This window comes from Pedobacter nototheniae (assembly GCF_004335085.1).
Lineage (GTDB): Bacteria > Bacteroidota > Bacteroidia > Sphingobacteriales > Sphingobacteriaceae > Pedobacter > Pedobacter nototheniae.
The window spans coordinates 1-57,671 of record NZ_RQRS01000012.1 but is presented as its reverse complement, the minus strand read 5'-3'; the positions used below and the strand labels follow the sequence as shown (position 1 = coordinate 57,671).

The 57,671-nt window shown below is 34.6% G+C and carries 57 protein-coding genes (1 of these 57 running past the window's edge); 24 read left to right on the top strand and 33 right to left on the bottom strand.

Annotated elements, in window-relative coordinates; genetic code table 11:
• Both EHC72_RS12035 and blaB3PEDO read left to right on the top strand, forming a co-directional pair.
• Positions 1-534, top strand: the end of a protein-coding gene (locus EHC72_RS12035) for a peptidase MA family metallohydrolase (RefSeq protein ID WP_131537946.1). It extends 2,643 nt beyond the left edge of the window; the window shows 534 of its 3,177 coding nt (coding positions 2,644-3,177); the start codon falls outside the window, past its left edge; its stop codon occupies positions 532-534.
• Between the two features lie 62 nt (positions 535-596).
• Positions 597-1,454 (top strand): PEDO-2 family subclass B3 metallo-beta-lactamase, encoded by an 858-nt coding sequence (gene blaB3PEDO, locus EHC72_RS12030; protein WP_131537945.1) that lies wholly within the window; start codon positions 597-599, stop codon positions 1,452-1,454.
• A 27-nt stretch (positions 1,455-1,481) separates the two neighbouring features.
• On the opposite strand, the gene EHC72_RS12025 is transcribed toward blaB3PEDO, so the two are convergent.
• A complete protein-coding gene (locus EHC72_RS12025) occupies positions 1,482-1,829 on the bottom strand; it encodes a GIY-YIG nuclease family protein (RefSeq protein WP_131537944.1) in 348 nt (115 codons plus the stop codon).
• A gap of 190 nt (positions 1,830-2,019) precedes the next feature.
• Here EHC72_RS12025 and EHC72_RS12020 point away from each other — a divergent pair, with 190 nt between their 5' ends.
• Complete coding sequence (locus tag EHC72_RS12020) at positions 2,020-2,796, top strand: XRE family transcriptional regulator (RefSeq protein WP_131537943.1); 777 nt, start codon at positions 2,020-2,022, stop codon at positions 2,794-2,796.
• Between the two features lie 75 nt (positions 2,797-2,871).
• Positions 2,872-3,330, top strand: coding sequence for a hypothetical protein (locus tag EHC72_RS12015; RefSeq protein WP_131537942.1), 459 nt, complete (start codon positions 2,872-2,874; stop codon positions 3,328-3,330).
• A gap of 52 nt (positions 3,331-3,382) precedes the next feature.
• On the opposite strand, the gene EHC72_RS12010 is transcribed toward EHC72_RS12015, so the two are convergent.
• Entirely contained in the window at positions 3,383-4,117 is a 735-nt protein-coding gene (locus EHC72_RS12010; protein ID WP_131537941.1) for a class I SAM-dependent methyltransferase, read from the bottom strand.
• Between the two features lie 107 nt (positions 4,118-4,224).
• Here EHC72_RS12010 and EHC72_RS12005 point away from each other — a divergent pair, with 107 nt between their 5' ends.
• On the top strand, positions 4,225-5,352 hold the full coding sequence (locus EHC72_RS12005) for an aminotransferase class I/II-fold pyridoxal phosphate-dependent enzyme (RefSeq protein WP_246029422.1): 1,128 nt from the start codon (positions 4,225-4,227) through the stop codon (positions 5,350-5,352).
• Complete coding sequence (bioD, locus tag EHC72_RS12000; protein ID WP_131537940.1) at positions 5,345-5,953, top strand: dethiobiotin synthase; 609 nt, start codon at positions 5,345-5,347, stop codon at positions 5,951-5,953. Before EHC72_RS12005 ends, bioD begins: the two co-directional genes overlap by 8 nt.
• Before the next feature lies 1 nt (position 5,954).
• Here the strand turns inward: bioD and EHC72_RS11995 are convergent, their stop codons facing one another.
• From EHC72_RS11995 to EHC72_RS11960, 8 genes are all read right to left on the bottom strand, one after another.
• A complete protein-coding gene (locus EHC72_RS11995) occupies positions 5,955-6,854 on the bottom strand; it encodes a glycerophosphodiester phosphodiesterase family protein (protein WP_131537939.1) in 900 nt (299 codons plus the stop codon).
• Positions 6,855-6,971: 117 nt separating this feature from the next.
• Entirely contained in the window at positions 6,972-8,384 is a 1,413-nt protein-coding gene (locus tag EHC72_RS11990) for a calcineurin-like phosphoesterase C-terminal domain-containing protein (protein ID WP_131537938.1), read from the bottom strand.
• Positions 8,385-8,450: 66 nt separating this feature from the next.
• Positions 8,451-9,962 (bottom strand): DUF5689 domain-containing protein, encoded by a 1,512-nt coding sequence (locus tag EHC72_RS11985; protein WP_131537937.1) that lies wholly within the window; start codon positions 9,960-9,962, stop codon positions 8,451-8,453.
• Between the two features lie 11 nt (positions 9,963-9,973).
• On the bottom strand, positions 9,974-11,542 hold the full coding sequence (locus tag EHC72_RS11980) for a SusD/RagB family nutrient-binding outer membrane lipoprotein (RefSeq protein ID WP_131537936.1): 1,569 nt from the start codon (positions 11,540-11,542) through the stop codon (positions 9,974-9,976).
• A gap of 10 nt (positions 11,543-11,552) precedes the next feature.
• The gene (locus EHC72_RS11975; protein WP_131537935.1) at positions 11,553-15,047 is read right to left on the bottom strand and encodes a SusC/RagA family TonB-linked outer membrane protein; all 3,495 of its coding nucleotides are present in this window, start codon (positions 15,045-15,047) and stop codon (positions 11,553-11,555) included.
• A gap of 128 nt (positions 15,048-15,175) precedes the next feature.
• Positions 15,176-16,174: a FecR family protein gene (locus tag EHC72_RS11970; protein WP_131537934.1), complete on the bottom strand. Its 999-nt coding sequence runs from the start codon at positions 16,172-16,174 to the stop codon at positions 15,176-15,178.
• 107 nt (positions 16,175-16,281) lie between these two features.
• Positions 16,282-16,857, bottom strand: coding sequence for an RNA polymerase sigma factor (locus EHC72_RS11965; RefSeq protein ID WP_131537933.1), 576 nt, complete (start codon positions 16,855-16,857; stop codon positions 16,282-16,284).
• 63 nt (positions 16,858-16,920) lie between these two features.
• Positions 16,921-18,153 (bottom strand): sterol desaturase family protein, encoded by a 1,233-nt coding sequence (locus EHC72_RS11960; RefSeq protein ID WP_131537932.1) that lies wholly within the window; start codon positions 18,151-18,153, stop codon positions 16,921-16,923.
• A gap of 159 nt (positions 18,154-18,312) precedes the next feature.
• On the opposite strand from EHC72_RS11960, the gene EHC72_RS11955 reads away from it, so the two are divergent.
• From EHC72_RS11955 to EHC72_RS11930, 6 genes are all read left to right on the top strand, one after another.
• A complete protein-coding gene (locus tag EHC72_RS11955; protein WP_131537931.1) occupies positions 18,313-19,074 on the top strand; it encodes an ROK family protein in 762 nt (253 codons plus the stop codon).
• Positions 19,075-19,158: 84 nt separating this feature from the next.
• The gene (gndA, locus tag EHC72_RS11950; RefSeq protein ID WP_131537930.1) at positions 19,159-20,574 is read left to right on the top strand and encodes an NADP-dependent phosphogluconate dehydrogenase; all 1,416 of its coding nucleotides are present in this window, start codon (positions 19,159-19,161) and stop codon (positions 20,572-20,574) included.
• 27 nt (positions 20,575-20,601) lie between these two features.
• A complete protein-coding gene (gene zwf, locus EHC72_RS11945; protein WP_131537929.1) occupies positions 20,602-22,116 on the top strand; it encodes a glucose-6-phosphate dehydrogenase in 1,515 nt (504 codons plus the stop codon).
• A gap of 54 nt (positions 22,117-22,170) precedes the next feature.
• Positions 22,171-22,896, top strand: coding sequence for a 6-phosphogluconolactonase (gene pgl, locus EHC72_RS11940; protein ID WP_131537928.1), 726 nt, complete (start codon positions 22,171-22,173; stop codon positions 22,894-22,896).
• A gap of 11 nt (positions 22,897-22,907) precedes the next feature.
• Positions 22,908-23,261: a DUF5655 domain-containing protein gene (locus EHC72_RS11935; protein ID WP_131537927.1), complete on the top strand. Its 354-nt coding sequence runs from the start codon at positions 22,908-22,910 to the stop codon at positions 23,259-23,261.
• 39 nt (positions 23,262-23,300) lie between these two features.
• Positions 23,301-24,041: an ankyrin repeat domain-containing protein gene (locus EHC72_RS11930; RefSeq protein ID WP_131537926.1), complete on the top strand. Its 741-nt coding sequence runs from the start codon at positions 23,301-23,303 to the stop codon at positions 24,039-24,041.
• Positions 24,042-24,103: 62 nt separating this feature from the next.
• Here the strand turns inward: EHC72_RS11930 and EHC72_RS11925 are convergent, their stop codons facing one another.
• The 3 genes from EHC72_RS11925 to EHC72_RS11915 form a co-directional block, all read right to left on the bottom strand.
• Positions 24,104-24,994, bottom strand: coding sequence for a Ppx/GppA phosphatase family protein (locus EHC72_RS11925; RefSeq protein ID WP_131537925.1), 891 nt, complete (start codon positions 24,992-24,994; stop codon positions 24,104-24,106).
• Position 24,995: 1 nt separating this feature from the next.
• Positions 24,996-27,053 (bottom strand): polyphosphate kinase 1, encoded by a 2,058-nt coding sequence (gene ppk1, locus EHC72_RS11920; protein WP_131537924.1) that lies wholly within the window; start codon positions 27,051-27,053, stop codon positions 24,996-24,998.
• Positions 27,054-27,152: 99 nt separating this feature from the next.
• Positions 27,153-27,800, bottom strand: coding sequence for a histone (locus tag EHC72_RS11915; RefSeq protein WP_131537923.1), 648 nt, complete (start codon positions 27,798-27,800; stop codon positions 27,153-27,155).
• 76 nt (positions 27,801-27,876) lie between these two features.
• Here EHC72_RS11915 and EHC72_RS11910 point away from each other — a divergent pair, with 76 nt between their 5' ends.
• From EHC72_RS11910 to EHC72_RS11890, 5 genes are all read left to right on the top strand, one after another.
• Complete coding sequence (locus tag EHC72_RS11910; RefSeq protein WP_131537922.1) at positions 27,877-28,368, top strand: YajQ family cyclic di-GMP-binding protein; 492 nt, start codon at positions 27,877-27,879, stop codon at positions 28,366-28,368.
• 23 nt (positions 28,369-28,391) lie between these two features.
• Complete coding sequence (locus EHC72_RS11905; RefSeq protein ID WP_131537921.1) at positions 28,392-28,832, top strand: GNAT family N-acetyltransferase; 441 nt, start codon at positions 28,392-28,394, stop codon at positions 28,830-28,832.
• 54 nt (positions 28,833-28,886) lie between these two features.
• A complete protein-coding gene (locus EHC72_RS11900; protein ID WP_131537920.1) occupies positions 28,887-29,483 on the top strand; it encodes a DUF4142 domain-containing protein in 597 nt (198 codons plus the stop codon).
• Positions 29,484-29,645: 162 nt separating this feature from the next.
• Entirely contained in the window at positions 29,646-31,244 is a 1,599-nt protein-coding gene (locus EHC72_RS11895; protein ID WP_131537919.1) for a S8 family peptidase, read from the top strand.
• Between the two features lie 55 nt (positions 31,245-31,299).
• A complete protein-coding gene (locus EHC72_RS11890) occupies positions 31,300-31,995 on the top strand; it encodes a hypothetical protein (protein WP_131537918.1) in 696 nt (231 codons plus the stop codon).
• A 46-nt stretch (positions 31,996-32,041) separates the two neighbouring features.
• On the opposite strand, the gene EHC72_RS11885 is transcribed toward EHC72_RS11890, so the two are convergent.
• Positions 32,042-33,088, bottom strand: a complete 1,047-nt coding sequence (locus EHC72_RS11885; protein WP_131537917.1) for an NAD(P)-dependent alcohol dehydrogenase — start codon at positions 33,086-33,088, stop codon at positions 32,042-32,044.
• A gap of 197 nt (positions 33,089-33,285) precedes the next feature.
• Here EHC72_RS11885 and EHC72_RS11880 point away from each other — a divergent pair, with 197 nt between their 5' ends.
• Positions 33,286-33,939 carry a YceH family protein gene (locus EHC72_RS11880; protein ID WP_131537916.1) on the top strand — a complete coding sequence of 218 codons (654 nt, stop codon included), beginning with the start codon at positions 33,286-33,288 and terminating at the stop codon, positions 33,937-33,939.
• Between the two features lie 433 nt (positions 33,940-34,372).
• Here the strand turns inward: EHC72_RS11880 and EHC72_RS11875 are convergent, their stop codons facing one another.
• The 6 genes from EHC72_RS11875 to EHC72_RS11850 form a co-directional block, all read right to left on the bottom strand.
• Entirely contained in the window at positions 34,373-34,711 is a 339-nt protein-coding gene (locus EHC72_RS11875) for a hypothetical protein (protein WP_211660308.1), read from the bottom strand.
• Between the two features lie 89 nt (positions 34,712-34,800).
• Positions 34,801-36,051, bottom strand: a complete 1,251-nt coding sequence (gene fabF, locus EHC72_RS11870; protein WP_131537915.1) for a beta-ketoacyl-ACP synthase II — start codon at positions 36,049-36,051, stop codon at positions 34,801-34,803.
• Between the two features lies 1 nt (position 36,052).
• A complete protein-coding gene (locus EHC72_RS11865) occupies positions 36,053-36,283 on the bottom strand; it encodes a DUF2798 domain-containing protein (RefSeq protein ID WP_131537914.1) in 231 nt (76 codons plus the stop codon).
• Between the two features lie 23 nt (positions 36,284-36,306).
• Positions 36,307-37,074, bottom strand: coding sequence for an SDR family oxidoreductase (locus EHC72_RS11860; protein WP_131537913.1), 768 nt, complete (start codon positions 37,072-37,074; stop codon positions 36,307-36,309).
• A 13-nt stretch (positions 37,075-37,087) separates the two neighbouring features.
• On the bottom strand, positions 37,088-37,573 hold the full coding sequence (locus EHC72_RS11855) for a PaaI family thioesterase (protein ID WP_131537912.1): 486 nt from the start codon (positions 37,571-37,573) through the stop codon (positions 37,088-37,090).
• Between the two features lie 40 nt (positions 37,574-37,613).
• Positions 37,614-38,201, bottom strand: coding sequence for a TetR/AcrR family transcriptional regulator (locus EHC72_RS11850; RefSeq protein ID WP_131537911.1), 588 nt, complete (start codon positions 38,199-38,201; stop codon positions 37,614-37,616).
• Between the two features lie 110 nt (positions 38,202-38,311).
• Between EHC72_RS11850 and EHC72_RS11845 the strand changes: the two genes are divergently transcribed.
• The 3 genes from EHC72_RS11845 (at position 38,312) to EHC72_RS11835 (ending at position 41,032) form a co-directional block, all read left to right on the top strand.
• On the top strand, positions 38,312-39,223 hold the full coding sequence (locus EHC72_RS11845; RefSeq protein WP_131537910.1) for a helix-turn-helix domain-containing protein: 912 nt from the start codon (positions 38,312-38,314) through the stop codon (positions 39,221-39,223).
• Positions 39,224-39,305: 82 nt separating this feature from the next.
• Positions 39,306-40,148: an oxidoreductase gene (locus EHC72_RS11840; RefSeq protein WP_131537909.1), complete on the top strand. Its 843-nt coding sequence runs from the start codon at positions 39,306-39,308 to the stop codon at positions 40,146-40,148.
• A 41-nt stretch (positions 40,149-40,189) separates the two neighbouring features.
• Complete coding sequence (locus tag EHC72_RS11835) at positions 40,190-41,032, top strand: SDR family oxidoreductase (RefSeq protein ID WP_131537908.1); 843 nt, start codon at positions 40,190-40,192, stop codon at positions 41,030-41,032.
• A 44-nt stretch (positions 41,033-41,076) separates the two neighbouring features.
• Here the strand turns inward: EHC72_RS11835 and EHC72_RS11830 are convergent, their stop codons facing one another.
• From EHC72_RS11830 to tssD, 9 genes are all read right to left on the bottom strand, one after another.
• Complete coding sequence (locus EHC72_RS11830) at positions 41,077-41,556, bottom strand: TlpA disulfide reductase family protein (RefSeq protein ID WP_131537907.1); 480 nt, start codon at positions 41,554-41,556, stop codon at positions 41,077-41,079.
• Positions 41,557-41,563: 7 nt separating this feature from the next.
• The gene (locus tag EHC72_RS11825; protein ID WP_131537906.1) at positions 41,564-42,085 is read right to left on the bottom strand and encodes a C40 family peptidase; all 522 of its coding nucleotides are present in this window, start codon (positions 42,083-42,085) and stop codon (positions 41,564-41,566) included.
• A 52-nt stretch (positions 42,086-42,137) separates the two neighbouring features.
• On the bottom strand, positions 42,138-44,750 hold the full coding sequence (gene mutS, locus EHC72_RS11820; RefSeq protein ID WP_131537905.1) for a DNA mismatch repair protein MutS: 2,613 nt from the start codon (positions 44,748-44,750) through the stop codon (positions 42,138-42,140).
• Positions 44,751-44,896: 146 nt separating this feature from the next.
• A complete protein-coding gene (locus tag EHC72_RS11815) occupies positions 44,897-45,235 on the bottom strand; it encodes a DUF4280 domain-containing protein (RefSeq protein ID WP_131537904.1) in 339 nt (112 codons plus the stop codon).
• Between the two features lie 65 nt (positions 45,236-45,300).
• Complete coding sequence (locus tag EHC72_RS11810) at positions 45,301-45,864, bottom strand: hypothetical protein (protein ID WP_131537903.1); 564 nt, start codon at positions 45,862-45,864, stop codon at positions 45,301-45,303.
• 156 nt (positions 45,865-46,020) lie between these two features.
• Complete coding sequence (locus EHC72_RS11805) at positions 46,021-46,584, bottom strand: hypothetical protein (protein WP_131537902.1); 564 nt, start codon at positions 46,582-46,584, stop codon at positions 46,021-46,023.
• Positions 46,585-46,739: 155 nt separating this feature from the next.
• Positions 46,740-47,411 (bottom strand): hypothetical protein, encoded by a 672-nt coding sequence (locus tag EHC72_RS11800; RefSeq protein WP_211660307.1) that lies wholly within the window; start codon positions 47,409-47,411, stop codon positions 46,740-46,742.
• A gap of 11 nt (positions 47,412-47,422) precedes the next feature.
• The gene (locus EHC72_RS11795) at positions 47,423-50,752 is read right to left on the bottom strand and encodes a phage baseplate assembly protein V (RefSeq protein WP_131537901.1); all 3,330 of its coding nucleotides are present in this window, start codon (positions 50,750-50,752) and stop codon (positions 47,423-47,425) included.
• 225 nt (positions 50,753-50,977) lie between these two features.
• Positions 50,978-51,382 (bottom strand): type VI secretion system tube protein TssD, encoded by a 405-nt coding sequence (gene tssD, locus EHC72_RS11790; RefSeq protein ID WP_131537900.1) that lies wholly within the window; start codon positions 51,380-51,382, stop codon positions 50,978-50,980.
• A gap of 326 nt (positions 51,383-51,708) precedes the next feature.
• On the opposite strand from tssD, the gene EHC72_RS11785 reads away from it, so the two are divergent.
• Entirely contained in the window at positions 51,709-52,023 is a 315-nt protein-coding gene (locus EHC72_RS11785) for an HPF/RaiA family ribosome-associated protein (RefSeq protein WP_131537899.1), read from the top strand.
• An 85-nt stretch (positions 52,024-52,108) separates the two neighbouring features.
• Here EHC72_RS11785 and EHC72_RS11780 read toward each other — a convergent pair whose 3' ends face one another.
• The 4 genes from EHC72_RS11780 to EHC72_RS11765 form a co-directional block, all read right to left on the bottom strand.
• Complete coding sequence (locus EHC72_RS11780) at positions 52,109-52,837, bottom strand: menaquinone biosynthetic enzyme MqnA/MqnD family protein (RefSeq protein ID WP_131537898.1); 729 nt, start codon at positions 52,835-52,837, stop codon at positions 52,109-52,111.
• 88 nt (positions 52,838-52,925) lie between these two features.
• Positions 52,926-53,552: a histidine phosphatase family protein gene (locus EHC72_RS11775; RefSeq protein WP_131537897.1), complete on the bottom strand. Its 627-nt coding sequence runs from the start codon at positions 53,550-53,552 to the stop codon at positions 52,926-52,928.
• A 166-nt stretch (positions 53,553-53,718) separates the two neighbouring features.
• Positions 53,719-54,912 carry an aminofutalosine synthase MqnE gene (mqnE, locus tag EHC72_RS11770; protein ID WP_131537896.1) on the bottom strand — a complete coding sequence of 398 codons (1,194 nt, stop codon included), beginning with the start codon at positions 54,910-54,912 and terminating at the stop codon, positions 53,719-53,721.
• A 296-nt stretch (positions 54,913-55,208) separates the two neighbouring features.
• On the bottom strand, positions 55,209-55,703 hold the full coding sequence (locus tag EHC72_RS11765) for a hypothetical protein (protein WP_233167034.1): 495 nt from the start codon (positions 55,701-55,703) through the stop codon (positions 55,209-55,211).
• Positions 55,704-55,825: 122 nt separating this feature from the next.
• Between EHC72_RS11765 and EHC72_RS11760 the strand changes: the two genes are divergently transcribed.
• Together EHC72_RS11760 and EHC72_RS11755 are read left to right on the top strand one after the other, a co-directional pair.
• Positions 55,826-56,941 (top strand): trans-sulfuration enzyme family protein, encoded by a 1,116-nt coding sequence (locus EHC72_RS11760; RefSeq protein ID WP_131537895.1) that lies wholly within the window; start codon positions 55,826-55,828, stop codon positions 56,939-56,941.
• A gap of 249 nt (positions 56,942-57,190) precedes the next feature.
• Positions 57,191-57,559 (top strand): hypothetical protein, encoded by a 369-nt coding sequence (locus EHC72_RS11755; RefSeq protein ID WP_131537894.1) that lies wholly within the window; start codon positions 57,191-57,193, stop codon positions 57,557-57,559.
• Positions 57,560-57,671: the final 112 nt, after the last annotated feature.

Genomic DNA, 57,671 nt, shown 5'->3' with positions numbered 1-57,671 from the left:
CGAATTGGTAAGGATGCCGATCAACTGTATCCAATGTATGTAGGTTATCCATACTTAATTAGAGGCTATGAAGCTAATTCTATCTATAAAAATACAACCCAAAGTTCATCAAGCACTTTTGATATTAATCAATTAACAGGTAGCAAAATAGCGGTGTTTAATTTTGAAGTCAGATTACCATTTACAGGACCTAAAAAACTTGCGGCTATTCCTTCAAAATTATTATTTACGGATTTAAACTTTTTCTTTGATGCAGGTTTAGCGTGGACTAACGATACAAAGGTTGTATTTAAAAACTCGCCTACTTATATAGATCATATATCATTAGATGAAAAAGGCAATCCTGTTATAAAAGATGGAAAACCTGTAACTTATCAAACCACAACAGAACGTGTGCCTCAAATGAGCGTAGGCTTATCATTACGAGTTAATGTATTTGGTTACTTTGTTTTAGAACCTTATTATGCAATTCCTTTTCAACGTAAGGATGTTAAAGGTGGTATATTTGGCTTAACATTTGCGCCAGGTTGGTAAAAACTAATTATTTTAATAATCATTCCTTACTTGAAATAGATAAGGCTAGCATAAAATTACACATGAAAAAGATATTGTTACTTGTTTTATTTTCATTTAGGATATTAGGATTTGCTCAAACCGTAAAAGAGCCAGCCAATAGTCCAAAGGAATGGTCTCAAGCTACAGAACCTTTTAGAATTGCAGGAAATCTTTATTATGTAGGTACTTATGATTTAGCTTCTTATTTAATAGTAACAGAAAAAGGTAATATATTAATAAATACAGGCTTAGCTAATTCGCTTCCTATAATTAAAGCCAATATAAAAACTTTGGGTTTTGATTATAAATCAATCAAAATTTTGCTTTTAACACAGGCACATTTCGATCATATGGGTGCTATGGCGAAAATTAAAGAAGAAACAGGCGCCAAACTTTATGTAGATGCAGCGGATGCAGACGTTCTTAAAACGGGTGGAAAATCTGATTACGAAATGGGAAAATATGGCGTTACTTTCAAACCTTTAAACCCCGATTTTCTATTGAAAAATAATGATAAAGTTAAGTTAGGAACCACAACTTTAACCATGCTTCATCACCCTGGGCATACAAAAGGATCATGCAGTTTTATATTTGATACAAAAGATAAAAACTCATCCTATAAAGTTTTGATCGCTAATATGCCCTCTATAATTGTTGATAAAAGATTCTCTGAAATAACATCATATCCAAATATCCAACATGACTATGCGGAAACTTTTAAAGCAATGAAAAAACTCGATTTCGACATCTGGGTTACTTCTCATGCAAGTCAATTCGATCTCCATGAAAAGCGTAAATCAGGAGATGCTTATAACCCAAAGGTTTTTATGGATAAAAATAAGTACTTCAAAAATCTTCAAGATTTAGAAAATGTATTCTTAGAAAAAATAAAAAACTAATTAGCCTAAACTTCTTAAAAACTACTATTAAGATAAGCTGGTAAATGCAAGTTTAACCTGATTAACTGGTCTGTGTAAAAGGATATTTTCAAAATCCAATCCAATGGTTAAATCAATCCAATCTGGGTTACAAGATCTTACTAGGCGCTCTTTTTGCATGCGTGTAAAGCGACTAATTAACTTGAAACGTGATAAAGCTTGTGCCTCTGTTTTAAACTCTTCAAAATAAACTAATCGTGTTAATTGCTGTGCGTTATCAAAAAACAGATTGGGCATTTTCTTGTAAAAATCCAATGTTTTAATCAAATCAGAACTCATGCCTACGTGCATACTAGTGCGGTTTCTGTCGGTAACGATGTAAACAAACTTTTTCATAACCTTTATATGGTTTCTAATTGTTATTGAACTTTACACTAATAAATGTGTATCGGTGATAACGGTGTTAAAAATTTCAACTAAACTAATTAGTATATGCTCTTGCAATTCAAAATAATATTACTAACTTTATTGGCATAAAATTACTAACTATTTTAGTAATTCCAAATTTATTTTAAAATTTATTTTTATGTCGAATATTTCAAATAATTTAAAGTACCTCAGAAAGAAAAAGGGCCATACACAGCAGCAATTTGCTGATATTATGGAAATTAAAAGATCTTTAATCGGAGCGTATGAAGAAGATCGAGCGGAGCCAAAATATGATTTACTAAAAAAAATAGCAGAATATTTTGATCTTACAATCGATGAATTTATTAATGAAAAGATATCTGACGCATGGAAACCCAAGCCAAAAAGTTCGGGTTCTAACTTAAGAGTATTAAGTATTTCTGTAGATCAGAACGATAATGAAAATATAGAACTAGTTCCTGTTAAAGCCAGCGCTGGTTATTTAAATGGTTTTTCGGACCCTCAATACATTAGTGATTTACCGAAGTTTCAATTGCCTATACCCGCTTTACGTCAAGGCACTTTTCGTGCATTTGAAATTATGGGTGATAGTATGTTGCCTGTTCAACCGGGCAGTTTAATCATTGGTGAATATTTAGATAACTGGAACGAAGTTAAAACTGGCGAAACTTATATTGTTATTAGTAAAAACGAGGGTGTTGTATATAAAAGAGCCGGCAATCGTTTTAAAGAGAATAAAGATTTAAAGTTAATTTCTGACAATAAAGTTTACGATCCCTATACAATTGCTGCCGATGATATTTTGGAAATATGGAAAGCTAAGGCATATATTTCGACTTCTTTGCCTGAGCCTGCACCTGATCCTACGATGGAAACATTAACACAGATGATGTCGCAAATGCAAAAGTCAATTTCTCAACTTAACAGAAATTAACAAAATTTAACATTTGTAGATTAAACCGTTTTATTTTTTTTTGCTCTATCAGTTAAAACAAAAACACTAAGGAAAATGAAAAGAACGATTTTAACATTAGCAATTGCAGTGATGGGATTTACTGCTGCTTTTGCACAAGACACAACCAGAAGGCATCATATGCCAATGTCTAAAATATCTAAATTAACTGCTGAGCAACGTGCTGAAAAAGCTACTGCAGCAATGGATAAAAAGTTAAGTCTTACTGCTGATCAGAAAACCAAAGTTTATGCAGTAGAATTAGATAGAGCAAAGAAAATGGATGCTTGGCGCAGTGCGAATAAAGATGCGATGAAGGGAAAGATGAAAGATCGTAAGGCAGAAATGGATGCTTCAAAAGCACAATTAGATCAAATTTTAAATGCAGATCAAAAAACAAAATTGGATGCTTTTAGAGCAGAAGCTAAAGAGAAAATGAAAAACATGAAACCTAGAGATGGTAAAGGTAGAAAACCAAAACCACCAGTAGTTTCAGATCCGCCAGCACAAGGTTAATTAATTCATATATTTAAAAGCGATTCTTTTACGGAATCGCTTTTTTTTTGATCTATTTTTTTCTTGCTGATACGATTAGAAACATCGGACGGCGTAATTCATCTTTCATTGCCGGGATGGTTTCTAAACTTTCTTCATTTGGCTGTGGCTCTACTAAATCTATAATTTCGAACCCTGCTTTCAATAAACTAGCAATATAAGTGGTTAAAGTTCTGTGATATTTAATGACTTCTTCTCCTAAAAAAGATGTTTTACGAATACCTTCAGTAAAATATCTATCTACTGCCCAATGCAAAATATTTCCATTATCATCATAATACCAATCTTGTTTACCGCTTGCTGTAAATATAGGATGCTCCACAGAAAATATAAATGTTCCATTTGCAACAAGGCTTTTATAGATTTTTAAACTTATATCGTCAAAGGATTTCAAATAATGAAAAGCTAAAGAGCTAATCACCACATCAAAAGTCTCAGCTGGGAATGTATAATCCTCAATAGCAATACATTGGTAATTAATACTGGGGGCATTACTAACTTGCATTGCTTTTTTAAGCATATTTTCAGATAAATCTATTCCCAATATTTGCGATGCGCCATGATTCGCAGCATATTTACAGTGCCAGCCAAAGCCGCAACCTAAATCAAGCACTTTTTTATTCTTAAAATCAGGAAGCATTTTCTTTAACTCATGCCATTCTCCTGCTCCGCTCAGTCCTTTTACTGAACGCGACATTTGATTATATTGGTTAAAGAAAGCTTCATCATCGTATTTATTCTCTTTCATAATTTTGAATATTATGGCTTTTAAATACTTATAAAGGTATAATTATTAATTTATTGCATACACGCAAACAAATAACTGCTTTATTCTTCAGCTTTCGTTATTTTTGAATGATGAATAAAATTGAACAATTTCTAAGTGTGAAACTTCAGCAAAGAGTTGAAGATTATTCTATCAGGATTTTAAGAACATCATCTCCTCCATTTGATTTTTGTTCTAATGATTATATCGGTTTTGCTCAATCAACGGTTTTAAAAGAGGCTATAAATACTGAATTAAAAACCTTAACAGATTATAAAAATGGATCTGGTGGCTCTCGCCTTCTTAGTGGAAATACAGATTATATAGAAGAAACGGAACAGTATATTGCAAATTTTCATTGTGCAGAAAATGGCTTGATTTTTAATTCTGGATACGATGCCAATATCGGACTATTAGCAAGTGTACCGCAACGTGGCGATACAATTATTACAGATGAGCTTATTCATGCCAGTATTATTGATGGCTGCAGATTAACGCATGCCACACGTTATAAATTTGTTCATAATGATTTGAATGATCTTGAAGTCAAACTTAAATTGGCTAAAGGAAATATTTTTGTTGTAGTAGAAAGTGTTTATTCTATGGATGGGGATATTTCGCCTTTGGTGGAAATTGCCTCGCTTTGCAGAAAATATGAAGCAAATTTAATAGTTGATGAAGCACATGCAACGGGTGTTTTCGGGCTAAATGGCAGAGGTTTAGTAAATCAATTAAATCTCACTAATCAAGTTTTTGCCAGGATTATAACATTTGGTAAAGCTCTAGGCACGCATGGAGCAATAGTTTTAGGAAGCCAAAGTTTAAGAAATTATCTAATAAATTTTGCTAGATCCTTTATTTATACAACCGCTGCACCAATCCATTCTATTGTAGCTGTAAAATGTGCTTATAAATTATTACAGCAAAGCGATGATCGACTTATTCATCAAAAAATTAATTTATTTAGATCTCAAATAGTAAAAAAAGGCATAATTTCGATGGATAGCATTAGCCCAATCCAGGGAATTATATTCTCTTCAAATGAAAAAACAAAAGCAGCAGCTTTAAAATTACAACAAAATAATTTTGATGTACGTGCAATCTTAAGTCCTACCGTACCAAAAGGAAAGGAACGTTTGAGGATTTGTTTACATACTTTTAATAGCGACGAAGAAATTATTGATTTAACCAATCATTTAAAAAACATTAATGGCTAAATATTTTATTACCGGAATAGGAACTGGAATTGGCAAAACTTTAATAAGTGCCATTTTAACGGAGAAATTAAAAGCAGATTACTGGAAACCGATACAATCTGGAGATTTGGAAAATAGCGATAGTTTAACTGTAAAAAGTTTAATAAGCAATGCAAAGACCATTATTTATCCAGAAAGCTATCAGCTAACTCAACCATTATCGCCACATTTATCTGCCGCACTTGATGGTTTAGAAATTGATCTCGAAAATATTATTATACCACATACCGAAAACAGCTTAATTATTGAAGGTGCCGGTGGTTTAATGGTTCCACTTAATGAAAGTGAATTAATTATAGATTTAATTAAAAAGTTAAATGTGGAAGTAATTTTGGTCTCGCAAAATTATCTTGGAAGCATTAATCATACTTTATTATCTGTAAACCTGCTTAATCAGTATGGAATAAAAATTAAGGGAATTATTTTTAATGGGGATGAAAATCCAGAAAATCAAAGGTTTATTCTACAATATTCAAAGCTAAAAAGCCTCGGCTATGTGCCAAGGCTTAATGTTATTGATAAGCAAAATATTATATCTGCAGGAGAAAATATTCAGTTTTAAACTATTTAGATTGAACTAAAAGATCAGGATAATCAGAAATAATTCCATCTACATTTAGGCTTCTTAAGCGTTTCATATCTTCGATTGTATTGGCTGTCCATGGTAAAACTTTTACGCCATCAGCGTGTGCTTTCTCCACCAACTCTGCATTAACCATTCTCCACTCCGGACTTAAAATAAAGGGTTTATAACCTAAATCGGCTATATTTTCTTCGTAAGTTTTTTTGTTAGCAACTAAAAAAGATGTTCTCACATTTGGATATTTTTCGTGAATTAACTGGATAGTGCGTTTATCAAAAGATTGGATAATTACATAAGGCAAAATCTTCTTTTTTTCTAAAACTTCCATCAACAATTTAACAAAAACTGCTGGTTCCGGATTGGTGATACCGTCGCCTTGCGGTGCACATTTAGTTTCAATATTATAAAAGAATTGTTTCCTTTTATTTACTTTAATATCCTTTTGAACAGCATCAATTAAATCAGCTAACAACGGAATATAGCTTTTAATTTTTTGCTGATTTGGAAATCCTGCAAGTGGTTTAGTTCCTAAATCAAATTGTTTTAACGTTGAATAATCCATTTGAAAAACAGGATATTTTTTAGCGTCACCTGCCGGAATTTCTTTTCCTTCGGGCGTAAGCATAAATCCAGGACTTAAATAATCATCGTGTGTTACTACTACTTTGCCATCTTTTGTAATGTGTGTATCCATTTCTAAAGTGGTAATACCTTCAATTTTCATTGCGTTTTGCATAGCTTGAATGGTATTTTCGGGCATTAAACCTCTGCCTCCGCGATGTGCTTCGGCACTAAATGCCGGAAATGTTGCCTGACTAAATGTTTCCATAGAACATAAAGATGCAGAAATGAATAAAAAAACCGATACTCCTAATTTCATAATTATTTTTTTTAATTGTTTTTGCTTGATATTGTTGAAGTTATGTTTAATATCTTATCTTTTTGTTGTTATCCTGATTTCTGTTTGGCATAGTGTAAAAACTCATAAATATGAAAATCAGTTATTATTTATTTCTGCCTCAAATTTTTCTCCAAAACGGTCTGTAGCAACTACCTTAATTTTTTTAATTGAAGGCTCAAAATGCGCTATAAACAAATGATCTGTTGATCTTGGTTCAACAAATGCACGTGGTTGAGGGAGCTTATCTCCTTTGTAAAGCTTCACAGCCAAAGGATCAAAACCATCCTGTTGCAACATTGCTCCCATCGGTTTTCCATCTAAAAAATATTCTACCTTCCACTCTGGATCGTAATTCCAAACATTTGCAATTAAACGTTTTTGATTGGTTAATGTATCCACGTAAATATCTAGCTGTTCTTTTCTATCTCTACCAGTCGATTTATAATACCATTTTAATTTGGTTCCATCTACCTCATAAACACCATAACCCCTCGGCGTACCGTCCTCGCAAATCGGGCCAGTCCACCAGCCACCGCAAACAGTGCCATGATTATGCTCATAGATATGATCTCTTATCATGTTTTTGTTGTAATGTGTGTGCCCCGACATGATGTGAATATTTTTAAAATCTTTAAGTACGGCGTAAAAGTCCTCATTGTTTTTAACTTGGTTGTGCACCGGAATATGGAGACAAATAATTAATAGCGCATCTTTCGGAACCAGAGCTAAATCTTTAGCTAGCCAATTTAACTGAGTTTGGGTGATAAAGCCATCATAATCTCGCTCAGTACCTAAATAACGAACATCATCCAAAACAACATAATGTGCTTTACCCCTATTAAAAGAGTAATAAGTTGGACCATAATGTGCCTGAAAAGTTCTATCGGATGTTTCGTCTCCCCCTTGTCTGTAATCCTGATCGTGATTTCCTATAGCTTGAAAAAATGGGATTCCAATTTTAGATATGGCTTCATCATAAGCTGGAAAAAGTTCGAAGTTATCCCAAACTAAATCACCAACTCCAATTCCATGAACTGGTGTGTTTCCCATGTTTTGAACCACTTTTAGGGTATCAGGTACAGAAGTTTCCATCATTTGCTGTACATCTTTTTTGTTCTTTACCTGTGGATCTGCCCAAATGATGAAATTATGTTTATCATCTTTTTGCTTCAGTGGTTTAAGTTCGAAATTAAGTTTGCCAGCTGTATCAGGTTTAAAATAGTGACGGGCAATGCTACTTTCTGTTTTAAATTCATAGCCAGCAGGTGTGCTAATCCAAACGAAACGAGCTAAATCATCAAGTTCAATTTGGTAATTACCCTGTTTATCAGTTTGTACAACGCTATAACCATCAGAAATAACAACACCAGCAACAGCTTTTCCTTTGCTGGTTACTTTACCTGTTACTGTTCTATTATCAGCTAATAACGATGCTGGAAATGATTTTAAACTAATAAATAAGCTTGTAGTCAACAAGCTTGTTTTCTGAATAAACGATCTTCTGTTCATAAGGTTCTAATTGAAAACAAGCCGCTGATTATTGCTAATCTTTGGCTTGTTTTTTAATGATAAATATTAGTTTTTAATTGTTGTGAAACCTGTTGGTTCTTCAATAGTTGTTAAGGGTGATGTTGCCGTTAAAACGATACTTTTAGCCGTTCGTCCGGTGCTCCAAATGCCTGTAGCAGCGTCATAAACACCACCAAGCATGGTGAAATTTCCTGTAGCTGGAAAAGCGAACTTTATTGTATTTGTACCGCCACCATAAAATCCCTGTGTTTTTCTAGTCAAAGGATTTATAGTGTTATAATTGTCTGTATTGGTAATTCTATAACCTACTTCAGGCGGTCCGGAAGCATATATTACACCATTACCACCATACATAATTACATCCAGCGGAATTGAATTTTCATTAACAACTGTACCCGCGAATATGGCAATACCAGCTACGTTTCCACTATTGGCAAGTAAGTTGGATGTGGCTGTTCCAAAATCAACACTATTTGCATTGGAATATTGAGTGCTACTGATCCAAACTGCAGAGCTAATGTTAGTTGAGCCTGAACCCCAAATGTTTTTATTACCGCCCAGATAACAAAACTGGCCTTTTTTAACCGTACCAGAAGTTATATTAAATTTATAAGTTCTAATACCTCCAAGTGCCCAGCCAGTTGCTGGTGCAGTTAAAATGCCTGCATTATTACAAACAACGACTGAATAACTCGTTTCAGCAAAATCAATGTCTTTTGTTGCTTTAAATTGAATGTATTCATAATTGGCATCAGAACCACTAGGATCTGTTAAATAGCCCGTAATTACCAGTGCTGATGGCTTTATTAGTGGAAGTGGAAATACATCATCGAAAATTCTTGGCCAAAGTTGAACTCCGTCCTTTGTTCTGAAAATGATCCCTGTAAAGTTTGCGCTTGTTACTAATTCTTGGTTGGCAAAATCAGCTGTAGTTTCGGTATGAATTATTCCCTTTCCAAAACCATCATTAACTGTTTTATTGCCTGCAAAAGTTTCACCTTTTGCAGGTTCGGGTTCTAATACCGCCTTACTAATTGTTACAAGTGTGCTTTCATAAAAATCAGGTCTTGTTAAAACATTGGTCATATTTGCGGCTTGTACTTTTAAGGCACGGCCTGATGCCATTTTTTTTACATCATTACCAACAACACCAACAATCTGTAAAGTACCATCAACCCTCTTTAAAGTAGCACCATCAATTTTCACATGTACAGAGTCTCCTGGTACATATTTAGCGGCTTCTGCACCAATATTTATGGCAATCCCTCTTATAGAATCGATTCCGTTTCCAGTTATTCTACTATTTTGAATAATCAATAAACCGCTAGGAATATTCCCACTTGCCTGGTTAGAAATTACTAAACCCCTAATTGAATTAGCGCCTGCTAAATTTGTTGTATTAAGTGGTAAATCGGCGTTTTTAAACAATTTACGAAGGTCAAAATTAGAAATATAAGGACTAACTGTAATTCCAATATAATCTGTATCACGTTTGCAGCCCATCCAAATGCTGCACATGATGATTAATGTACTGATATAAAATATTATCTTTTTCATCCGATTTTTGATTAAGGTTTTTGCCACCAAACAAGTGTATTAATTCCATCTGTACCTTGTGATGCAACTGCATTTTTATAGCTTGTTGGATTTGTTGATTGGGTTACAATAGGATAATTTAATCTTGCTGGCATTTTGCCGCCGTTTGCAAGGCCAGTTCCCTTTGGTAAGAATGGATGTTTTGTTCTTCGGTACTCTATCCATTGCTGAAAATCGACAAGAAACATCGCGTAATACTTTTGCAGGTGTATCAATTGTAATTTACTAGCAGTACCTGGAGTTAGGTTATCCAACGGAAAATTATTATTCCAGGTAATATCTGCGGCATTAACATAACTTATAAGTGCAGGATCTGTGACACTCGTAAACCTATCTGGCAGCCAATAATTTACTGCATCGGCAATTCCTTTTAGATAATAAGTTTCGCCAGTACCATTTATCCAGCCTCGGGCTGCCGCTTCAGCTAAAATAAAATCTACTTCAGCACAATTCATAATAATGCCTGTATTTGCATCGGTTTGTAAGGTTACACCTGCATTTTGGGCATCAGAATAAAAATAAGATTGCTTAATTATAGAAGTTCCTGAATCATAACCGCTCGGTACACCAATTAATCCTGCCGGACCAGGTGCTATTCCAAATCTGCTAACATTGTTTTTGCCAAACGCTGGATTAACCCTTGGATCGGCCCAGATGGCTAAATTTCCAATAAAAAAATCTGTTATTGCAGGGGTTCTAAAATCTACAGCTCGTACATTAATCATAAATGGAGAAGAAAATGCTGCTGTACTGCTATTGGTTCCATTCCATAGTATTTTTGCAGTATGGCTATTGTTTTCCATTATAGGATAGTTAGCCGTATTGGTATCGGCTATTTCTTTTATTTTGGCAATAACCTGAGTACTTACTTCCGCCTTTGTAGCAACCCGAAGTAGCAACCTCAAATACAAAGAGTTACCTAACCTGCGCCATTTACTTATATCTCCCTGATAAACAGGATCACTGGTTGAAATAATGGTTTTTCCTTCTGCAAGTAATTTATTTGCCTCTTCCAATTTGGTAAACAGATCTAAATAAATATCCTTCTGCTTATCAAATGCTGGTTCATAAATTCCTTCTTTACCTTTATTTGCATCAAAATAAGGTACATCACCGTAAACATCTGTTAACAGCTGAAAAACCCATGCTTGAGTAATTAAAGAAATCCCTTTGTATGATGCGTTTAATGATTCGGGCTTATTTGCAATTGTATAAATATCACGTAAGTTGGTTAACTCCGGGTACCAGGTATTCCAGGTATAATCAGCCCATGTAGATCTAACATCGTACCTAAATACCTTGCCTTCTGCATCACTAATATCAACTGTAACCTGCATTAACTCATTGTTAAAGTTACGGTTACGTACCATATTAGCATTTAATATATTTACTAGTGCTGGTGCTAACAGTTGGTTTGCATTAACACTTGATTTACCTATCGGATCTGTATTTACTTCATTAAAGTTTTTCTTGCAAGAAAAAAACAATGTGCTAAGTGATCCTATTAATGTATAGCTGATTATTTTATTGATTGTCTTCATAAATTCTTTTTTATAACCCAACAACTAAACGAAAACCATAACTTCTGGTTGAAGGTAATTGACCAGTTTCAAAACCTTGAACGATGTCTGTTCCTGATAAAGTGCCAAATTCAGGATCAAAGGCTGGCCAAGGCGACCAGATAAATAAATTACGCCCATAAACGCCTACTGTAAGCTTGGTAAAACCAATCTTCTTTAAAAACACTTGTCCGAAGGCATAGGTTAAATTAGCTTCTCTAAATTTTAAATAATCTGTTTTAAAAATGCTTCCCTCCGCTTGATCAGAGCCATATAACGATGTATAAAAATTCTCCATATTAGTGGCTACTACATCATTTGGGCGATAAGTTCCGTCTGGATTTTGAACTACTCCATCGCCAATAATGCCATTATATCTTCCTGGCAATGTTATTTTAAGTTTACCTAAAGCGGCCATTCTGGAGAAAGTAAGTGAGTGTGCTACTGCACCTAATTGAGCATCAAATAAACCTGTTAAACTTAAACGACCGTACGTTAACGTAGAGCCAAAACTGAATCTGAATTTTGGCATGGTATTACCGAGATATATAAGATCGGTTGTACTGGTTTTGGCGTTACCTGTAGTGGCATCATAAACAATTTGTCCATCTGGCGAGCGCATAAAGCCCCTTCCAAACAAATCTCCCATACTACCGCCAACATTGGCAACAATTTGTCCACCACCTAAAGCACCAGTTCTAAGTACGACAGAACTATCTGCAAGTTCTTTAATTTTATTGCGGTTAGCACTGAATGTTCCGTTAAGCTGCCATTTAAATTTCTTAGTTTGAATTGGTGTTCCGTTTACCGAAAGCTCAATACCTTTGTTTTCTACCTTTCCAACATTAAAAACAGCTACATTATAACCTGTAGATCGATCTACTATGCGGCTAAGAATTTGATTTTTAGTGTTTCCTAAATAAGCTGCGAAATCAAAATTTAAACGGCTTTTAAACAACCTTAATTCTGTACCCAACTCAATCGTTGTAGTTTTTAGTGGCTTTAAATTTGGATTCGGCAATATTGTAGGATTAGACATTGCACTATCCGGATAGATTCCATTTGCAGCCAAGTTATAGTTGTATGCAGTACGATAAGGCGTAGTACCACCGCTACCAACTTGAGAAACAGAAGCTCTTAATTTAAAGAAACTAATGGCTTTGGGTAATTTCCAGAAATCTGAAAGCACAAATGATGTACTTGCCGAAGGGTAGAAAAAGCCAACATTATCCGTTCTGAAAGGAGTAGCTAAAGTACTGCTCCAATCCTGGCGGCCAGTTAAATCTAAATATAAATAGTTTTTAAAGCTGAAAGATATTGCTCCGTAAAAACTATTAATTCTATAACGGGCTGTATCAGGAACAGAAATTAATGGATTTGCGTTATTGGTAAGGCTATAAACGCCAGGAATAATCAAACCATCAGCACGTAACTCAGCTTTATGGTATTCATTGCGCATTTGGCTTCCGCCAACTGTAGCGTTCATTCTTAGCGATTGCGTAATTTTTTTATCGTATTTTAATAAGAAATCTGCATTTATCTCATACGATTTAATGTTTTGTAAACGATAAGATCCTTGTGCAAATTTATTCCCTGCAGCATCCCAAGGGCGTTGTGTATCTCTAATATCCTTATTATAATCAATTGAGCCACGCACCAGCAAACTTAACTCATCTGTAAATTTATATGTAGCCTGCAAATTTCCAATCACACCATTTCTACGTTGTTTATTAATGTATTGCTCAGAAATAGCATAAGGACTTTCAGGATTTGTAGTCGTAATATTTACAAACTGAACATTTTCTTTTCCTGGTGCCCAATAATCTCTATACCAATCAGTATTTACATTCGGCTGTGCAAACATGAACCAATACATTAAAGATTGGTTTCCATAACCTGTTGCAGGTAAATTATCGCTATGCCTGTTATTGTAAATAGCTTTAAATGTTAAGTTTAGCTTTTTAGTAACATCGCTATTGGCGGAGAATGAAACCGTTGTACGCTCCAAACCTGTATTAGGAACAATCCATGAATTATTGCCATGACTGGCAGAAAATCTCATTCCAACATTTTTGTACATCCCATCCAAACTAACGGAATTGGAAGATTCAAAACCTGTTTTAAAAAACGAGTTAATAGGATTTTGATAGGCCATCCAAGGAGTTCTGGTTGTACCTCTGGTTTTTGTTGCGGGATCATATTGATAATACATTCCACCCAAATTAAATGGTGCACCCCAACTTGCACTGGTCGCATTGGTACTTGGTCCATCTTCTGTTGCCCCATAAGAGAAATAAGACACTCCAAATTGCCCCTGCCCGTACTCACTTTGAATTTCAGGGCCTTTGTTTACCGTTTCCCAGGTACTATTAGAGGTAAAACTGATGTTTAGTTTTTTTCGTGATTTATTGCTGGATTTGGTTGTGATAATAATAGCTCCATTTGCACCACGCTGTCCGTAAAGAGCTGCTGCACCCGGACCTTTTAGCACAGTAACACTCTCAATATCATCAGGATTTAAATCATTCAAAGCAGAGCCAAAATCAGCTGGCATTATATCACCTGATGTGCCATAAACGCCGCCAGAAGCAGCAGCAGTACGCCTTGTTGAGCTACTTGCTACCACACCATCAATTATAATAAGTGCCTCATTATCTCCCGTCAGATTATTTTCACCACGCAAAATAATTTTATTCGAAGCTGCAGGCCCACTGTTTCTTACCAAATTTAAACCCGCAACCTTACCCGAAAGAGCATCTGTCCAGTTACTGGGTATTGCGTTAGTAAGTTGAGTGCTATCCACTAATGTAGTTGAATAACCTAAACTTTTTTCTTCTCGTTTAATCCCCAATGCTGTAACTACCACTTCGTTTAATGAATTTTCAGATGGCTTAATCTGCATATTCAATTTGGTGTTACCACCGTTTGTAATTTTTACCTGCTGTATTCTTGTAGTTTCATAAGAAATGTATCGGGCCTCTATAGTATAAGTTCCTGCATCAATAGTGATGGCATAATTTCCAGCATTATCACTTTGGATCAATTTGTTAAGCTCTACAATTTTAATGGTTGCAGCAGGTACAGGCTGATTATTTTCATCTATAATGTGCCCGCTTAATTTGCCTGTTGAAGTGTTTTTGGCTGTAATTAAAATATTTGAACCAATTATTTTATAATTAAACGGTATATCTTTTAAAAGCAAGGTTATAATTTCGTCAGTAGAGCGTAATCCGCGAGCCACATACACTTTTTTCTGGTCGTTAAGCTGCGTATTATTATAGTTTATACTTTTACCAGTTAATTTTTCTACGTTTTCAAAGGCTTTTTTTAATGTAATTCCATCTGCCTCAAATAAAACCTTCTTATCAGTTTGTGCTATTGCAGGTTTTGAGATTAAAAGCAATTGCATCATCACCATGGCTATTAAAACCATAAATTTTGATGAGCACTGATGAACAATTCTTATCCATCGGGTATTAATTTTCATATCTTTACTAAGTTTTACTTTTATTAAATTAGTTTAAACAGTTTTTCCCGGCTTGGAATGTGTCCAGCATTTCAAGCCATTTTCTTTTTAGTAATTCTATATCATATCTATTTCTTTAAAATTCTTTGTTAATAAATAATTATTTCATTTTCATAGATTGTATATTTTGCACCCGAAAGTTTTGCTACCATTTCCATAATTTGCTGTATAGAACATTTATCAAACTTCGCGGTGAGCTTTATATCTTTAAGTCTTTCACTTTTAATTAGAATATCCAAATCATACTCCCTTCCTATTGTTTGCGCAATTTCTTCGAGCGTTTTATCATAAAAAATCATTTTATACTCTCTCCAACTATTAAATTCTAGCGCATTAACGGTTTGTTTTGTACATGTTTTACCTTCGGCAGAAATGCTCAACTGTTGGTTTGGCAAAAGGAAATAAACCTGTTTCTCTTTTGTTTCATTTTTAATAACCACACCAACTTTACCTGTTTGTACCGTTACCGTTATGTTTTTTGAAGCTTTGTAAGCATTTACATTAAATGAAGTTCCTAAAACTGTAGTACTCACTTTACCCGTATTTACTATAAATGGTTGCTTCTCTTTATGCTGAACATCAAAAAATGCTTCACCTTCCAGGTAAACGATTCTTTTACCTGTATTAAAATTTTGTGCATAACGTATTTTAGTGTCGCCGTTTAAATAAACGTTAGAACCATCGGGCATGGTTACCAGGCGCTTTTGTCCTTTTGGATTGTAAATTTCATTATAAGCAACCTCAACAGCGGGCTTTTTACTTTGATTATAAAAATATAAAAGAGGTAAAGTAGCCAGTACAACTACTGCAGCGGCAAGTTTAATCCATTTATTCCACCTTATTTTTAGAATAGGCTTTTCGAATTTCGATTTTTCGTTTACATGCTGCTGTATCGCATACCAACTTTTTTGCTGATTTATCGGTTTAATCAAATGCTGATCTGCAGTTTCAAAAACTTGCAAAACTTCTCTGAAAGCTTGTTGATTTTCATCACTTTCGCCAACCCATAACATCAAATCCGAAAGGTTTTCGTTGCTTATGCTTTTCTTACTGTAATCTTCTATTAATTTATAATAATGTTGATCCATTTAATAATACTGTTCTGATGATAAGACAGTATTAATTGACCAACTACGTAGCGAAAAAGATTAAGTTATTGTTAAGAAAATATTAAGCAGGTAAATGTGGTTAACATTTAAGTTTTGGACCGCTGATTTGCATTTGCAACCAATAATCTGAAATTTTTAATTGCTTGATATAATAATGTTTCAACTGTTCTAACGGAGATTCCTAAAATATCAGCAATATTATTTTTTTCAAGAAGATCAACTCGGCTCATTAAAAGCACTTCCCGCTGGCGATCAGGAAGGTGGTTAATTAAAGAAAAAATTTCTTTATAAGATTCTCGACTTGCAAGTAAATCGTGTGGATTTAGATGAGTATCAGGCAAAATAAACGATTCATCGTGATCGCTTAAACTAAATGTATTTAATTTTACCCTTTGTATTTCGTTTAAGGCTAAATTTCTGGCTGATACAAAAAGATATTGCTTGAGTGTTTTAATTTGCAATGCACCTTTTTTATCCCACAATTTCATAAATAAATCGGCAATAAGCTCTTCAGCTTTACTATAATCGTTTAAGTAAATAGATGTAAACTTACAAAGTGCTGGGTAATAGCGATTAAAAAGTGTTTCAAGCGCTAAACTATCTTCACCACTTAATAAAGACATTAAGTCTTCATCACTTTTAATTAAATATCCATCCCTCATTTGGCAGCTAAATTAGCCTACCAACATTACGGTAATGTTAAATTAATTTTGCATTTAGATTATCTAGGTATTAATTCGGTTAGGTTCTAAATGCAATATATATTTTTTATATAAACTACTAAGTGCGAAATAACGTTCTAAAATAATTAAGGAAATAACTGGGATAATTACTAAGCCAAAAATATCATAGCGATAAAACACATAACCAAAAATTAATATTAACCTTAAACATTCCAGGTAATAAATCCACTTGCGTTGCTCTAAAAGAGCGCCAATATTAATAAGCGTAATCAGTATAAACACAAGAACAGAAACTTTAGATAAATTATCTATATAACTGTAAAACATAGTAGTTAAAGTTAATATTATAACCACCATAATGAGCTGAATATTTAAGTAAGATTTAAACTTAAATTTCGAACTGCCCTTTGCTTTACTTTGAAAGTAGCGTTCTTCAAGTATCGGACGAATATTTTGATCCATATAAGCTGGGCTACCAAATACTGCTTTCCACTTTGCCTTAAAACCGTGTGCCCTATTGTAAGCTTCAGCAATTTCTAAATAATAATGAAAGTGTTGCCATAAAAAACTATAGCTTTTTATAGAGTGTGTTAAGCCATACTTTGGTGGCTCCTCCTCAGTTTGAAAAGTTCCGAAAATCTTATCCCAAAATACAAATACATCACCATAGTTTTTATCAAGATATTTTTCGTCCGAAGCATGATGAACGCCATGTAAAGATGGCGTAATTAATATATTTTCGAGCCAACCAATTTTGCCAATCAACTGCGTATGCGTAAAAAATGAATAAGCACCATGAGCAAGCAAAATGGTAATAATCATATTAGGATGAAAACCAATTAAAGGCAACACACACCAAAATACATTTCTAAAAATTGCCTGTATAGTCGTAATTCTCGCCGCTGCTGATAAATTAAACTCTTCGCTTTGATGGTGTACGATATGTGCAGCCCATAAAAAATTAATTTCGTGGCCAAGTCTATGGTACCAGTACCAAACTAAATCAGTTGCCAGCAATAAAATGATCCATACATACCATTTGTTGGCAATATCAAAAATGGCGTAATTAGTGTAAACCCATTGATAAACCTGATAAAAACTGGCAGCTATAAAAAGATTAAGCAGGCGCTCTGCAATGCCTACGCTAAAATTTGCAACCGAACTTTCATACTTAAAAATATCTGCCCTTTTTTTATTCCGGGATATTTTAAATTCGATATAAACAAATAAAAAGAACGCTGGAATGGCAAAGGCTAAATAGTTTACGTGATGCATTTTTAACAATTGAATGAATAAATACGATCTCACAAACATAATAATATTCTACTAATTACATAGATTTAATAGTTTATTATTTATAAATAAATCACTTTCTATTCGTTTAATCTTTTTTGTTTTAATTAATTTGTAAACTACATATATAAAAACAATAAAATGGCTACTAAGAAAAAGGCTGAAAATACAAACATATTATCAATTGATATTGGCGGAACGAGTATAAAAACGGTACTATTAGATGAAGATGGCAATATGCTTTCCGAATATATGAAAAGCAAAACGCCCGATGGTGCTACACCAAAAGACATTGTTACAGGTATTGAGGACTTAATTAAGCCTATTCCATTAACTTACGATCGTGTTTCTATTGGCTTTCCTGGTTACGTTAAAAACGGCATTGTAAAAACAGCTCCTAACCTGGCAAAAGGTAAATGGGATGATGTGGATTTAGCCCAACGTGTTGCTAATGCATTAAATAAACCTGTTAGATTAGTAAATGATGCCGATCAACAAGGTTTAGGAATTGTTGAAGGTAAGGGTTTTGAAATCGTATTTACAGTGGGTACTGGTTTTGGAACAGCTCTACTTTTTGATGGCGAACTCCTTCCCCATTTGGAACTTGCCCACTTTCCTATTAATAAGGAAGAGGATTACGACGATTATATTGGCAACAAAACCTTTGAAAAAATAGGCACCGAAAGATGGAATAAACGCTTAAAAAAGGTAATTGAGATTTATAAAACCGTTTTTAACTACGATGCTTTATACATTGGCGGTGGCAATTCAAAACAGATAGATTTTAAACTGGAAGACAATATTAAAATTGTAACCAATAGAGACGGCATTAAAGGTGGCGCCAAACTTTGGAAACTTGCGGATAAGTATAATATTGTAACCGTTAAACCGCAATCAAAATAATACCAGTTTTATTACAATCTTTTAACAACATTATCTTCAATATTAAATTGTAAACCCTAATTTTGGGTACATAATAAATTAAAAATGGCAAGTAACGAATCAAAACAATATAAATTAGGAATGATTGGTTTAGGCACAATGGGCCGTAACCTTTTATTAAATATGGCTGATAAAGGTTTTTCTGTAACAGGTTATGATAAAGATCAGAAAATGATCGCAAAGCTTGAAGAAGAAGGAAAAGCTCATCAGTTGGAAGGATTTGATAACATAGAAGATTTTATTAGCCACCTGCAAACGCCACGTACTTTAGTTTTATTGGTTCCGGCAGGTCCTATTGTAGATAGTGTAATTGCAGAATTAAAACCGCTTTTAAGCAAGGGCGATATCATTATAGATAGCGGAAACTCACATTTTACAGATACAAACCGCCGTGTAGATGAGCTAGAAAAAGATGGCTTACACTTTTTCGGCATGGGTATTTCTGGTGGTGAAGAAGGCGCACGTTTCGGTCCTAGTATGATGCCAGGCGGAGATAAAGAAGCTTACAACGTTGTTAAGGATGTTTTTGATGCTATTGCAGCTAAAGTAAACGGCGATCCTTGCGTAACTTATATCGGTCCAGGTGCTTCTGGTCACTTTGTTAAAATGGTACATAATGGTATCGAATATGCCATTATGGAGCTAATTGCCGAAGTTTATGGCATCCTTAAAAACGGTTTAGGTTACTCTAACCAACAAATTTATACTGTATTTAAAAAGTGGAACGAAGGCAGACTTCAATCTTTCCTATTAGAAATTACTGCTGAAATTTTCCTTTTCAAGGATACCGAAACTCAAAATGATCTTTTAGATCAAATTAAAGATGAAGCCCGCTCTAAGGGCACGGGGAAATGGACTTCTGAGGTTTCAATGGAATTACAATTGCCTATTCCAACCATTAACGAAGCAGTTTCTAACCGGGATCTTTCTAAATTTAAAGATTTGAGAGTTTCTTTAGAAAATGCCTTTGGTAAAAAAGATGGCAAAATTGATGTAACTATTGATGAGCTTGAAGATGCGTTTTATTTCTCTATGATTAGTGCTTATGCTCAAGGTATGCACTTATTGGTTCAGGCATCAAAAGAATATCAGTACGACCTTAAATTGCAGGAAATTGCAAAAATTTGGCGTGGTGGATGTATCATTAGAGCTAAATTTTTAGAAGATATTTATCAGGCTTACGAAAAAAACAACAGCTTAGAACATCTATTCGGTGATGCTGGGATTCAAGAAATTATAAAAAGCACATTGGGTGGCACACGTAAAACTGTTTCTGCCTGTGTAAACGCGGGCGTTGGTATTCCTGCCTTTGCATCTACATTAACTTATTTCGATACCATTACAACCGGCAGAATGCCTTCTAATTTAATTCAGGCACAACGTGATTTCTTTGGAGCGCATACTTTTGAGCGTATCGATAAATCGGGTGTTTTCCATGCAGATTGGAATAAATTATCCTAAAATTAGACTCACAATCCTTAAAATAAAATGAAAACCAAAACCGCGTTAAACCCAACAATATTTGTAATATTTGGTGGTACAGGTGATTTAAATAAAAGAAAATTAGCTCCTGCTTTATACAACTTATTTATGGAGGGCTACATGCCCGAAAAATTTGCTGTAATTGGTACAGGAAGAACAGAATTTACCGATGAGAGCTATAAAGGTGCTTTGGAAGATGCTGTTAATGAATTTTCTCGTACAGGAAAAGTTAAAAAAGATAAGTGGGAACAATTTGGTAATACAATTCATTACTGCCCTACTGATTTTGCACAGCCAAAAACTTTCGAAAATTTAAAGGCTGCAGTAGAAAAATATCAAAAAGAATACGGACCAGAAACACAAGTAATTTTCTACCTTGCCGTTGCACCTAATTTCTTCCCTGTAATTGCAGAATGCCTTCAAAAGTATAAATTAACGCAAAACGAAGACAATAGTCGTATTGTAATCGAAAAACCTTTTGGTCATGATTTAGAATCTGCAAAAGAGCTTAATGCGTTATTGAGCAATATTTTTACAGAAAAGCAAATTTATCGTATAGATCACTATTTGGGTAAAGAAACGGTTCAAAACATGATGGCTTTCCGCTTTGCAAATGCTTTGTTTGAGCCGCTTTGGAATAGATCCTATATCGATCATGTTCAAATTTCTGTTACCGAGCAATTAGGCGTTGCAGATCGTGGTGGTTATTATGAAGGTGCCGGTGCGTTGAGGGATATGATTCAAAATCATCTTTTGCAATTGCTTTGTTTAATTGGAATGGAAGCACCAATAAATTTTGATGCTGACGAAATTCGCAACCGTAAAGTTGAGGTTTTAAAAGCAATGCGCCCATTTTCGCCAGAAGATATTCGTTTTAATACCGTTCGCGGTCAGTACAGCAAAGGTTGGGTTGAAGGTAAAGAAGTACCTGGTTACCGCCAAGAAAACAGCGTTGATCCACACTCTAATACAGAAACTTTTGCAGCTGTTAAATTTCATATCGACAACTGGAGATGGCAAGGTATTCCATTTTACTTGAGAACAGGAAAGCGCTTAAACCAAACTTCTTCTTTAATCACCATTCAGTTTAGAGATGTACCGCATCAGATTTTTTCTTCAGGCGTAACCGAAAACTGGCAACAAAACCGTTTGGTAATCAGTATCCAACCAGAAATGAGCATCCGTATGCAAGTACAGGCTAAAAGACCAGGCTTAGATATGGTTTTAAACCCTGTTGATATGGTTTTTGATTATAAAGGTACGTATGATAGCGATACCCCAGAGGCGTACGAAACACTATTATTGGACGCCATGATGGGCGATCAAACTTTGTTTATGCGTGGCGATCAGGTAGAGGCCGCATGGGAATTAGTAATGCCAATTTTAAATACTTGGGAAAGCAAAAAATCAATTAATTTCCCTAATTACCCTGCAGATAGCTGGGGACCTGAAGAAGCTGAGGCATTAATTGCCAGAGATGGTTTCCACTGGTTTAATTTACCATTAAAAAATAAAGATTAATAGGCATTATTGCTCGAAACGAAGCAATCCTAAAGCATTAGAAGAGAATACAAAATGAATCTACTTATTTATAAAACATTAGACGAGCTTAACCAGGATTTAGCAGATTACGTGATCAAAATTGCAGAAATGTCAATCGAAGAAAACGATCGCTTTAACTTCGTTTTAACTGGCGGAAACTCTCCGAAAGCACTCTACAACTTTTTAGCAACTGAGTGTAAGGATAGAATTGATTGGGAAAAGGTATATTTCTTTTTTGGTGATGAACGTAATGTTCCTGCAAACGATCAAAACTATAATGGTTTAATGGCAAAAAAAGCTTTATTTGAAGGCTTAGGAACTGCACAAGATCATATATTTTATATCGATACAACTTTAGCACCTGAAAAGGCCGCAATTGAATACAAAAAAGCACTAGATAAACACTTCGAAGGTAGCGATATTGTTTTCGATTTAATCCTTTTGGGTATGGGGGATGATGCACATACGGCTTCAATTTTTCCGCATACAAGTTTAGTTAAGGATGAAGAAGCAACTGTTGCTGCTGTTTTTGTAGAAAAATTAAATACTTACAGAATAAGTTTAACAGCTCCATTAATTAATAAAGCAGAAAATGTTGCCTTTTTAGTTTTCGGAGAAGGAAAAGCTGAAGCCTTAAAACATGTAATTGGCGATGAAGAAAAAGACTTTGATACTTATCCATCTCAATTAATTAACCCTATTGATGGTAAATTAACTTGGTTTGTTGATGAAGCAGCAACCAAACTATTGGAAAACTAATAACATTAATAATGTCTGAAAAAATTGAATTATCAGGCTTATTAAACGGAAAAACGGAATATGCTTTATCGCTATTCCGTTTTTTTATTGATGAATTTGAGAAAATCGGTAAAATTAACTTGCGCCACACCAAAACTATGATCGCTATTGAAGGTGATTATAAAATGGCTTATTTAACGCAAGTAGGCAAAAATTTTATTCATGTGGTTTTTCAGTTCGACAAACTTTATGAGGATAATCTATGCTTTATAAAAATTGGTCAAGTTCCAAACTCCAATCAATTTAATCACCATTTAAGAATCTATTTTAAAGAAGATATAAATGATGAGGTTAAAAAATTCATGAAAATTGCATACCGCGTTTAAAATAACTTAAGAAACACAATTCACTTCAATTTTAACAACATGAATTATTTTGAGAAATTGGTAACAGACATAGAAATCCAGTCTGTAGATGGTATAAAAAACTGTTTTGAAAACGGCGTTAATCCAAATGATTCTTATAGAAATGAGCCCCTTATTTATGAGTTGATAAACGGATATGCCAGAGGCCCAAAATTTAAAGAATGTGTTAAAGCCTTTGTAAACTACGGTTTACAGTTTAAAGATGAAATATTGTTTTCAGTACTAATGGATGATGCCCCTAAATTAGAAAGCCAATTAAATCAAAATAAGAATGCTATAAATCATAGCTATACACTCAAATGTGCATTTACCCCATTATTTGAAGTTACGCTGTTACATATTTGCGCCGAGTTTAATCATCTTTCATGCGCAAAGGTATTAATAGATTTTGGAGCTGATGTAAATGCAATGGCTGGTTTTGATGAGAATGGTTTTGGTGGACAAACACCAATTTTCCATACTGTAAATCAAAATGCTGAGAATGGCATTGATGTGCTGAATTATTTGATAACACAATCCGTTAATCTTGACATAACAATTAAGGGGCTTATTTGGGGTAAAGGATACGAATGGGAAACATTTATTCCTGCTATAAATCCCATAAGTTATTCGATTATGGGGTTATTAAGGCAGTTTCAGCGTAAAGAATTGGATACCTATAATATAGTTTCACTTTTATTTAACAAAATGTACAATTCAGACTATATACCTACCAACATTCCAAATAAGTATCTTCTTTAATCTAAAAACGGAATGGCGATCGAAGCGCATTCCGTTTGCTATAAGATAAATGGGTTTAAAGGCTACTCCAAACCACCTAAATTCTCTTCAATTAATAACTTTATAATACCATCAGCCATTCCAACCTTAGGCACATAAATTTGCTTAATTCCTGTCCATTTCATTAAGGTTAAATAAATTTCGCAAGCAGGAATAATTACATCTGCACGATCAGGATTTAAACCTAAATCATTTATACGTTCTTTTAAAGAGTAACTTGTTAAACGATTGTACATTGCATTTAACTTTTGAAGTGATAATGGCGCATTATCTTTTTCATCAGACATGCGAAAAAGTTTGTTAATATTTCCACCAGTTCCAATTCCAGCAAGTTGCTTATAAGCCTTTGTATTTTCTTTAACCCAAACCTTCATTTCCTCCCAGGTTTCTTCTTTATCCTGGTTATCAAGCATGCGAATGGTGCCAATGTTAAATGATCTTGATGCTTCTGGCACACCTTTTACAAATACAGAAAGTTCAGTGCTACCACCACCCACATCAATATATAAATAGGTTTTATTCTCGTCTAATTCTTCTTCAATATGATTTGCATAAATGATATTTGCTTCTCTTTGTCCTTCAATAATCTCTAATGTAAGGTCTGTTTCAGCTTTAATAAGTTTTACAATTTCGGCGCCATTTTTCGCCTCACGCATAGCTGAAGTGGCACATGCTAAATATTCTGAAACGTTATAAACGTCCATCAGATTTTTAAAAGCCATCATTGTTTTCACCAATTCTGATGATTTTCTAGCAGATATATTTTGATTTAAAAAAGCATCATCTCCTAACCGTAATGGCACTCTAATTAAGGTATTCTTCTTGTATTTATATTTTCCATCTTGTTTACTGATATCGGCTATGAGTAACCTCACGGCATTCGAACCGATATCTATGGCAGCGTATCGTAACATATTATTGATGCTTGGTTTTTAGATAGTTATAAATATCAACTTGCGCCCGTATTTTTTTACTCAGTCTGTTTTTATGATATTTATTATTGTTTAATGAATTAATTTGACGCGATTTGGTGTTGTCCTGTAACTGCAAATCGATAATATCCTGAAGCTCTTGCTTAACGTCAGCATCGAGTACCGGAAAGCCAACTTCTACCCTATGGTCTATATTTCTACTCATTAAATCGGCAGAAGAAAGATACATGTCGTTTTTACCGTTGTTGCTAAAAATATAAACACGGGCATGCTCCAAAAATTTATCAATGATGCTAACTGCGGTAATATTTTCGCTAAAACCTTTAACGCCTGGCACTAAACAACAAATCCCTCTTATAATTAATTGGATTTTAACTCCGGCGTTACTTGCCTCATAAAGTTTTGTAATAATCCCTTCATCGGCTAAACTGTTTACCTTTAATAAAATATAAGCCAATTTACCTTGTTTAGCATTGCGTATTTCTCGGTTTATAAAATTAACAAGCTTTGATCTGCTTTCTAACGGAGAAACAATTAAGTGCTTAAAACCTTTTGTAACGGTGCGTTTATTCAAGGCGTCAAAAAGTTTAACCAAATCGTTGGTAATTTCCTTTTTAGAGGTAAAAATACTGTGATCACAATACAAACCAGCGGTTTTTTCATTAAAATTACCTGTAGCCAAGTTTGCATAATAAACTGGTTTATCTTTTTCCATTCGTTTAACCAAACAGATTTTTGAATGGACTTTATAATCTGTTAAACCGTAATTTACCTTAACGCCTTCTTCCATTAAACGACTAGTCCAAAATATATTGGCCTGTTCATCAAAACGTGCTTTAAGCTCTAATAAAACAGAAACACTTTTACCGTTTTTAGCCGCATTTATAAGCGCATTTATTACTTTAGAATTCTCTGCCAGACGATATAGTGTTATTTGTATTTCAGTAACCTTTGGATCTATTGCCGCTTCCCGGAGAAAAAGAATAATGTAATCGTAAGATTGATAAGGTAAATTTACCAGATAATCGCGGTGCGCAATTTTATTAAAAATACTTTCGGTTCTATGCAGTCCATGCACCTTTAAAGGCACATTTGGTGCATATTCCAATTCCTTACCACCTACATTTGGAAAGGCTATAAAATCGCCAAATTTATGGTACCTATTACCAGGAATTAAACTTTCTGCCTCAAGTTTAAGTTTATTAACCAATACCGTTAACATATTTAAGGGCATTGCAGAATCATATAGCAAACGCATTGGTTTACCTTTTTTCCGTTTCTCTAAACTGGTTTTTAGGTCTTCAATAAATTTATCGTTGATATTTTTATCAATATCCAGTTCGGCGTCTCGTGTTAACTGAATAGAATAAGCCTCGAGATTATCATAAGTAAAAACATAAAAAATGTCGTCCAAACAATAACGGATAATATCTTCTGCCAGAATAATAAACTTTAATCCATTCGTTTCAGGCAAAACTAAAAATCGAGGCAAACTTGGTGGAATTTCGATTAGCGCATACTTTTCTTTTATCTTATTATCCTTGCGGGAAAGTTTTACAAAAAAGTATAAATATCGATCTTTTAACTCTGGAAAAGGTTTATCCATATCCAACATTATAGGTACTAAATTGGATAAGATTTTATCCCTAAAATGATTTCTCACAAACTCCCCTCTGCTTACGTTAAGCTGTGTATCGTTTAAAATAAAAATACGATTTTGAGCCAGTTCGTTTATTAATGTTGCTTGGAAAAGCTGGTCAAACCTACGTTCTTGCTTTACAACAATATTTTTAATTTCATTGAGAATTTTCCTCGGATTAAAGCCAAGTAGCGCTTTTGCCTTTTCATTTAAATTTGTTAACCGGGTCATGGTGGCTACACGCACACGGTAAAACTCTTCCAGATTGGAAGAAAATATAGAAAGAAATTTTATTCGTTCAATCAGCGGCACACTTTCATCTGCTGCTTCTTGCAGTACTCGTTCATTAAAATATAACCAACTGATTTCGCGATTAAAAAATGGTATCCTCTTTTTGCTCATTTAAAAAAATAAAAATCCCTGCATAAACAGGGATGTTCAAAGCTGCACATTAATTTGTTAAATAGATGTTAATTCATCTACAGATTAATATTAACATATCTATTTTTTATCCGCTGTTTTGGTTGTTCTCTTAACCGTAGCTGTAGTTTTTGCAGCAGGCTTTGGAGATGGCACAGTCTTAACAACTGCTGGTTTAACGGCAGCAGCTTTTGATGTTTGGGCCACTGCTTTAACAACAGCCTTTTTTACTGGAGCAGCTTTGGCAACAGCATCATTAACTGTTTTTTTTGTTGCAGCTGCTATTTTGGCAACAGGTTTAGAAATAGCTTCTTCAGCTTTTTTCTCACTCGCAATGGCTTTTACCTTAACACTTTGCACAACAGGTTTGGCTTTTGAAACAGCTTTTTTAACGACTTTCTCGGCAGTTTTTTCTGCTTTGGTTAGTGTTTTCTTGGCTTTACTAACAGTTTTATCTGCTGCTTTTTTTATTGCTTTTTTCTCTTTTTTAGCAGCAGGTTTTAATTCTTCTATTTTATCTCCAACGGCATCTTTTACTGAGCTAAACTTTTTGGATAATTTTCTTGCAACTCTTTTACTCGCCTTAGCCACTTCAGTACCAATATCGGAAACATCATGCCCTAAACTCTTTATTACATCTAAAAACTGACTCGTTATCGATTGCTCTAATTCCTTTTTTACAGCTTTCTTACCTATTTTTTTTTGAGACTTGGTTTTAGTGGTTTTCATAATATTTTTCGTTTTTTTGTGAGATGGATTTAAATTCTCTTAAATCTACTTATTTTTTTACTTTAAAGCTAAAACCATGCCTTCTTTTGATATTGTAAGTAAAGTTGATGCCCAAACCCTTGATAACGCAATTAACAATGCCAAAAAGGAAATTTTAAACCGTTTTGATTTCAACGGTTCTAAAAGTACCATCGAACTGGATAAAAAAACAAACATTGTAACCATCGTTACCGAAGATGATATGCGCTTAAAAGCCATTGAAGGTTCTATTATTTCAAGAATGATGAAGCAAAACCTAGATCCGAAAAGTCTTGATTTTGGCGATGAACACCAAGCATCCGGTAATATGATCCGTAAGGAAATTAGTATTAAAGAGGGCTTAGATAAAGAAGCAGCAAAAAAAGTTGTGGCAAAAATTAAAGCTAGCGGATTAAAAGTTCAACCATCAATTATGGATGATCAGGTTAGAGTAACGGCAAAAAAAATCGATGATTTACAAGCCGTAATTAACCTTTGCCGTACTGAAGATTTTGGGCAGCCTTTGCAGTACATCAATATGCGTAATTAGAATATCTTTCCTAACCAATTCAAATGGAAATAATTGAAAACGGATTCGTCTTTTCTGATGATAAAAAGCTTTTAGATGTAAATGCCATTCATCATTATTTGAGTAAAGAATCTTATTGGGCGAAAAATATTCCCTTAGAAACGGTAAAAAAATCTATAGAAAACTCACTATGTTTTGGCATTTACAACAATGCTAAACAAGTAGGCTTTGCCCGTTGGGTAACGGATAGTGCTACGTTTGCCTGGCTTTGCGATGTTTATGTAGAAACTGAATATCGTGGCAATGGCTTATCGAAAAAGTTGATGTCCTTTATGATCTTTCATCCAGATTTACAAAACTTAAGAACATATAGATTAGGCACTTTAGATGCGCATGGCTTATATCAGCAATTTGGTTTTAAACCTATAGAAAATCCTGAGAGATTGATGGCTATTGTGGTTAAAAATCCATACGGAGCAGAATAAGCGCAAACCTTTTTCATGATGGCTTGTTGTCCATAAACATCAAAACGAATCAAAATGAAAAAGATATTTTTGCTCGGAACGGCGTTCGCTTTTGCCGTAACCTTTCAGGCCTGCCAAAGTGCAGATAAGAAATCATCCATGACAAAAGACAGTGTATCAGGCGATACTACCATGGTAAATGGTGTACATGTAAGTGGTTCAGAAAGCACTGAATCTGGTTTGGATGAAGCTGGGGCAACTTTCCTTAAAAAAGCTGCAGTTGGTGGAATAATGGAAATTGAAGCCGCTAAAATTGCCCAAACAAATGCCAAAAGTCAGGCGGTTAAGGATTTTGCCGCAACCATGCTTCAAGATCATACCAAAGCTAATACTGAGCTTAAAGCATTAGCAAAGGAAAAGAAAATTATTACGCCCGATGGCTTGCCTGCCGACGAAGAAATGCATTTGAATGAAATGAAAAAAATGAAAGGTGATGCTTTTGATAAACATTATATGGATATGATGGTTACCGATCATGATAAAACCGTGGTACTATTTAAAGAAGGTATGTTAAATAAAGACGCTAAGCTTAAAGCCTGGGCTAAAAATACACTTGCTGTTATTGAACAACATGATGCCAAAGCAAAAGAAATTACTGCTACACTAAAATAATTGATTAAATACTTAAACTAAAATCCTGAGTGCTAACCGCATTCAGGATTTTTTATATTTACGCTCTTCCTACTAAAAATAAACAAATCATATTTTTAAATACATTTTCACTATTTAAAAAAATTAAAATTATATTTCGACGTTTAATAGAAAAGAACATAAATGAATAAGAATAATTTTTTAAAATCGCTCTTCACTGTTGCAGCGATTGGCGCCGTACCTTTTTTAGGAATGGCTCAACAAAGACCAAACTGGCAAAATCTTGATCTTAAAACGGATACAATTTTCGGTATTAGTACAGATAAAGCCTATAAAGAACTTCTTAAGGGTAAAAAATCAACCAAAGTTATTGTTGCAGTAAATGATGGTGGTGTTGATGCGCAGCACGAAGATTTGAAGAGAATTATGTGGGTAAATACAAAGGAAATTCCTGGTAATGGAATTGATGATGACAAAAATGGTTACATCGATGACGTTAACGGATGGAATTTTATTGGTGGACCAAAAGGATCCGTAAATTTCGAAACCCTTGAATTAACACGATTAGTTCGTCGCGACCAAGCCAGGTTTGCAAATATTACCGATGCAAATGTTGCCGAAAAGGACAAAAAAGACTTTGAAGTTTTTAAAGCTCGCAGAGCCGATTTAGAGAAACAATTAGGCGAAGCAAAAGCGAACCTTGCCGGACTTTCTGGTTTTAAAAATGCGCTTGATAACCTGGTAAAGAAAATGGGTAAAGAAAACCCAACTGCAGAGGATTTTGCAAACTATAAGCCAACTACAGAGATTGAGGGTAGACTTCAATCTGCACTTGCTGCCCCATTAAAGGATATGTCTTTTAAAGATTTTTATGAAGATCAAATTAAAGAAGGTTTCGATTATTACAACAGACAAGTTAGTTATAATTTAAATTTAGATTATGATCCACGCAGTATTGTAGGAGATGATCCAAACAATAATAAAGAGAAATTTTATGGAAACAATGATGTAGCGGGTCCTGATGCAATGCACGGTTCTCATGTTGCAGGTATTATTGCTGCCGATAGAACCAACAACCTGGGCATTTTAGGCGTTGCAGATAATGTTGCAATTATGGGCGTACGTTGTACACCAAATGGCGATGAGCGTGATAAAGACGTTGCAAATGCAATCCGTTATGCGGTTGATAATGGCGCAAAAGTTATTAATATGAGCTTTGGTAAAGCATATAGCTGGGATAAAGCCATAGTTAATGAGGCAATGAAATACGCGGTATCAAAAGATGTATTAATTGTTCAGGCGGCTGGAAACGAAAATAAAGACATTGATACCGAAAATAATTTCCCTAACCATAAAGATTTAGATGCTAAAACCATTGCTTCGTGGATTACTGTTGGTGCTTCTGGCTTAAAAGATGACGAAACTTTAAAAGCGAGTTTCTCAAACTTTGGTAAAACACAGGTTGATGTTTTTGCTCCAGGTGTACAAATTTATTCAACAGTACCTGGTTCTAAATACAAATATTTGGATGGTACAAGTATGGCCTCTCCTGTTGTTGCGGGATTAGCTGGTTTAATTCGTTCATACTATCCAAAATTAACAGCTGCGCAGGTAAAAGAAATTATTGTTAAATCTGTTGTAAAGGTTAACCACAATGTTGAATACAAAAAAGGTGAAGGAGATGATGCTCCAAAAGTTTCAGTTCCTTTCTCTGATTTATGTATTAGCGGTGGTATTGTAAATGCTTACAATGCTTTAAAATTAGCAGCTACTTACAAATAAACTTAAAACATAAAAGTTGTGCGTCGGTTTAATAAACTGGCGCACATACTAAAACATGAAAATAAATCCGCTCTTAATCATTAAATTAATTCTTATCCTTTTCATATTAGTTGGCTTAGGTTTAACGATTTTTATGATTTGGAAAGAAGTTAAAATTATTGGGGCTTACTTCGTATCGGTACTTTTTTTCTTGGTCCCTTCGTTAATACTTTATGATTTAGTATTCGGGTTTAGCATTTCCGAAAAAACAGTAAACAAGCAAGCTGAACAACAAAGAAGCTTATCCTTTGATCAAAATGGCATTCTTTATAAAATACCTCTTTTTGATATTACTCAATTAATTTCCTGGGAAACTATCGAAACCGTAATTTTCAGAAACTATAATAGTGATGATCGAGCACAATATATCTTTCATTTGACAAAACCACCCGTTCAAACTGTATCAAAAAACCCATGGTGGCTTAATAGGCTTTTTCCAAACACAATAAAAAATACAAGTAAAATTGTGATTGACGATGAAACTAGAAGTTTTAATCAAATCCCTAAAATGATAGAGACTTACCTAGGCAAAGTAAAGTCGTTTAATCCATCGGAAGATAACAGAAAAGGTATTTTGTTAAACTCAGAAACAATTATTAAAGGTCAGTTAGTTCAAACAGAACAACATTGGAAACCAAATCATGATTACGAGCCAGAAAAGGTAATATTTGATAGATTGGATAGAAATATTAATCAAATAAATGTTAAATAATAAAGGCGAGCCAAATAGCTCGCCTTTATTTATTGGTATAACTAAATTAAACTGTAGCCATATCAATAACGAAACGATATTTCACATCGCTATTTAAAACTCTTTCGTAAGCTTCGTTTACGTAATTAATATTAATCACTTCAACATCAGAAACAATGCCATGCTCAGCGCAATAATCAAGCATTTCCTGAGTTTCCTCAACACCACCAATACTTGATGCCGTTAGCGCTCTGTTACCACTCATTAAAGCTGAACCTGGGAATTGAATTGGCACAGGTGGAATCCCCACACAAATGTGAACGCCGTTTACATTTAATAATTTGAAATACATCTCGTAATCGTGCGGTGCAGAAACTGAATCCAAAATATAATCGAAATACTTTGTGTATTTTTTCAATTCATCAGGATTTTTAGTTACCACAAAATTATGTGCACCCAATTTTTTAGCATCTTGCTCTTTTGATGGCGAAGTACTTAAAACAGTAACCTCAGCACCAAATGCCACAGCAAATTTAACAGCCATGTGGCCTAAACCACCTAAACCTAGAATGGCAACTTTGTGACCAGCTTTAATTCCCCATCTTTTAATTGGCGAATACGTGGTAATACCAGCACATAATAAAGGCGCTACACCACTTAAAGGCAATTTATCAGATACTTTTACAACAAACTCTTCTGTACAAACAATTTTGTTTGAGTAACCGCCATAAGTTGGAGTAACTTTATCACGTTCAACACTGTTATATGTCCATACGGTTTCTCCTTTTTCGCAAAATTGCTCTTGTCCGCCTTTGCAGGTTGGGCATTCTTTACAACTATCAACCATACAGCCAATACCAGCAAGATCGCCAACTTTAAACTTAGATACTTCAGATCCAACTTCGGTAATGCGCCCTACAATTTCATGGCCCGGTACCATTGGATATTTAGCTGGTCCCCACTCACTTCTTACCTGGTGAATATCTGAGTGGCAAATTCCGCTAAATAAAATTTCAATTAATACATCTTTAGGTCCAACGTTTCTTCTTTCGAAATTCCATGGAGCCAATTTATCAGTTTGGCTGTGTACAGCGTATCCTTTTGCAGCTATCATATTTCTTTTTTGTTTTTGACAAAGCTATGCAAACACCTCGTTATTGAAAAATGAAGCCAGCTTTAATAGGTTTATATAATGTAAAAAATAGAGTTTTTGTTTTCTATATCTCTAACTAATATAAAAATGAATAGTGGCTTATATTTAATATTTTAAAATTATTTTTATAATGTGCTATCAATGTATATTTTTAGCAAATGGACCAAGTAAAATCACTACCACAATTATCAGCAGAAGAACAGCGTGTTTTAGGATCTTTAATTGAAAAAAGCAGAACCACACCTGATTATTATCCAATGACTTTGAATGGCTTAACAGCCGCATGTAACCAAAAAAGTTCCAGATATCCTGTTGTAAACTATGATGAAGAAACCATAATCCTTACTTTAAATCAATTAAAAATAAAGGGATTAATTTCTACGGCAACGGGAGGTTCTAGCAGGGCGACAAAATACAAACACAATTTAGCTATTGTTTATCCCCTACTTCCTTCAGAATTAGCAATTATTTGCCTTCTCCTTTTACGTGGACCTTTAACACCGGGCGAAATTAATAGTAACTCGGGTAGATTATACGAATTTGAAAGCATAGAAGAAGTTTTGGAACAATTACAAAAACTAGCAGATGATGAAACTCCTTTTGTTAAACAACTGGCTAAAAAAGCAGGACAAAAAGAGGCTCGTTTTGTGCATTTATTAGGAGAATTTGTAGAAAATGATTCCAATACTCCAATCGAACATGCTCAAACAGTTGTTTTTCAACCAAATGAGGAACTTGAAAATCGCTTAAAAAAATTAGAACAGGAAATTGAAGAATTAAAAGAATTGGTTAACCTGTTAATGGATAAATAGTTTAATTCTAAATTCCTTATAACAGCCAATCAATCGCCTAAATTGTCATCCTGAGCCTGTCGAAGGACATTTTAGTAGTAAACTTAATTCTAAGTTTGAAAGAAATAGACACTCTATTTTTTGGAAACTTAAGTTACTGGTTTTTGGCTTATGCAGTCCCGCCCTTTGCTAAATCCCGATAGAAAAAATCGGGATACCGCTGCCGGTCTGGTTTATTTAACAAAGGCAGCAAGAAATTTGTCAAATCAAGGGCACAAACTTTGTATCTAAACAGGATTGAAACGGCATCCCGATTTTTTCTATCGGGATACAGTGTAAAGCCGGGCTTAAATTGCCATGCACACCGAAGTGTTCATTTTCAAATTCTAATACTGATCAAAAATAACCAGATACTCAACGAGAACAACCAAAACTTAATAAAAACAAACAGCAGCTAGCAGTTAATTATGCTTACCAAGTCATATGCAACCTTTACCAAGCTATATGCGCCCATTACCAAGTCAATTGCGACCGTTACCAAGTCAATTGCGACCGTTACCAAGTGATTCAAGACCGTTACCAAGTCAATCCAGACCGTTACCAAGTCAATTGCGACCGTTACCAAGTCATTCCAGACCGTTACCAAGTCATTCCAGACCGTTACCAAGTCAATTGCGACCGTTACCAAGTCATTCCAGACCGTTACCAAGTCAATCCAGACCGTTACCAAGTCATTCCAGACCGTTACCAAGTCAATTGCGACCGTTACCAAGTCATTCCAGACCGTTACCAAGCCATTCCTAAAATAGCTTGACAGTTTTGGTGATTAATTACTGAGGTTTTTACGCCACTTTGGCTAATCAAAACACTGGATTTCTTTAATTAAGCTTCGTACTTTTTAAAAATTGTACTCGCTGTATGTCCACCGAAACCAAATGTGTTATTTAAAACATAATTCACTTCCTGCTTAACAGAGGCACCTAAAACAATATTTAAACCTGCAGGTATTTTCTCATCCAGATTTTGAGTATTAATTACTCCAGGAATAATGCCATCACGAATAGAAAGAATACTAATAATGCTTTCTACAGCACCAGCAGCGCCTAATAAATGCCCAGTTTGAGATTTAGAAGCACCAATTGCAACGGATAAACCATTAAAAATTGTATTTATAGCCGTTAGCTCGCTCAAATCTCCTAAGCCTGTTGAAGTAGCATGTGCATTTATGTAATCGATTTTATCAGCAGAAATACCGGCATCACTCAATGCTTTTTTCATACCCAGTACTGCACCAATCCCATCCGGAGGTGTTCCAGTTAGGTGATAAGCATCACCAGCCATCCCACCGCCAATAATTTCGGCATAAATGGTTGCGCCGCGTTGCAAAGCGTGCTCCAAATCTTCTAAAACCAAAGCACCAGCACCTTCTCCCATTACAAAACCATCTCTTTCTGCATCAAATGGTCTAGAAGCAGTTTTAGGATCATCATTTCTTTTCGATAAAGCTTGTGCGGCATTAAAACCGCCAACAGATGATTTAGTTAAAGCAGCTTCAGAACCTCCTGCAATCATAATATTAGCTTTGCCTAAACGAATGGTGTCAAAAGCACTGATAATTGCCGTGTTAGAGGATGCACAGGCAGATACTGTACAATAATTAGGCCCACGTAATTTGTGGCGTATTGAAATTGCGCCAGCAGCGATATCAACAATCATTTTAGGAATAAAGAATGGACTAAATCTAGGTGTTCCGTCTCCTGCATGAAACTCTTCTAATTGAGCTTCAAAAGTACCGATTCCGCCGTTTCCAGTTGCCCAGATTACCCCTACTTCAGCAAGTTGATCGTCGGTCATCTCTGTGAAATCCAATTTGGCATCCTTAATCGCCTGGTCGGTAGAAGCAATTGCATACTGAGTAAATAAATCGAACTTTTTTAGTTCTTTTTTATCCATGTAAGCCTCTGCATCAAAGTTTTTAACTTCACATGCAAACGTTGTTTTAAATTTATCGGTATCAAATTTTGTGATTGGACCTACGCCGTTTTTTCCAGCAATTATATTTTGCCAAAAATCGTTAACACTGTTTCCCAATGGTGTTATTGCACCCAGCCCGGTGATGACTACTCGTTTCATTTTAATTTTTTTTCAGATTGTTATCTTCAAATAGATAATCAACCAATTTTTGAATTTTAGGACCAATAATAAGTATAGCAGGAATTACAATTAGGTAGGCAATTGCCCAAGACCTTAGCCATATTTTAATGAAGCCATTAATAAAGCCAAGATTTGCTACGATTACCGAACCCGTTATAATTCCGGTGGTAAAAATACCCATAATTAAGGCAAAGGCTAATTTTTTCTTCATATTCCTGCTATATTTTAAATCCGTTACTTAACAGATTCTATCCATTCTGCCCTATTAGAATTCATAACATTCAGTGCATCAGCAGGTGACGAACGAAACAGACCGTAAATAGTTTCCGTATCTCCTACTCTTATTTCATATTCATTATTTTCCAAAGCCTTAACTAAATCATCCGCAACAACAGAAGGATGAATGCCGTTATGACCACCAATTTCTTTAGAGAGTTCGGTATTAACCAATGGTGGCATTAATTCAAAAACTTTAATAGCAGTGTTTTCAAGGCTTAACCTTAATGAAATACTGTAAGAATGCAATGCTGCTTTACTGGCAGCATAAGTAGGTAAATTAATTCCAGGAACAAAAGCTACGATAGATGAAACATTTACAATTGCAGCCTCTTCTTGTTTTTTTAAAACAGGTAAAAGCTTTTGGTTCAGCTTAATTACTGCAAGATAATTGGTTAACATTTCCTCTTCTGCAATAGCCGAAGCGTCTTGATTTTGATTACCAAGGTTGTGTAAAATAGCTCGCCCTGCATTGTTAATTACAATATTTAACTGAGGAAATTCCTTTTCAATGCGTTCTACGAGTTGATCGATATCTGCTGTTTTACTTACATCAAAAGGAATAGCCGTTACATTGCTTAATCCTGCAGCAGCGGCCTTCAAACGTTGCTCATCGCGACCAGTAATAATAACATGATTATCCAATGCAGATAATTGTTTTGCAATTTCAAGTCCTATTCCAGCACTTCCGCCAGTAATTAAAACTGTATTTTTTGTTGTTTTCATGATTATATTTTTTTTAAAATTTTAAGATTAAACAAGTACTTACCGCATGTGCGTAAATGGTTTGATTGGCATCAACCAGCTGCGCTTCTACCAAAGCAGTACGCCCACCCAGGTTAATTACCTTACTAATAGTTTTTAGCAGGCCTGTTTTGATGGTTACCGCTTTTAAGAAATTTACCTTAAGTTCAAGTGTAGTATACCCTTTTCCAGCAGGCAAAAGAGAGTGAAGCGAACAACCCATAGCCGAATCCAAAATGGCAGAAATTACACCTCCATGCACTGTACCGATTGGATTGTAATGAAATTCTTGTGGTGTAAACTCAAAAACCACTTCTCCGGGTTTTAATTCACTTACATTAAAATCTAAAGTGTACAATAATGGCGGCAAAGGTAATTTTCCATCACCCATCGCTTGTAAATATTCCAGTCCACTTAATTTTAAAGCTTCATTTGCGCCCTCCATCGGGTCTTTCCAGGTAATTAATTTACTTCTTTCCATTATTTAAATACCGATCGGTATATTTTAGGTTAAAAAAATTTTAGCTGATACTTATTATATATTTTTTTAAAGAATCCATGATTAAATTCCAGTAATCCATTTTTTCTGTTAATCGTGTAATCATAATTGCACCTTCAATCATGGCTATCACAGTTAAAGCAACTTGTTCTGGATTTTCAGTTTTTTTTATTTCTTTTATAGAAATTCCCTTTTCTACAATCCGGATAATTCCATTTTTCCACGAGAGTACAGCTGCAAGTGCTTTTTCTCTTAATAGCGGGTGCGTATCATCCGCATCAATAGCAGTGTTTAAAATCGGACAGCCACCTTTTGTAAAGTTATTACACAAAAATTGATGATACATATCGGCATAAACCATTAACTTATCTACTGTGCTCTCCTTTTTGTTAATTTCGTTACCTATTTTTGAAACCACCTTATTCAAATTATATTCAAAAGCAGATATAGCAACCTCATCTTTGTTCAGGAAATTTCCATATATACTTCCCTTTGTTAAACCTGTAGCAGTAGTTAAATCATTCATAGATGTACCAGCATATCCTTTCATATTAAAAATCGGAGCTGTCTTTTCTATTATAAATTGTCTTGTTTTTTCTGCCTTAGTCATATTTTTTAAATAACAACACAAATATATACCAATCGGTATTATTTAAGAAATTAATTTTATCATAATTAAATCACATTTGAGTTATAGTTTGAATTTTGTAACTTTGATTTATGAGTACAGCAGAGACCCTTGAAGATTTTTATAAAGATAAGTTCAGTTTTCTTCCAGATAACTTACAGAAAGATGTAGGTCATTTTAATGTTTTCAGACGTGAAGATTGTTTAGGAGAAAATAAGGCGCCTATTAAATATAGCAGAAGGTTTTTTTATAAAATTGCACTTGTAAGAGGGCACAACATTTATCATTATGCGGATAAAAGTATCGAGATAAACGGAACGGCCTTAATATTCTTTAACCCACTTGTGCCATACACCTGGGAACCTGTACCAGGCAAGCCAGAGGACAATACTGGTTTTTTCTGCATTTTTACAGAGCCTTTTTTTACAGAGAAAATTAGAGGCAATATTAATGATTTACCTATGTTTTCTCCATCAGGTAAGCCAACGTATATCCTTGACGACGATCAAGATAAACATGTGAGTTCAATTTTTGAGAAAATGATTGCAGAAATTAATACTGACTACATTTACAAGTATGATTTGCTTCGTAATTATGTAACTGAAATGACTCATTTTGCTTTAAAAACTGAACCTTCTGAAGTTTTGTACAAACATATTGATGCTAATAGCCGCATTACTGCTGTATTTACTGAATTGCTTGAGCGCCAGTTCCCTATTGAAACTACTTCGCAAAGATTTACATTACGATCAGCTAAAGATTTCGCTGGCCAACTTTCTATTCATGTAAATCATTTAAATCGAGCAATAAAAGAAACAACAGGTAAAACGACCACGCATTATATTACTGACCGCTTATTAAGTGAGGCTAAGGCTTTGCTTAAACACACAGATTGGAATATTTCTGAAATAGGTTACTGCCTGGGTTTTGAAGAACCGACACATTTCAATAATTTTTTCAAGAAATTAACGAACGATACACCTAGCTCCTACAGAATTGTTTGAATTTCGTAACCATTGGTTTGATTAGCGTAATAACATAATCTTTGTGCCGCAGTAATTTTGTCCTAACAAAAAAGGATAAAATATGTACACAAAAAAAGTTTGGTTTATAACAGGTGCTTCAAAAGGTTTAGGACTGAGTTTAGTTAAGCAATTACTAGAGGCCGGACAAAATGTTGCAGCAACTTCCAGAAATGTAAGTGATCTTAAAAAAGCGGTAAATTCAAGTTCTATTAAGTTTTTACCCTTAACAGCAGATTTAAAAGATGAAAACAGCGTTGACCTTGCTTTAAAAGCAACAATTGAAAAATTTGGAAAAATTGATGTTGTTATTAATAATGCGGGTTATGGAATTGGCGGCAGTATTGAGGAGCTTTCTGAGGCAGAAACACGTACCAATTTCGACGTAAATGTTTTCGGCACATTAAATGTGATCAGGAAAGCAATGCCTTTTTTAAGGGCTCAACGCTCGGGGCATATCATCAATATTTCTTCTATCGCAGGCATTGCCGGCGCCACAGGCTGGGCGGTATATGCAGCTTCGAAATTTGCGGTAATCGGATTGTCTGAAGTGCTTGCTGAAGATGTTAAAGAATTTGGAATTAAAGTTACTGTAGTTGCTCCTGGCGCTTTCAGAACAAGCTTTTTAACTGGTGATTCACTCGCACTACCTGAAAATCCAATTGCAGATTACAATGGGGTTCGTGAATCTCATGAGCGCTATTTAAAAATGGATGGTGAACAAATTGGCGATCCTGAGAAAGCAGCTGCAGCGATGATTGCAGTTGTAGCAATGCCAAATCCTCCGCTCCATTTATTACTTGGAAATGATGCCTTTAATCGTGCGAATGTAAAACTTGAAGCTTTAAACAAAGAATTTAAGGATTGGGCTGCGATTACTAATTCCACTGGATTTAATCAGCCCTAAGCTCAACAACAATTATTCAATTAACAATTAGCAAAAACAATATGGAAAATAAAAAAGTATGGTTTGTTACGGGGGCTTCTAAAGGCTTAGGACTAATCTTAGTGAAAAAACTATTAGAAAACGGCAATCAAGTAGCTGCAACTTCAAGAAATTTAAATGATTTAACAGAAGCAGTTGGAACTAATGATGACTTCCTGCCCTTATCTGTAGATTTAACAAGCGAAGAAAGTGTAGAAAAAACAATTGGCCAAACAATTAGTAAATATGGAAAGATTGATGTGGTTGTAAATAACGCAGGTTACGGTTTGCTAGGTGCTTTGGAAGAATTAAGTGATGAAGAATCAAGAGAAAACTTTAATGTTAACGTGTTTGGATCATTAAACGTGATTAGAAAAGCACTGCCACAATTAAGGAAACAACAATCGGGGCATATTTTCAATATATCATCTATAGGTGGTTTTAGTGGAAATTACCCAGGTTTTGGAATTTACTGCGCAACTAAATTTGCTGTTGCAGGGTTTTCTGAATCCTTAGCGGCAGAAGTTAAACCATTTGGAATTAAGGTAACGGTTGTTGAACCTGGATATTTTAGAACTAATTTTCTTTCATCAGGTTCACTGGCAGTACCAACAAAGGCTATTGATGCTTATAAGGAAGTTCGCCAATCTCAGGATGCGCATCAAAATCAAATTAATAATCAACAGCCTGGAGATCCCGAGAAAGGAATGGATGTTTTAATTAAAGTTGCTAATTCAGAAAATGCGCCTATGCACTTATTTTTGGGTGCTGATGCCTATGAAGTGGCAAATGCTAAAATTGAAGCTATTAGAACTGATATGAGTAACTGGGAAGCTTTGGCAACCAAAACTCACTTTGAAAATTAAAATGATTAATTAAGCATGAGAATCATAAGAAAAGGAATAAGCAATTATTCCTTTTCTCGTTTTATGGCTAATAAAGTATTCTTTAACTCTTCTTCAGAAAATTCCTTTTCGAAAAATTGCCTCTTCTTTTTATAGACAAATAATGTTGCTGGAATACCGCCACTCCATTTTTTATCTATTCGCTGAATGTATTCTTGCTGATTCGACTCATTTAATAGAAAAACTTCCGATTGAAGTTTATTCGCTTCAACAAAAGGTATAACTGCTTTACTCAATTTCGATTTGAAATCTAAACTTACCAGCAAAACTTTTACTGGTTCATTCATATTAACTAAACGTAATTTTTCAAAATTAGGAAGTTCTGCAACGCATGGTGCACACCAGGTAGCCCAAAAGTTAACTACATAAGTAGTATCTTTTCCATTTTCGATTCGATGATTTAATTCATCTATAGTTAGTAGTTTAACTTGAGCACTTGAGGTATAAAATATTGCAGTTAAGACTAGTATATAAATTAGTTTCATAATCTAATTAAAGAGAACCCGATTTCACCATTGCTTTTTGATAGGCAGGTAAAGTTAAATCATCAACAATTACGCCTCTTGTGGTAGAGGCATGTACAAAAAAACCATTATTTAAATAAACCCCTACATGATCTACTGTGTTTCCGCCGAAAGAGAAAAAGATTAAATCTCCTTCTTGTAAGCTGCTAGCACTTTTTGATCGAATTACATTGGCTTGATCGCGAGAAATGCGAGGTAATGTTTTGCCATAAATTTCTTTTTCAAGTAATAAGGCAAAGCCAGAACAGTCTATTCCATTTTTATCTAAACCACCCAAACGATACCTAACCCCTGTCCAATCGGTAATGAAACGATAAAGTTGTTTGCTTTTTAGGTTAGACATGGCATCAGCTGCCTTTGATGCTTTTGTATCACTTTTAACTGTATACTTCCTTGATCCGCAAGATGATAGAAAAATCACAGCCAAAATCAGAAAAATGTAAGGACCGTGCTTAAAAGTAAAAGGTTTAGGGCTTAAAGTTATCTGCATTTTCTGAAATAAGTTATGGCAGCAATAGTAAAGTGCTCCGCTATTTGCCTTTCTAATTTTTTATCAATCTTTGAATTTCGTCTAGTTTTAATAATGCTTCTACTGGTGTTAACGCATTTACATCTAAATTATTGAGTGTATCGCGAATTTTAATCAATACTGGGTCATCTACAGCGAACATTTGCAATTGGTAAGCTTGATTTTGAACCTTCTTAATACTATCCTTAATACTCTGTCCTTCAGTTCTATCAATTTCCAATTTCTTTAAAATCTCATTGGCACGTTGAATTAATTTTGGTGGCATACCAGCCATTTTAGCTACATGAATACCAAAACTATGCTCGCTACCTCCAGGAATTAGCTTCCTTAAAAAGATCACTTTATTAGTCATTTCCTTTACAGATACATTAAAATTCTTAATGCGTGGCATTGTATTCGCCAACTCATTTAATTCGTGATAATGCGTAGCAAATAAAGTTTTAGGTCTAGAAGTTGGATGTTGATGCAAAAATTCAGCGATAGCCCAGGCAATTGAAATACCATCGTAAGTACTTGTACCACGACCTATTTCGTCTAAAAGAATTAAGCTATCATCAGAAATGTTATTCAAAATACTGGCCGTTTCATTCATTTCGACCATAAAAGTACTTTCTCCTGAAGAAATATTATCAGAAGCACCTACGCGGGTAAAAATCTTATCAACCAAACCAACTTCAGCTTCCTTTGCGGGGACAAAACAACCCATTTGTGACATCAGCACGATTAAAGCAGTTTGCCTTAAAATTGCCGACTTACCTGCCATGTTGGGGCCAGTAATCATAATAATCTGCTGACTTTCTGTATCCAGATAAACATCATTGGTAATATATTCTTGGCCTACAGGCAATTGTTTTTCAATTACCGGATGGCGACCACCTTTAATATCAAGCACTTTAGTTGCGCTCATTTTAGGCTTAGAATAATGATTTTTAACTGCGAGATTTGCAAAACAAAGCAGGCAATCTAATTGTGCAATTAAAAAAGAATTCAGTTGTATTGGTTTAATATAACCTGCTGTTTGGTACATCAAATCGTTATACAAGCGAATTTCTATTTGCTGTATTTTTTCTTCAGCACCTAAAATCTGATCTTCGTATTCTTTAAGTTCAGGTGTAATATATCGCTCTGCATTAACCAAAGTTTGTTTACGAATCCAACCTTCGGGCACCTTATCTTTATGGGTATGAGTTACTTCCAGGTAATAACCGAACACATTATTAAAGGCTATTTTTAATGAGGGAATTCCAGTAGCTTCCGCTTCGCGTTTCTGAATTTGCACTAAATAATCTTTACCACCGAATGCGATTTTACGCAAACGATCTAAATCTTCATCAATACCATCAGCAATAACATTTCCTTTAATTAATAAAGCAGGAGGATCTGGCTGTAATTCTCTTTCTATCTTTTCGCGAATGGCGATACATGGATTTAACTGATCGGCTAGCTTAATAAGAAAAGGATTTTTAGATGCTGCGCCTAAGTTTTTAACTGCTTCAATGTGTGTTAAAGCTCTTTTAAGCTGTGTTAATTCCCTTGGTCCAACACGTTGCAAACCAACTTTAGAAATTAGTCTTTCTAAATCACCAATTTGCTTAATATGGGATAAAAATTCTTGCTGAAGTTCGTCATGTTTCACAAAAAAATCAACCATTCCTAAGCGTTCTTCAATAGGTTTAAGTTCCTTCAAAGGCATAATAATCCATTTTTGAAGTAAACGAGCACCCATCGGCGTAGAAGTATGATCCAAAATATCGAACAAGGTAACCGCGTTATCGTTTGCTGAGTTTACCAACTCCAGGTTGCGAATTGTAAAACGATCCAACCACATGTATTTATCCTCTTCTATACGGCTAATCGAGGTAATATGCTGTAGGTTACGGTGTTCGGTTTCACCTAAATAATGTAACACCACGCCAGCAGCTACAATACCACTTTGCAAACGATCAATACCAAAGCCCTTAAGTGAGGCAACATCAAAATGTTTGGTTAGCGTTTCATTTCCGTAATCGGAAGTAAAAGGCCATTCATCTAATCCAAAAGTATAAAAGCGATCTCCAAACTGCTCCGTAAAAACCTGGCGTTTAGATTTTTGAAATATAACTTCTGATGGTTTGAAACCTTGCAAAAGTTTATCAATATAATCACTATTGCCTTGAGCGATTAAAAATTCGCCTGTAGAAATATCTAAAAAAGAAACGCCTATTTGCGTTTTATCGAAATAAACAGCTGCTAAATAATTGTTTGATTTTTGATTTACAATATTATCACCGTAAGCCACACCTGGCGTTACCAATTCGGTTACACCGCGTTTTACAATGGTTTTGGTTGCTTTTGGATCTTCTAACTGATCGCAAATAGCAACCCTTTGCCCTGCTCTAACTAGTTTTGATAAATAGTTATCTAACGAATGATGAGGAAAGCCTGCAAGCTCAAGAGCGCCCCCGTTAGGTCCGGTTCCTCTTCTGGTTAATACAATGCCTAAAATCTGGGATGTTTTAACGGCATCTTCGCCAAAGGTTTCATAAAAATCACCTACTCTAAATAATAATAATGCACCAGGATACTTTGCCTTAATAGCATTATATTGTTGCATTAATGGGGTTTCTTTATTCGTGTCTTTAGCCAAAACTGAAATTAATTTACAAAAGCCATAAAGATAACAGGTTTAATGGTTGTATAAAGATTTTGTTGAAAAGTTAAAAGATTGTGGACGAAAAAACAGATTGTTTTGGATAAAAAATTAGCAGATTATAATAAATTAGTTAAGACACCTTACTCTGCATTATGTTTCTCCTCGTGCCCCTTATCTTGTATAACTATTTTACCACCAATACTACATTGACAGCTTGAATTTTCTGTCAATATTTTAAGGTTATTTATGTTGTCCTTTTCTGTTGGATTTTCCCACTTAGTAATATTAGGCAAACACTTACCTCGAGTTACACTACAAATGCCAAAATTTGGAATATTTATCTCCGCATTTTTATCATTTTCTGTTGCTACAAGTTTATTATCTGCTTTTGAGAAATTTTGACTTGTTACTTTTAGCTGACTAGTTTTTACACCTTTATCACATAGTAGTAAGGCCGTTTCAGTTATTTTTTGAGGCATCGTTTTATATTTCTATTAAATTGTTTTTTCAAATGGCTGTCTAATAACTAATCTGATAGAAAATATTAATTATTGATATAGCCTCTTTCTATCTTTTCAACCACGACACCTGTATTACCATTTAACTTTATAGTTTCAATTACATCTGATCTTTTTAACCAATCTATTTCCCACCAACTAACATTATCCATTAAGAGTGAATAACCTCTTCTAATCGCTGTATGAAAACCTGTACTTTGCAAAATAGGTCCTTTCTTAACTTCGATGTGCTCTCGTTCACAAAATTTCAATATATCTTCAAAAGTGAACTTATAATATTTATCGTAGTTCGTTTCTTTAATTAGCTGCCCATTCTCATTAAATTCATACCAAATGCCTTTTCTGAAATCGCCAGCATTAAAAACCAACCCCTTACCCTCAATTTTATTATTTTTAAAATATCCTTTTACTATTTTAAAGTAAGAATTAGAAGGTGTTTCAAAATAAGCATTTCCAGATTTTGATTTTATTATTTCGATATAGGTTCCATCATTTAAAAACTCACTTGGGTAATCAGGGTTAAGTTTTAATAATCTATTGTATTTTTCAGAATCGAATATTTCAAACTTCTTATCTACTACTGGTATCATAAATTTTTTTGATCTATCCTGAGCTATGCATTGAATATTTAGTAAAACGACACAAAATAATAGGCAATGTTTATTGATTTTCATCATTGGGTTATAAATTAAAGCGTATTTTACATACATGCTATTATTAAAAACGTTAACCATTTATTTTAAAAATTAGTTATTGATATAACTTCTTTCTCTCTTTTCAACCACGACACCTGTATTACCATTTAACTTTATAGTTTCAATTAAATCTGATCTCTTCAACCAATCTATTTCCCACCAACTAACATTATCCATTAAGAGTGAATAACCCCTTCTAATCGCTGTATGAAAACCTGTACTTTGCAAAATAGGTCCTTTCTTAACTTCGATGTGCTCTCGTTCACAAAATTTCAGAATATCTTCGAAAGTGAACTTATAGTATTTATCATAGTCCATTCCTTTAATCAGCTGTCCATTCTCATTAAACTCGTACCAAATACCTTTTTGAAATGCAAACCAATTAAAAACTAAGCCTTTCATTTTTATATTGCCATTTTTATAGTACCCTTTAGATAAAGTAAAGTAAGAGTTTAGCGGGGTTTCTACATATCCTTTCCCATAATTTCCAGTATCCAATTCTACATAGGTACCATCTGATAAAAACTCTTCTAATGTAGAAGAGTTTTTATTTACTCTATTTTCATATTTAACTGAATCAAATTTTTCAAACTTCTTATCTACCACTGGTATCATAATCTTATGTATACTAACCTGAGCTATGCATTGAATATTTAGTAAAACGACACAAAATAATAGGCAATGTTTATTTATTTTCATCATTGGGTATAAATTAAAGCGTATTTTAAACACATGCTATTATTAAAAACGTTAACCATTTATTTTAAAAATTAGTTATTGATATAACTTCTTTCTCTCTTTTCAACCACGACACCTGTATTACCATTTAACTTTATAGTTTCAATTAAATCTGATCTCTTCAACCAATCTATTTCCCACCAACTAACATTTTCCATTAAGAGTGAATAACCTCTTCTAATCGCTGTATGAAAACCTGTGCTTTGCAAAATGGGTCCTTTCTTAACTTCAATATGCTCTCGTTCACAAAATTTCAGGATATCCTCGAAAGTGAACTTGTAGTGTTTATCGTAGTCCGTTTCTTTAATTAGCTGGCCATTTTCATTAAACTCATACCAAATGCCTTTTTGGAAACCATCAGCATTAAATCCTAATCCTTTTGCTTTGATATTGCCATTATTAAAATATGCTTTTGATATCATTAAATAAGAATTAGGTGCAGTTTCTAAGTAATTTTTACCTGCATTTGCAACGGTCATTTCGATATAGGTACCATCAGCTAAAAATTCGCTTTGGTAATGAGGATTTTTTTTAAATAACCTATTGTATCTTTCAGAATCGAATATTTCAAAATTTTTATCAATTGCGGGTATCATATTTTTTTGTGTATCATGGTTTAAATTATATGTTTTTTGTTGTGCTTTACATTGTATATTTAGTAAAATAATACAAGTTAGAAAGCAATGTTTAATTATCGTTTTCATACTGTTATTTTTTAAATTATGCTACTGTTTGCTTTCAGCCACTGCCAATGCCATAAAGAATAGCGTTCTTGAGGAATATGATGTGAATAATCCATTAAGTTTTCTGTTTTTTTATATTCGTAAGTAAACAGTGCATCGGAGTTCGCCTCTTTATTAGTGAATGAATGATGTAATTTAAAAGAGTGTAAAAATTCATGTGCAGCAGTTTGATCATTTTTACTTAGAAATAAAACCACCGATTTACCTGATGAATAACCATTTAAACCTTGTATTACTCCAGCAGAATCAACATAACCTCCATTCTCCCCTAAATAAATTGCTTTAAAATAATCATCATACTTATTCTCGCTGGCCGGATCTCCAGCCTTCAACCGGGCTTTTAAAAGATTATATAAATAATCTTCTAAGTTGGTAAAACCAGTTGGTGTAGGACTGCCTGAATAATATGCAGCTATCTGGTCATTTTTCACATATTTTGCACTAGGTTGAAAATTAATATCTGTTGATACATCTATGATTTCTGTAGATACATCAGTTTCTATTAAGGCTTGCCTCAAGTATTTCTCAAATAATTCTTTTTGCCCAATTAAATTTCCAGTTCTTCTTCCTCTAGTAGGCACAATTTCTGGCGTTATTACATTAATTAACAAAACTTTAGCTTTTTTTCTATTGGATTCATGATTAGCCCAAATATTAAGTTTTCCTGCCAGGAGTTTTTGTTCTATTCCTGCATTATCTTTTTTTATGGCATTAATAATTAAAGTTTGGTCAGAACTAAAATCATCTAAACATTCAATTGTAATGTGATCAATGTAGGCATGTTTTCCTTTTCCCTTTCCGCTAACATTAATTTCTTTCGGGCTAATAACGAAGTGAATATTATCCTCGAAACGCAATACATCTGGTTCTTCTTCAATATCTATAATCAAACTAAGCGTAGCTTTTGTATTTGAGAAACCTGTAGAAATTTCTATTGGGTTATTACCATTTTTATTGCCTAATGAAACAAAAGTATCTATTGTTTTCTCTTTACTGGGGTACAATGATAACCAGGAACAATAATATTCTTCGTTTATTACAGCCCCTGTCCCATCTTTTAAATCTGCGCCCGTAGCATCTTTTTTAGTTTTCCAAGGGATTATATGGATATTATAATCATTTTTCAGGCTGCTATACATTATATCATCCTTTTTAAAACTTCCACTATACTTATTTACATCAGTTTCTAATACAGTAAAGGTTGCATTAGTATATTGCTTAGCAACAATGTCCTCATAATTAGTATCCCCAAATACAACATTAGAACCAGTAATCAAGTTAGTATCCCCTTGTCTCATCCAATCAAAGCCAAAACCATCGCCTTTCCAATCTTTTTTAGGCCTAAAATGCACAATACATTTAGCTGTAATTTCTGGTTTAACGGTTTCATAAGCTATAGGATTATTTGAATGATGATTTCCATCTTTACCTTTTATCTCTACAAGACCTTTAGAATTTATGGTTGCATTTTCATCACTATGCAAAAACAATTTCTTTTGACCTGCTAAATAAATATCCGGGCTTTCAAATTTAATTTCCTGATTAGAATTAATTAATGCCTTGCCAGCCATTGTATGGTACATTTTGGAGACTAGCTGAGTTAGGAATGGTGTAGTAACAAGCATTTGTTTAATAACATTGAACATCGCTTTATTCCCTACATTAAACTGTAAGTTATTTTTCACATTAACATCCAGATTATTCCCCGCGTTAATCGTAATATTTTTCGGAGCGTTAACTTCTATATTACCAATCCCATCCATATACCAAGTATTTCCACTAGGGTCTTCTATGTAAATACTGCCTTTATTATCTGTATCATCCAGTTGTATTTTTGCGCCACTTCTTGTTATTATCGTTTTAAGGTGGTTTTTACCTCCACCACCAGCAGCTATTTTTCCATGAAAAGCAGAACCTGTAACAAACGGCCTGTCGGGGTTCCCGTTTTCAAAATCGACCATTACCTGGTCATTTATTTCAGGAACGAATACAAAGCCCCTGTTTTGCCCAACCAGGTTACTGCTTCCAGCATCAGGGCTTAAAACCCTGATCCAATCGGTAATTTGTTTTTCGTAACGCGATTTCTGGTCGTGAACCCAACCCATAAACTGAACCTGAACACGGCCCTGGTTTAGTGGGTCGGTATTGGCAACTACTTTAGCAAGCATCGGGAAGGTAACCGGTTGCTCAAAATCTAGTTTAGGTGGCGTTTCTGCACCCGCGGGTACCGCTTTGAAATGATTGCTGTACATGCCGTTGGCCTGGAGATCGTGCTCCGAATAAACAATCCGCATTTGCGGGTGGACTGAGCTTTCTCCTTGCCGCTTAAACTCAAAATCGACCAAAGTGCCAATGCCTAATCTAAAATTATTGGTTTCGGCTTCCATTAAATAAGATGATGCCACTTTTGAGGCTGCAAGAGCTTTCCCTTTTTCGGTTAATATTTCCTGATTGGCCTGAAAGGTTTGCATAGGTACCACACTTTCATTGCCATACAACCTTGCTGATCTTTTATAGGCATCCTGAGCGGTAGAACCGATGTTTCCGTTATAATCCTTGGCACTCTGTTTCATGGCAAGGTTGTCACTGGCATCATAATCGAAAAGCGCCGATTGTACCGGAACGGTGAGTAAAGACATGCTTACTTTGGTGCAATCGCTACCATAAATTAAGGGTATTGAAGCCTCATTTTTAGCGGCACCGAATACCAAACCTATACCATTGCAATAAATCCAGCTCCCGGTTGCATCTGCTAATCTTTTAAGGTAATTCCATGCGGTTTCGTTATACCTTGAAGTATACTCTAAAACGGGGTTAACTTTTAAGGTGTTAATCAGGTAGGTGCGCATACTTTCCATAGGTTTGCACACGGTATTTACCAGGGTAGCGAGGTTTTGAGTGGCAAAACTTTCGAAATGTTTGGCACCATCAAGCAAAATGGTAGGCGAAAGACCTTTTAATTCCAAAACCCCTTCGGCAAGTCCATCGTTAACAAGTTTTACCTCTGTAATAATAAATTTGTTTTGAAACGGATGATCATTAGGATCACTGCTATTAAAAATAGAAACCTCGGTAAGCCTGCCCAGCAGGGTTTGGGCATCTTCTATCACAAACAACCCAACTTCCTGAATTACTTCGTGCTTAAAGTGCATCACAAGCTCATTATGCTTGCCAATGTGCTGCTTTATATTGAGTTTAAGTATGGGGGATATTTTCTTATTATCAATATACACCTCACAACCCATTCGCTGGGGGAGTATTAAATCATTTACCGCCTTTTGAGCCGAACTTCCGAATGCCATAGATAAGAATTTATGGGCCAGCTAAAATAACGGTGCAATAAAAAATTACACAGTTTTAAACAGAGCGCCAGGTTAAAAACAAAATCGTAAACAGGATGTCGTAATTCCGGCATAGGGGAATTTGCCGGTAAAATGGGATGTAAAAAAGGGCAGCTACCCTTAGCTTTTTAGGACTGGCGGGATGCGCTGCCCTTTGGTTTGCTTACTTAAATAAAAGCAGAACGATTAAGTGTTCTGATCGAATGTAAGTTCGGCATTACCCTCTACTGTAGATTTTGGAGATAAAACGATAACCAGTTTGTAAGGTACTTCGTTTGCTGAGTTATAAACAGAAGAGTAATAAGTGATAGAACAATCTTTATAAGATGTTTCTACCAATTTACCTTCACCGTGTGTGCTGTACAAAGTTAACTTTGCATCAAAACGTTTGCGGCTGTTTGCAAATTTCTCAAAAATTGAAGTAGTATCGTCTTTGCCTTCTATGACAAATCTCGCATCTGCTTTGGTGGCAAATGCGGTTACCCTGTTCCATTGGTCTACAGGTTTAATGGATTCGAAGTTTGCTTCAAATACATTGTACTCCTTACCATCGATGGTAAGTCTTGCTAATTTTCCGGCATTTGTTGCCATAGTTTGAAAAAATTAAATGAAATTATTTAAAGAACTAGATCAATGATAATCAATACATTCCATTAATACAAATATTTTATAATACTTTTTAAAATAAATTAAAAATACATTTTATGTAGTAGTAAATTGTCATTATTAATTTCACAGTATCCTACAAATTAATTTCTTTAATTCAGTCACTCAAATAATATTACACACCTAGGTTAAGCCATGAGAAGCGCTTATTCAAGTATTATTCTATAAATTAATTATTCGAATAAAATTGCTTTCCAAAACTATTACACACCTAAATTGTTAGGTATATACAACCATTTAATTAAGATACTATGACGATTCAAATTAATGCAGATAACAATTTAAACCTTAAACAGGATTATAAGGATAAACTAAAGGATACATTGGCAAATGGTTTAAGCCGATACACCGATCATCTAACCCGCTTAGAGCTTCACCTTTCTGATGTTAATGGTAATAAAGATGCACAAAATGATAAGCGTTGTGTTTTGGAAGCCCGATTAGAAGGTAGACCACCTATAGCTGTAACCAGCTTAGATAATACTTATGACCAGGCTGTAAATGGTGCTATTTCTAAGTTAGATAGCAGCTTAAACACCATTATTGGCAAGATAAAAAATCACTAAAATTGTACTATATTGAAAAGGCTTCTGCTAAAAAACAGAAGCCTTTTTTGATTATTTATTTTTAGGCAGGGAAACGAAATAACGATTAATTAAGTTTCGAAATATAATCTAAAAACAAGTTCATTGCCTTCTTTCTATCTTCGGTAACTTCAAATTGAAGTTTATTATACAGATAATCTTCCAAATCAAAGTTTTCATTTTGAGGCAACTCTTGTAGCACTTCTTTACGATGATCTAGTCCAAATTTTAAAGCGGCATTAAACTCATCCTTAAAAGATTGTGGTATTTCTTTATTTGCAACCCATGCGGCGTACATAAAAGGCAATCCAGTAAAATTTTTCCACTCTTCGCCCATATCATATACATATGCATAATCGCCTTTTTTACCGAAGGTTCTATCTCCAATTAAAACAATAGCATCTGTTTCTGCAGATTGATCGGTTGTAAATTCTACCTCTTTTTTCCAGAAAAACTTTAATAAAACTTTGGCTAAGTTATTAGAAGTTCGTGAGTGTAAATCTAACTTTAAAGTACGGATTTCATTAACTGGAACGCTGCTAAAAATAAATACAGAATTTACGCCTCCGTCACTTCCTATACAATAATCGGCTACAATATTTGCATTAGGAACCAAAGGAATTGCGGCAACTGGCATTAAACCAATATCTACTTGACCGTTAATTACTTTAGCGGCACAATCTGAAGGGATATCTAAGCTTAAATCTATTTTATTAAGAATATCGGAATGTTCAATTCCATATATAAATGCTTTGGTATTGGTATAATTAACGGCCGAAATTTTAATCTTGTTCAATGTGTTAAATTTTATTTTTTGGAAGAATCCTAACTTATAGAACAGTTAATAAATTAAGATTCTTTCTAATAATTAAGGGATCAGAATTTTATGAAGGAATAACCAGTTGATCCAGATGCACAGTATTGTTAAAATCTATAATACTGAATTGACCATTTTCAAAACCAATTTTGTATAAAACTGTATTTTGGTGCGGAAATTCAGTCATTTCACTTAATGGTTTACCGGTTAGCAAGCAAAGGAAAACACGCATTGCTCTACCGTGCATGCAAAGTAAAATAGTTTTTTCATCAGGCTTGGAGGCTAAAATCTGTTTAGGTTCTTTTAAACGTTCGTATACATCCTGAACACTTTCTCCTCCTTCAAAATGAGCAGTATAATTTCCATTTTGCCAGCATTCAAGCATTTCTCTAAAAGCCTCTCTTGCAGCTTCGCTGTTTGGCTTGCCTTCCCAAATGCCCCAAGCAAGTTCATCCAAACCCGATAATTGCGCCCAAGGTAAACCAGAATCGATAAATTTTTGTACGGTTTGATGTGTACGTTTTAGCGTAGAAGTATATATTTTATCGAAACTAACATCTTTATAAGTTTGATAGAATGCCTCAGCTTGAGCTCGTCCCATATCATTCAAATCAGAGTTAATACCCCTGCCCTGCACAATGCCTTGTCTGTTCAATTCGGTTTCGCCATGGCGAATGATATATATTTCTTTCATTTATTAATGGTTGAATTTTGAATGAGTGAGTTAGAGAATGAATGAATTTTGAATGGTTGAATTTTGAATGAGTAAATGGTACAATCGGGGACTGAATGAATATTTAATTTATACCAAGCCATTCAAAATTCAATCAATCATTCATTTAATCAATCACGCAGTTAAATTAATTTACCACTGGTAATTTATAGTACTGCGGTTTTTTCTCTTCCTCAAAAACCACATTCTCAAAATCTGTAACCACGTTATAAAGCGTATCACGTTCTACCGCCTTTCTACCAACTTGTTTAATTAAATTAACCAGTTCTTGTGTACTCATTGCAGGCGTTTGTTCTTCTGCCCCAGCCATTGAATAAATTTTTGTGGTATCATCTAAAGTGCCATCAATATCATCAACACCATAGTTAAGTGATAGTTGTGCTGTTTCGCGACTAATCATGGCCCAATAAGCTTTAATGTGATCGAAATTATCCATGTAAATACGGGCAATGGCGTAATTCCTTAAATCTTCAATTACGGAAGATTCTGCAACATTAGACATTTGGTTGTGCTGATTTCTGAATTTAAGCGGGATAAATGTTTGGAAACCACCAGTTCTATCCTGCAACTCACGCAGTTTTTCCATATGATCTACTCGATGCCAAAACTGCTCAATATGTCCGTAAAGCATTGTTGCATTACTTCTCATACCCAATTTGTGCCATTCTTCATGTATGGCTAACCATTGTTCGCCAGTACATTTATCTTTAGCAATCAAATCTCTAACCTCTGAATGGAAAATTTCTGCACCACCGCCAGGCATTGATTCCAGTCCAGCTTCTTTCATCAACTTCATTCCGGTAGCATAATCAATTTTAGCTTTTTTAAAGATATAATGATATTCTACTGGCGTTAAAGCCTTAACATGAAGCTCAGGGCGGTGTTTTTTAATGGCTGTAAATAGCGCTGAATAAAATGCCACATCGTATTGCGGCAATACACCGCCAACGATATGCACTTCGGTAACAGGCTCATTATCGTATTTTTTTACAATATCAAGCATCTGATCCATTGTTAAAGCCCATCCTTCTTCTTTTTGCTTAATAAGTTTTGAATAAGAACAGAATTTACAATCGTAAACGCAAAGGTTTGTAGGTTCTAAGTGAAAATTACGATTAAAATAAGTTGTATCGCCGTGTTTCTTTTCTCTAATGAAATTGGCTAAAACGCCCAGATAACCTAATTCTGCATGTTCATAAAGATAAACGCCTTCATTAAATGTAATGCGCTCTCCGTGAAGAACTTTGTGTGCTATGTTTTGTAGTTCAGTTGATAATTTTGTATCAGCTAATATTTTTTCAACTTGCTCAGTTGTATTCATTCCTGATTTATTTTGAACAAAAATACAATAAACGGACGATTTGAAAATCATTTTCTTGTAACAAACGGTTTTACTCGCTCAAGAGACATAGTATTCTTTGCCACCGAAACGCGAAAGAACACGGATTAAAAAAACTTTTCTTGAATTAAGTGTTTCAACAGCTATATATTCAATGTGGAATTAAATTTGAACCAGAAACCCTTGCCTATCCTTTTAATCTGTGGCAAATTGTTTTAAACAAAAAAAGCACTCCTTTTCAGAAGTGCTTTAGGCATTATGTTTTTCACAGGTATTTTTTAATTTCCTTGTGGCGCAAATGTTAAAACAATATTTGCTGTTTTACCACCAAATTCTATTGGCGATTTTAAAACCATATTAGTGCTTGATAAATCACTCAATATTAAACGATAACCTTCAGTTACGTTTTTAGCTTTATCACCTTCGTATATCTTTTTAAACTGAAAAGTTTGATCTTTTGGTGCTGCAGACCAGAAAATAGTTTGCATTACAGAACCACAACTGCTTGATGCTGGTAAAGTGTAAGAGCCATTACCACTATTGGTTAAATGCCACGTACTACCTTGAAAACATTTGTATGATTTTTCTCCAAATAAGCCTTGTACTGCGCCGTCTGGTAAACCTTCTAAAGTTACGTTGGTTACAACCCAATCGCGAACGACTGTACCTCTGCTGCCTGTTACACCTGCAGTTACCCTTTTTGCAGTATTACAACTTTGTAACATTACCAGTGTTGAACATGCTATTGCAATAGCTATAAATAATCTTTTCATGTTGTTTATTTTTATTTTCGTCAAACTAAACACATAAATCTTGCCAAAACAAAAGACAATTAAAAATTATCATCAAATTATATAAATTGCAGCCATTAACAATATCCTTAAATTAAACTATTATGAAACCCGAAACCCTTGCTATACACGCTTCTAATCTAGTTAAAAGTGCAACTGGAGATGTAACCCCACCCATAAATTTATCAACTACTTTTTTTCGGGATGAAGATGGTGGCTATCCTGGTGGACATATGTATAGCAGGGTAAGCAATCCAAATCGTTCGGCTTTAGAAAACACAATTACTCAATTAGAATTTGGTGAAGATGCTGCTGCTTTTTCTTCAGGCAATACAGCCGGAATGGCACTATTTCAATCGCTTAAACCTGGCAGCCATATTATTGCTCCAGATGATATGTATTGGGGATTTAAAAAACAGCTGTTAAGTATTTTTACCGACATATTGGAATTTGATTTTATAGATCAAACTGATTTAAAACTGGTACAGGATTCAATAAAACCAAACACAAAATTAATATGGATTGAAACACCTTCTAATCCACTATTAAAGGTTACTGACATTGAAGAAATTGCAAAAATTGCAAAGAAAGCTCAAATTACATTTGCCTGCGACAGTACTTTTGCCTCGCCGATATTACAAAATCCGATTCTTTTAGGTGCTGATATAGTAATGCATAGCAGCACTAAATACCTTGGTGGCCACAGCGATATTTTAGGTGGTATTTTAGTTACAGCAAAAAAAGATGCACTTTGGGAAGTTATTAAAAATGTACAGCAAATTGGTGGTGCAGTGCCCTCTCCTTTTGATTGTTACTTGCTGAGCAGGAGTATTAAAACTTTAGCTTACAGAATGAAAGGTCATTGCGAAAACGGAAGAAAACTGGCTGATTTCCTTAAAAACCATCCGAAGGTAGATGATGTTTATTATCCTGGTTTAGCAAATCATCCACAACACGATATTGCTAAAAAACAAATGAAAGATTTTGGCGGTATGCTTTCTTTTTTAGTTAAAGGTGATGGCGAAACGGCCAAAAAAGTAGTCAATAAAGTTAAAATATTTGCACAGGCAACCAGCTTGGGTGGCGTAGAAAGTTTAATTGAGCATCGTGCATCTGTAGAGGGTCCTGATACTAAAACTCCAAAAACATTAATCCGTGTATCAGTGGGATTAGAGCATATTGATGATTTAATAGCAGATTTAGAACAAGCACTAGCATAGATAAAGGTAGCCGATTTACATTTAAATAAGGGCGCAAGAAAATTATCAAATCAAGGACACAAACTTTGTATCTAAACAGGATTGAAACGGCATCCCGATTTTTTCTATCGGATATAGTGCAAAGCAGGACTTCAATTGCCATGCACACCGTAGCGTTCATTTCCTAATACTAAAACTTGGCTTAACTGTTATTTGAACGAAGGCTAGAAGCAAATTATTTAGGAAATCATTGTCGGTAGCTTTTGGCTAATGAAGCCCTGCCCTTTGCTAAATCCCGATAGAAAAAATCGGGATGCCGCTGTTGGTCCCTTAGGTTTATTTAACGAGGAGCATCATTTACCCAACGAGGAGCATCATTTACCCGACGAGGAGCATCATTTAACCAACGAGGAGCATCATTTAACCAACGAGGAGCATCATTTAACCGACGAGGAGCATCATTTAACTAACGAGGAGCATCATTTAACCGACGAAGAGCATCATTTAACTAACGAGGAGCATCATTTACCCGACGAGGAGCATCATTTAACCAACGAGGAGCATCATTTAACCAACGAGGAGCATCATTTAACTAACGAGGAGCATCATTTAAGAATCGATGGAGGGTCTGTTCAATAAACTGTGTCAAAAAGAAAATTAATAACTTTAAACATAGGAATTATGTCAGATCAACAAGAAGAGCAGCACTTCAATTATAAAGCATTTGAAGATTCAGCTTTAGAGCAGCTAC

Bases quoted from the DNA above. Each gene is read 5' to 3' on its own strand.
- EHC72_RS11855 (WP_131537912.1), bottom strand. From the start codon at position 37,573: ATGGAAAGAAGTAAATTAATTACCTGGAAAGACCCGATGGAGGGCGCA.
- EHC72_RS11850 (WP_131537911.1), bottom strand. From the start codon at position 38,201: ATGACTAAGGCAGAAAAAACAAGACAATTTATAATAGAAAAGACAGCT.
- EHC72_RS12020 (WP_131537943.1), top strand. From the start codon at position 2,020: ATGTCGAATATTTCAAATAATTTAAAGTACCTCAGAAAGAAAAAGGGC.
- zwf (WP_131537929.1), top strand. From the start codon at position 20,602: ATGAAAACCAAAACCGCGTTAAACCCAACAATATTTGTAATATTTGGT.
- EHC72_RS12010 (WP_131537941.1), bottom strand. From the start codon at position 4,117: ATGAAAGAGAATAAATACGATGATGAAGCTTTCTTTAACCAATATAAT.
- EHC72_RS11880 (WP_131537916.1), top strand. From the start codon at position 33,286: ATGGACCAAGTAAAATCACTACCACAATTATCAGCAGAAGAACAGCGT.
- EHC72_RS11775 (WP_131537897.1), bottom strand. From the start codon at position 53,552: ATGAAAGAAATATATATCATTCGCCATGGCGAAACCGAATTGAACAGA.
- EHC72_RS11865 (WP_131537914.1), bottom strand. From the start codon at position 36,283: ATGAAGAAAAAATTAGCCTTTGCCTTAATTATGGGTATTTTTACCACC.
- EHC72_RS11760 (WP_131537895.1), top strand. From the start codon at position 55,826: ATGAAACCCGAAACCCTTGCTATACACGCTTCTAATCTAGTTAAAAGT.
- EHC72_RS11925 (WP_131537925.1), bottom strand. From the start codon at position 24,994: ATGTTACGATACGCTGCCATAGATATCGGTTCGAATGCCGTGAGGTTA.
- EHC72_RS11980 (WP_131537936.1), bottom strand. From the start codon at position 11,542: ATGAAGACAATCAATAAAATAATCAGCTATACATTAATAGGATCACTT.
- EHC72_RS11910 (WP_131537922.1), top strand. From the start codon at position 27,877: ATGCCTTCTTTTGATATTGTAAGTAAAGTTGATGCCCAAACCCTTGAT.
- EHC72_RS11825 (WP_131537906.1), bottom strand. From the start codon at position 42,085: ATGCAGATAACTTTAAGCCCTAAACCTTTTACTTTTAAGCACGGTCCT.
- EHC72_RS11915 (WP_131537923.1), bottom strand. From the start codon at position 27,800: ATGAAAACCACTAAAACCAAGTCTCAAAAAAAAATAGGTAAGAAAGCT.
- EHC72_RS11800 (WP_211660307.1), bottom strand. From the start codon at position 47,411: ATGAAAACGATAATTAAACATTGCTTTCTAACTTGTATTATTTTACTA.
- EHC72_RS11755 (WP_131537894.1), top strand. From the start codon at position 57,191: ATGAAGCCCTGCCCTTTGCTAAATCCCGATAGAAAAAATCGGGATGCC.
- EHC72_RS12005 (WP_246029422.1), top strand. From the start codon at position 4,225: ATGATGAATAAAATTGAACAATTTCTAAGTGTGAAACTTCAGCAAAGA.
- EHC72_RS11935 (WP_131537927.1), top strand. From the start codon at position 22,908: ATGTCTGAAAAAATTGAATTATCAGGCTTATTAAACGGAAAAACGGAA.
- EHC72_RS11965 (WP_131537933.1), bottom strand. From the start codon at position 16,857: ATGAGGGATGGATATTTAATTAAAAGTGATGAAGACTTAATGTCTTTA.
- EHC72_RS12015 (WP_131537942.1), top strand. From the start codon at position 2,872: ATGAAAAGAACGATTTTAACATTAGCAATTGCAGTGATGGGATTTACT.
- fabF (WP_131537915.1), bottom strand. From the start codon at position 36,051: ATGAAACGAGTAGTCATCACCGGGCTGGGTGCAATAACACCATTGGGA.
- bioD (WP_131537940.1), top strand. From the start codon at position 5,345: ATGGCTAAATATTTTATTACCGGAATAGGAACTGGAATTGGCAAAACT.
- EHC72_RS11815 (WP_131537904.1), bottom strand. From the start codon at position 45,235: ATGCCTCAAAAAATAACTGAAACGGCCTTACTACTATGTGATAAAGGT.
- gndA (WP_131537930.1), top strand. From the start codon at position 19,159: ATGGCAAGTAACGAATCAAAACAATATAAATTAGGAATGATTGGTTTA.
- EHC72_RS11955 (WP_131537931.1), top strand. From the start codon at position 18,313: ATGGCTACTAAGAAAAAGGCTGAAAATACAAACATATTATCAATTGAT.
- pgl (WP_131537928.1), top strand. From the start codon at position 22,171: ATGAATCTACTTATTTATAAAACATTAGACGAGCTTAACCAGGATTTA.
- tssD (WP_131537900.1), bottom strand. From the start codon at position 51,382: ATGGCAACAAATGCCGGAAAATTAGCAAGACTTACCATCGATGGTAAG.
- EHC72_RS11900 (WP_131537920.1), top strand. From the start codon at position 28,887: ATGAAAAAGATATTTTTGCTCGGAACGGCGTTCGCTTTTGCCGTAACC.
- ppk1 (WP_131537924.1), bottom strand. From the start codon at position 27,053: ATGAGCAAAAAGAGGATACCATTTTTTAATCGCGAAATCAGTTGGTTA.
- EHC72_RS11805 (WP_131537902.1), bottom strand. From the start codon at position 46,584: ATGATACCAGTGGTAGATAAGAAGTTTGAAAAATTTGATTCAGTTAAA.
- EHC72_RS11995 (WP_131537939.1), bottom strand. From the start codon at position 6,854: ATGAAATTAGGAGTATCGGTTTTTTTATTCATTTCTGCATCTTTATGT.
- EHC72_RS11990 (WP_131537938.1), bottom strand. From the start codon at position 8,384: ATGAACAGAAGATCGTTTATTCAGAAAACAAGCTTGTTGACTACAAGC.
- EHC72_RS11895 (WP_131537919.1), top strand. From the start codon at position 29,646: ATGAATAAGAATAATTTTTTAAAATCGCTCTTCACTGTTGCAGCGATT.
- EHC72_RS11860 (WP_131537913.1), bottom strand. From the start codon at position 37,074: ATGAAAACAACAAAAAATACAGTTTTAATTACTGGCGGAAGTGCTGGA.
- EHC72_RS11810 (WP_131537903.1), bottom strand. From the start codon at position 45,864: ATGATACCAGTAGTAGATAAGAAGTTTGAAATATTCGATTCTGAAAAA.
- EHC72_RS11930 (WP_131537926.1), top strand. From the start codon at position 23,301: ATGAATTATTTTGAGAAATTGGTAACAGACATAGAAATCCAGTCTGTA.
- EHC72_RS11785 (WP_131537899.1), top strand. From the start codon at position 51,709: ATGACGATTCAAATTAATGCAGATAACAATTTAAACCTTAAACAGGAT.
- EHC72_RS12025 (WP_131537944.1), bottom strand. From the start codon at position 1,829: ATGAAAAAGTTTGTTTACATCGTTACCGACAGAAACCGCACTAGTATG.
- EHC72_RS11905 (WP_131537921.1), top strand. From the start codon at position 28,392: ATGGAAATAATTGAAAACGGATTCGTCTTTTCTGATGATAAAAAGCTT.
- EHC72_RS11890 (WP_131537918.1), top strand. From the start codon at position 31,300: ATGAAAATAAATCCGCTCTTAATCATTAAATTAATTCTTATCCTTTTC.
- EHC72_RS11795 (WP_131537901.1), bottom strand. From the start codon at position 50,752: ATGGCATTCGGAAGTTCGGCTCAAAAGGCGGTAAATGATTTAATACTC.
- EHC72_RS11885 (WP_131537917.1), bottom strand. From the start codon at position 33,088: ATGATAGCTGCAAAAGGATACGCTGTACACAGCCAAACTGATAAATTG.
- EHC72_RS11960 (WP_131537932.1), bottom strand. From the start codon at position 18,153: ATGCATCACGTAAACTATTTAGCCTTTGCCATTCCAGCGTTCTTTTTA.
- EHC72_RS11840 (WP_131537909.1), top strand. From the start codon at position 39,306: ATGTACACAAAAAAAGTTTGGTTTATAACAGGTGCTTCAAAAGGTTTA.
- EHC72_RS11845 (WP_131537910.1), top strand. From the start codon at position 38,312: ATGAGTACAGCAGAGACCCTTGAAGATTTTTATAAAGATAAGTTCAGT.
- EHC72_RS11970 (WP_131537934.1), bottom strand. From the start codon at position 16,174: ATGGATCAACATTATTATAAATTAATAGAAGATTACAGTAAGAAAAGC.
- EHC72_RS11830 (WP_131537907.1), bottom strand. From the start codon at position 41,556: ATGAAACTAATTTATATACTAGTCTTAACTGCAATATTTTATACCTCA.
- EHC72_RS11985 (WP_131537937.1), bottom strand. From the start codon at position 9,962: ATGAAAAAGATAATATTTTATATCAGTACATTAATCATCATGTGCAGC.
- mqnE (WP_131537896.1), bottom strand. From the start codon at position 54,912: ATGAATACAACTGAGCAAGTTGAAAAAATATTAGCTGATACAAAATTA.
- EHC72_RS11835 (WP_131537908.1), top strand. From the start codon at position 40,190: ATGGAAAATAAAAAAGTATGGTTTGTTACGGGGGCTTCTAAAGGCTTA.
- blaB3PEDO (WP_131537945.1), top strand. From the start codon at position 597: ATGAAAAAGATATTGTTACTTGTTTTATTTTCATTTAGGATATTAGGA.
- EHC72_RS11975 (WP_131537935.1), bottom strand. From the start codon at position 15,047: ATGAAAATTAATACCCGATGGATAAGAATTGTTCATCAGTGCTCATCA.
- EHC72_RS11765 (WP_233167034.1), bottom strand. From the start codon at position 55,703: ATGAAAAGATTATTTATAGCTATTGCAATAGCATGTTCAACACTGGTA.